The following is a 57,671-nucleotide window of genomic DNA, read 5'->3' on the forward strand; positions in this document are numbered from 1 at the left end:
CCCTTCGCTTGCGCGTCGCGGCGTCTATGACCGGGGGGGTGGTGGGGGTGGGGGGGGGGGGGGGGGGGGGTGGGGGGGGGGTGGTGGGGGGGGGGGGGGGGGGGGGGGGGGGGGGCGGGGGGGGGGGGGGCCCCGCCGGGGGGGGGGGCGGCCCCGACTGGGGTAGGGCTACGGCTAGTTGGCGGCGTTTCCGCCCAGTTCCGGGTAGGCGGCCGTCGAGACGCCGACCGAGGACGCCGCGAGGGAGCGGGCGCCCGTCGTGGTGATGTGGGTGCCGTCGGACGGGAGGTACGTCAGGGCGCCGTTGTAGTTGTTCTCGCCGAACACGCCGACCGTCAGGTCCGCCTTGCCGTCGCCGGTGACGTCCGTGAGCTTGACCTCGTTGCCGAAGTTGTCGTTCGTCTCGTCGGAGCCGGGGACGCCGGCCGTCGACTGGGCGAAGAACTGGCTGCCGGACTGGGTGTTGATGCCGTTCGGGGAGCCGTACAGGACGGTCACGGAGCCGGTGTCCGTGACGCCGCCCAGGTTCTCGCCACTGACGCCGACGGCCAGGTCCTGGTAACCGTCGCCGTTGATGTCGCCGAGGGACAGTTCGCCGCCGAAGCCGTCGCCGCGCTCGGAGGCGCCGGGCACGTTGCCGGTGTCCTGGGTGATGTCGGTGCCGCCGGCGGGGCCGCTCGCGGAGCCGTACGTGATGTTGACCTTGCCGCCGTCGACCGAGCCGGGCGCGGACGGGCCGTCCTTGTTGGTGTCCCACTCCTCGCCGGTGACGATGTCGCCGAAGCCGTCCCCGTTGACGTCGCCGATGTCGGTGATGGTTCCGGGCCGCAGCTTCACTGCGGACGAGGCGTCGAGGCCGGACGCGCCGCCGGGAACGTAGTAGTTGGCGTTCCAGCCGTACTGGGTACCGGTCTCGTAGCCGTCGACCACGAGGTCGGTCGCGCCGTCGCCGTTCACGTCGCCCGCGGTCATCATGCGCGGGCCGGTGCCGCCGCCGGACATGATCGGGGGCTTGATGGTGTAACGGCCGCCCGAGGTACCCGACTTGGTGATGCCGCCCTTGTAGACGTAGATCGTGCTCGCCGAGGAGCCGATCGCGAGGTCGTCCGTGCCGTCGCCGTCGAAGTCGCCCGCGGCGAGCGCCGTGCCCCACCGGTCGTGGGAGGAGACGGCCGGGTCCTTGATCGTCGTGCCGCCGGTGAGGCCCGAGGGCGAGCCCCACAGGACGAGGACGGTGCCGCCGTCGGTGTCGCCGGCCACGTCCTCCAATTCGGCGGAGACGGCCAGGTCGTCGAAACCGTCGTGGTTGAAGTCGCCGTACGCGCTGACCCAGCCGAAGGCGTCGTTGGTCTCGGCCGAGCCGGGGACGCCCGTCGTGTTCTGGCTGATGGTCTTGCGGGCGGCGGAGTTCAGGCCGTTCGCCGAGCCGTACAGGGCGACGATCTGGCCGGCGCCCCTCTTGCCGCCGACGGTCGACCAGCCGGCGGAGAACGCGACGTCGCCGATGTGGTCGCCGTTGAAGTCGGCCTGGTGATGGTGGACGGAGTCGGCAGCCGGTGCCGGGCCCGCGGACAGTGAGAGCAGCCCGCCCGTCAGCGCGACCGTGGCGGCCGTCGCGAGGGCGGTGCGTATGTTCTTGTGCATACGGTTCTCCTGCGGACAGGGAGGTCCTGGGGCCTCCCCGGTCAATGGGGGTGCGTTCCGCGGGCGTTTGCCGGGAGTTGTCCCGGGCGTAGCCCTGCGGTGAGCGAACAGGAGACTCTTTGTGGGGCGGGAGGGTTGTATGTGAACCCCGTTTATTTCCGTGCCCTCATTGGGGGTTGACGGTGGGTCGGCGTGGGTTCGCCGTGACGATGTCGCCGGGCCCGCCCTTGACGTAGACGGTGTACGGCTCGCAGTCCACGCGCGGCCCGTACGCGACGTACGTTCGGCCGGCGCCGTGCGTGAGGGTGTTCCGGCCGCTTTCCAGGTGATCGTCGCGGAAAGGGAAGGGTTCACTCCGTTCGCGGAACCGAACGTAATGGTGACCGCGATTGCGTCCCGTTCGCCGATGGCCGGGTCGCGATATCCGTCGCTGCCGAAGTCATCATCGGTACCGGCCGAAGTACCGGCCGGAGTACCGGCCCGCGACGGCACCTGCGGCGAGATCGAGTTCGCGTATGCGCATGGCCGGAATTCCTGGTGATGAGGGAAGGCTTCCGGCGTCCGACTGGTGAGATGTAGGCGAAGGTTGCGCGCGCGTGGACGCCCGGTTAACCGATGCCCTGCGGCGCCCCCGGAGGGCGCCCGCCTTCACCCCGCGTGCCCGCATTACCCCTGGTACCAAGCGCGCCTTTGCGGATAAGTGCACCCAACACCTATGCCCTGACCTGCAGTTGGACGATCTTGGCGTTGTTCACAAACTGTTGAAGTGGGCGAACTTGAACTCTTGACAGACTTACCGCCCTCTTACATTGTTACGCCACAACGGAACACACTTTCCACAATGTGGAAGTGAGGCTGCGTCGAAGAAGCCGGAGCCGGGCCCGTATCGCGAGACCCCCCTGTTCACGATCAAGGGAGACGTCATGGGGAGCACGCACGTCACGTCGAGCGCGAAAGCGCCGCTCGACCTCATTTACCGCAAGATTTTCCTGCGACTTCTGCCGTTCCTGATGATTCTGTGGACGCTCGCCTGGATCGACCGCGTGAACATCGGTTTCGTCAAGCTGACGATGACCGAGGATCTGGGCTGGAGCGAGGCGGTCTACGGCCTCGGCGCCGGCATCTTCTTCATCGGCTATTTCATCTTTGAGGTACCCAGCAACCTGCTGCTGCAGAAGATCGGGGCCAAGAAGACCCTGATGCGCATCACGATCGGCTGGGGTCTGACGAGTATCGCGATGATCTTCGCGACCACCCCGACGATCTTCTACTCCCTCAGGTTCCTGCTGGGTGTCTTCGAGGCCGGTTTCTACCCCGGCATCATCCTGTACCTGACCTACTGGTTCCCGGCCAAGCGCCGTGCCAAGGCGTTCGGCACCTTCATGTCCGCCTCCGCGTTCGCCGGTGTGCTCGGCGGTCCGCTCGCGGGCTGGATCATGAACACCTTCGACGGGGTCAACAACCTCAACGGCTGGCAGTGGGTCTTCATCGTCGAGGGCACCCCGTCGGTGCTCGCCGGCTTCGTCGTGTGGCTCTACCTGACGGACCGCCCGCACCAGGCCAAGTGGCTCACGGTCGAGGAGCAGGAACTCGTCGCCGAGGACCTCGCCGCTGACAACAACGCCGTCGAGGGCCGCGAGCACAGCCTGCTCCAGTCCCTGAAGTCGGGCCGTATCTGGCAGTTCATCGCCATCTTCTTCTGCATCATCTCGGCGAACTCCGCCCTGACCTTCTTCGGCCCGACCCTGGTCCAGGAAGTCGGCTTCAAGGACCCGCTGGCGATCGGCTGGATCATGGCCGCGGTCAACCTGGCCGGTGGCATCGGCATGATCCTCAACGGCCTCCACTGCGACAAGACCGGTGAGTCCCGCTGGCACACCGCCACTGCCGTCACCTTCGGCGCGGCGGGCCTGGCCGGTGCGGGTCTGCTCCTGAACGTGAGCGCGGCGGGCACCCTGCTCTGCCTCGGTCTCGCGATCGTCGGCACGATGAGCGCCATCCCGGTGTTCTGGCAGATGCCGAACTGGTTCCTCGCCGGCGGCGCGGCGGCCGGTGGTGTCGCCCTGATCAACTCGATGGCCAACCTCGCCGGCTTCGGCGCTCCGTTCCTGCTCGGCGCGGTCAAGGACAGCACGGGCAGCCTGAGCCCCGGCCTGTTCATCGTGGCCGGCGTCGAGGTCCTCGCGGCGCTGCTGATCCTGAAGCTCGTACCCTCCTTCCGTACCACCGACGCGGCCGCCGCACCGGCCGTGCAGGACGCATCGAAGGAATCGGAGCAAGCGGTATGAGCACCAGCAGCACCTCGCGTCCCGGCATAGCCGATGTGAACGCGATGACGCGGGAGGACTTCGTCGGGTCCCTCGGCGGGATCTTCGAGCACGCCTCCTGGGTCGCCGACGAGACGTGGGGACGGCTTCCGTTCTCCGACGTCGACGCCCTGCACGCGGCGATGATCGAGACCGTTCGTTCCTCGCCCTCCGAGCGCGTCCTGGAGTTCCTCAACGGACACCCCGAGCTGGCCGGTTCAGAGGCCCGTGCGGGCACGATGACGGACGACTCGAAGGGCGAGCAGTCGAGCGCCGGTCTGGACGCTCTGACGGCCGCCGAGGTCGCCGAGATGACCGAGCTGAACAAGACCTACCGCGAGTCCCACGGCTTCCCGTTCATCCTCGCGGTCCGCGACCGCGACAAGGACGCCGTCCTGAAGGAGCTCCGGCTCCGCACGGAGCGTCCGACCGACGTCGAGTGGGACGAGGCGCTGACGCAGATCGGGTTCATCACCCGGCAGCGGCTTGGCCGCCTGCTCGGATGACGTCCGGCTGAGCCGTAAAGACTTCGGGCCCGCCCCCTGCGAAGGGGGCGGGCCCGAAGTCTTTTACGTGACCGGCTCGGCCACGTGACCAGCCCGGCTACGTCACCGGCTACGTCCTACTTCACCGGCTCCGGCTCCGGAGCGTCCTCCGGCTCCGCGTCGCCCGCCGGGTCGACCGGCGTCTTGACGGAGTCGAGGAGCAGCTGGGCCACGTCGACGACCGTGACGGACTCCTTGGCCTGGCCGTCGTTCTTCTTGCCGTTGACCGAGTCGGTCAGCATGACGAGGCAGAACGGGCAGGCGGTGGAGACGATGTCCGGGTTGAGGGACAGGGCCTCGTCGACACGCTCGTTGTTGATGCGCTTGCCGATGCGCTCTTCCATCCACATGCGCGCGCCGCCGGCGCCGCAGCAGAAGCCGCGCTCCTTGTGGCGGTGCATCTCCTGCTGACGCAGGCCCGGGACGGCGTCCATGATCTGGCGCGGGGGCGTGTAGACCTTGTTGTGACGGCCCAGGTAGCACGGGTCGTGGTACGTGATCAGGCCCTCGACCGGCGTGACGGGGATGAGCTTGCCCTCGTCGATGAGGTGCTGGAGCAGCTGCGTGTGGTGGATGACCTCGTAGTCACCGCCGATCTGCGGGTACTCGTTGCCGATCGTGTTGAGGCAGTGCGGGCAGGTCGCGACGATCTTCTTCGCGGACTTCGGCTTGGCCGACTCCGGCGTGACCTTGCCGTCGTCGTCCAGCTCCTCGCCGAACGCCATGTTCAGCGCCATGACGTTCTCCTGGCCGAGCTGCTGGAACAGCGGCTCGTTGCCCAGGCGGCGGGCGGAGTCACCGGTGCACTTCTCGTCGCCGCCCATGATCGCGAACTTGACGCCCGCCATGTGCAGCAGCTCCGCGAAGGCCTTGGTGGTCTTCTTGGCGCGGTCTTCCAGGGAGCCGGCGCAGCCGACCCAGTACAGGTACTCGACCTCGGTGAGGTCCTCGATGTCCTTGCCGACGACCGGGACCTCGAAGTCGAGCTCCTTGAGCCACTCCAGGCGCTGCTTTTTGGCGAGGCCCCAGGGGTTGCCCTTCTTCTCCAGGTTCTTGAGCATCGTGCCCGCCTCGGACGGGAACGAGGACTCGATCATCACCTGGTAGCGGCGCATGTCGACGATGTGGTCGATGTGCTCGATGTCGACCGGGCACTGCTCGACGCAGGCGCCGCAGGTGGTGCAGGACCACAGGACGTCCGGGTCGATGACGCCGTTCTCTTCGAGGGTGCCGATGAGCGGGCGCTCGGCCTCCGCGAGGGCTGCCGCGGGCACGTCCTTGAGCTGCTCCTCGGTCGCCTTCTCGTCGCCCTCCATGGTCTTGCCGCCACCGGCGAGCAGGTACGGGGCCTTGGCGTGCGCGTTGTCGCGCAGCGACATGATGAGCAGCTTCGGGGACAGCGGCTTGCCGGTGTTCCACGCGGGGCACTGCGACTGGCAGCGGCCGCACTCGGTGCAGGTGGAGAAGTCCAGCAGGCCCTTCCAGGAGAACTGCTCGACCTGGCTGACGCCGTAGACGTCGTCCTCGCCCGGGTCCTCGAAGTCGATCAGCTCGCCGCCCGAGGTCATCGGCTGCAGCGCGCCGAGCGCCGTACCGCCGTCGGCCTCGCGCTTGAACCAGATGTTCGGGAACGCGAGGAAGCGGTGCCAGGCGACACCCATGTCGGTCTTGAGGGCGACCGTGATCATCCAGATGAAGGAGGTCGCGATCTTCAGGCCGGCGAAGAAGTACGTGAGGTTCTGGAGCGTCGAGACGTCCAGGCCTTCGAGCGCGTGCACGACCGGGTACGAGATGAAGAACGACGCCTCGTAGCCGTCGACGTGGTGCTGGGCGCCTTCGAGGGCGTGCAGCATGAAGATGCAGACGCCGACGATGAGGATGACGGCCTCGACGAAGTACGCCTGGCCGAAGTTCGAGCCGGCGAAGCGGGACTTGCGGCCCGGACGCGAGGGCAGGCTCAGCTGCCGGATGACGATCAGTACGAGGATGCCGAGCACCGTCATCGTGCCGATGAACTCGACGAAGACGTTGTACGGCGCCCAGTTGCCGATGACCGGCAGGAGCCAGTCGGCCTTGAACAGCTGGCCGATGGCGTTCACGATCGTCAGGAGCAGCGAGAAGAAGCCCACTGCCACGAACCAGTGCGCCACGCCGACGACGCCCCAGCGGTTCATCCGGGTGTGGCCGAGGAACTCCTTGGCCACGGTGACCGTGCGCTGCACGGGTTCGTCGGTACGCGTCCCGGCGGGGACGTTCTGACCGAGCCGCATGAAGCGGTAGATCTGCGCGATGGCTCGGGCGAAGAGAGCCACGCCGACCACGATCAGGACCAGCGACACGATGATCGCGGCGAGTTGCATTTGAGGGCTCCTCGGGCCTGCGAGGTGGAAATATCCGGGGATGACAAGTGATTACTAAGCGGTAACTTATTTCAGTTCATGCTGACACTACCCACTTGTGCGGCCGCACTGTAGCCAGCCGGGCGGTGATCTGCGTCGCTGAGGGCCCCCTGGGGGGTTCGGGGGTGGCCGGTGGCGACGGAACGTGTTATTCGCCCCATTTTGCGACATAAGCGAATAACTTATGAAGCTCTCCGGCCGGACGCGCCCCTCCGCCGTCACCCCGATTACGCATGAGACCGCATGGGGCCGCAAGAGAAAGGGCCCCTGATGTCCACCACGTACCTGATCGCGGGCGGCGCGGGCGTCATCGGCTCGCATCTCGCCGACGCGCTGCTCGACGCGGGACACGGTGTCGTGATCCTCGACGACCTCTCCACCGGCGACCGCGCCCGCCTCACCGCCGCGTGGCCCTCCCCCTGCCTGCGCTTCGTCCGCGGCTCGGCCCTCGACGAACGGCTCGTGGGCGAACTCCTGAGCCGCTGCGACGGCGCGGTCCACGCCGCGCCTCCGGCCGACGTACGCGTACTCGCCGGGGCCGCGCACCGGCTCGGGCGCCCCCTGCTGCATGTGGGTGCCGGAGATGAGGCCGGTCGGGTGGTCACGGGCGTCAGAATTTCCGGCGAGGTCGTCGGGCCGAGGCGCGTGCCCGCATACGGGGCGGTGCTCGGTGGGTTCGCGGCGCGGGCGGTGGGGGGTGAGGCGATCGCCGGCCGGGGCGAGGCCGTCGCGGCGCCGGACGGCGGACGCACGCGGCGTCGCTTCCTTCACGTCGCGGACGTCGTCAACGCGCTGGTGCGGCTGCTCGGTACGGGCGGTGCGCCCGGCCGGGTCCTCGATCTCGCGGGCGCGGAGGAAGTGACGGACGCGGAACTCGCGGCCCTCGTCGCCCGGCGCGCGGGCGCACCCGTCGCCTCGGGGCACCCGCATACGGACCCCGGCACCGGACCCGCACCCGATACGGAACCCGCCCCCGATACGGACCCCGCCCCCGATACGGACCCCGCCCCCGACACGACCCCCCTGCGCGAGCTCACCGGATGGGCGCCCCGCGTCACGCTCGACGACCTCGTGGACGCGGCCCTCGAAGAAGCGCGCCGCACCTCCCTTTCCCCCGTACCCGGGACGCGGGCCGAGGGGCTCGCTCCGGCCCACCCTCTGAGCTGACGGGACGTCCGCCGTGTTCTACGGGATCGCCGCCGCCGCGACCGCCCTCCTGGCGACCGCCGCCCTCACCGCTCTGCTGCGCGTCGTGGCGCGGAAGACCGGGTTCACCGTCCGCCGGGCGGGCCGCATTCTGCGGACCCCGCGCCTGGGCGGCCTGGCCGTCGCCCTCGTGACGGCCACAGTCATCACCGTCGGCGCGAGCACCGGGCTCGCCCCGGTCGGCTCCGGCACGCTCACGCTGCTGATCGCGGCCGGGGCCGTCGCCGCGATCGGGCTGCTCGACGACGCGCGTCCGACGGGAGCGCGCGCCCGCGTCGCCGTCGTGACGGCCGCCGCCACCGCCGTCGTGCACACCGCTCAACTCGGCTTCCTGGTAAGCATGTTGGCGGTCCTCTGGATCGTCTTCGTGACCAGTGTGTGCCGGCACTTCGACACCTCGGACGGGGTGCTCGGCACCGTCGGCGTCGTGACCGCGCTCGGCCTGAGCGTGTGCGCCTCGGCCGACGGGCTCGGGCAGCTCTCCGGCGTGCTCGGGCTGCTCGCCGCCGCGCTGACCGGGTTCCTCATGCACAACTGGCACCCCGCGCGGATGCGCCTCGGGAGCTGCGGATCGCTGTTCACGGGCTTCGTCCTGGCCTCGGCCGCGGTTCTGGTGAACGTGGAGCACGACGCGCTCACGGGTGCCGGTTCGCTGTTCGCCGTGACGTTCGTGGTGACCGCGGACGCGGCGCTGGTTGCGGTGTCGCGGCGGCTCGCGGGGCGGCCGGTGCTCCGGCCCGGCCCGGACCACATCGCCCACCGGCTGCGCCGCCTGGGCCTGACCCCGCGCGGGTCGGCGGTCGTCCTCGGTGTCGCGTCCCTGTCCGGCGTGGTGACCGCACTCCTGATGCACGAGGGGACGCTGGGCCCGGCGGCCGCGCTCGGGCCGCTGACCGTGGCCGCCGCTGCCGTCGCCGTACTGCTCCGGGTGCCGGTCCACGGGGTGCGGGAGACGATGCACGGGGTACGGGAGCGCGGTGCGCGGACCGTTCAGCAGCCCGCCGCCATCAACGTATCCGGCTCCTGACCGGCTCCTGACCTGCGTAGATGATGCCCGCTTCAATAAGCGCAACATAAAAGTTGAGTCGGTCCGACTCACCTCTGTTGACCGATCGGCCGTCGTCATGCATCCTTGAGCCTGTTCCACTCAAGTCAGCTGGAGGATTCACCATGGCACGTGCGGTCGGCATCGACCTGGGCACGACTAACTCCGTCGTCAGCGTTCTCGAAGGCGGCGAGCCCACCGTCATCACCAACGCCGAGGGCGCCAGGACCACGCCGTCCGTCGTCGCCTTCGCGAAGAACGGCGAGGTGCTCGTCGGCGAGGTCGCCAAGCGCCAGGCGGTCACCAACGTCGACAGGACGATCCGTTCGGTCAAGCGCCACATGGGCACTGACTGGAAGATCGAGATCGACGGCAAGAGCTTCAACCCGCAGCAGATGAGCGCCTTCATCCTGCAGAAGCTGAAGCGCGACGCCGAGGCGTACCTGGGCGAGAAGGTCGCGGACGCGGTCATCACCGTCCCGGCGTACTTCAACGACTCCGAGCGTCAGGCGACGAAGGAGGCCGGCGAGATCGCGGGCCTGAACGTCCTGCGCATCGTGAACGAGCCGACGGCCGCCGCCCTGGCCTACGGCCTCGACAAGGACGACCAGACGATCCTCGTCTTCGACCTCGGTGGCGGTACGTTCGACGTCTCGCTGCTGGAGATCGGCGACGGCGTCGTCGAGGTGAAGGCCACCAACGGTGACAACCACCTCGGTGGTGACGACTGGGACCAGCGCGTCGTCGACTACCTGGTCAAGCAGTTCAACAACGGCCACGGCGTGGACCTGGGCAAGGACAAGATGGCGCTCCAGCGCCTGCGCGAGGCCGCCGAGAAGGCGAAGATCGAGCTCTCGTCCTCGACCGAGACCACGATCAACCTGCCCTACATCACGGCCTCCGCCGAGGGCCCGCTGCACCTGGACGAGAAGCTCACGCGCGCCCAGTTCCAGCAGCTCACGTCCGACCTCCTGGAGCGCTGCAAGACGCCGTTCCACAACGTCATCAAGGACGCGGGCATCCAGCTCTCCGAGATCGACCACGTCGTTCTCGTCGGTGGTTCGACCCGTATGCCCGCTGTCGCCGAGCTCGTCAAGGAGCTGACCGGCGGCCAGGACGCCAACAAGGGCGTGAACCCGGACGAGGTTGTCGCCATCGGCGCCGCCCTGCAGGCCGGTGTCCTCAAGGGTGAGGTCAAGGACGTCCTGCTCCTCGACGTGACCCCGCTGTCCCTCGGCATCGAGACCAAGGGAGGGATCATGACGAAGCTCATCGAGCGCAACACCACGATCCCGACCAAGCGTTCCGAGATCTTCACGACGGCCGAGGACAACCAGCCCTCCGTGCAGATCCAGGTCTACCAGGGCGAGCGCGAGATCGCGGCGTACAACAAGAAGCTCGGGATGTTCGAGCTGACCGGTCTGCCGCCGGCCCCGCGTGGTGTCCCGCAGATCGAGGTCGCCTTCGACATCGACGCCAACGGCATCATGCACGTCACGGCCAAGGACCTTGGCACGGGCAAGGAGCAGAAGATGACCGTCACCGGCGGCTCCTCGCTGCCGAAGGACGAGGTCGACCGGATGCGCCAGGAGGCCGAGCAGTACGCGGACGAGGACCACCGTCGCCGCGAGGCCGCCGAGACGCGCAACCAGGGCGAGCAGCTCGTCTACCAGACGGAGAAGTTCCTCAAGGACAACGAGGACAAGGTTCCCGGCGACGTGAAGACCGAGGTCGAGGAGTCGCTCACCGAGCTGAAGGAGAAGCTCAAGGGCGAGGACACGGCCGAGATCCGCACCGCCACGGAGAAGGTCGCCGCCGTCTCGCAGAAGCTGGGCCAGGCCATGTACGCCGACGCCCAGGCCGCGCAGGCCGGCGGTGCCGAGGGCGCTGCCCCGGGCACCGACGGCCCGAACATGTCCAAGGATGACGACGTCGTCGACGCCGAGATCGTCGACGAGGACCGCAAGGACGGTGCCGCGTGACGGAGGAGACCCCGGGCTTCGACGAGAACGAGAAGCCTGACGTCCCCTCCGGCGCCACCCCCGAAGACGCCGAGTCGAAGGCCGCCGCCTCTTCCGCCAAGGAGGAGGGGGCGGCCCCGGCCGGGGACGCAGCAGCTTCCGACGCCGCTTCGGCGGTGCAGAACGTAGGCCTGACCGCCCAGCTGGACCAGGTGCGCACCGCGCTCAACGAGCGCACCGCGGACCTCCAGCGGCTCCAGGCCGAGTACCAGAACTACCGTCGCCGGGTGGAGCGGGACCGGGTCACGGTCAAGGAGATCGCGGTTGCGGGCCTCCTGACCGAGCTCCTTCCCGTACTCGACGACATCGGCCGTGCCCGCGAGCACGGTGAGCTGGTCGGCGGCTTCAAGTCGGTCGCCGAGTCGGTGGAGACCGTCGCCGCCAAGATGGGGCTCCAGCAGTTCGGCAAGGAGGGCGAGCCCTTCGACCCGACGATCCACGAGGCCCTGATGCACTCGTACGCGCCGGACGTCACCGAGACGACCTGCGTGGCGATCCTGCAGCCGGGCTACCGGATCGGTGAGCGCACCATCCGCCCCGCGCGGGTGGCGGTGGCCGAACCGCAGCCCGGGGCGCAGGCCAAGGGCGAGTCCGCCAAGGACAGCTCGGCCGACGACAAGGAAAACGGTGGCCCGGACAAGGGCTGACGTCAGTGAGCGGAAGGAGGGACGTCGAGGATGAACACGAAGGACTTCATCGAGAAGGACTACTACAAGGTCCTCGGCGTCCCCAAGGACGCCACCGACGCCGAGATCAAGAAGGCGTACCGCAAGCTCGCCCGTGAGAACCACCCCGACGCCAACAAGGGCAACCCCAAGGCGGAGGAACGTTTCAAGGAGATCTCCGAGGCGAACGACATCCTCGGCGACCCCAAGAAGCGCAAGGAGTACGACGAGGCGCGGGCCCTGTTCGGCAACGGCGGATTCCGTCCGGGGCCGGGCGGTCCCGGCGGCGGTTCGTTCAACTTCGACCTGGGCGACCTCTTCGGAGGCGGCGCCCAGGGCGGCCAGGGCCCGGGCGGCGCCGGCGGTTTCGGCGGCGGACTCGGGGACGTCTTCGGCGGCCTGTTCAACCGGGGCGGCGCGGGCACCGGCACGCGCACGCAGCCGCGCCGGGGCCAGGACATCGAGTCCGAGGTCACCCTCAGCTTCACCGAGGCGGTCGACGGGGCCACGGTCCCGCTGCGCATGTCCTCGCAGGCGCCCTGCAAGGCCTGTTCCGGCACCGGCGACAAGAACGGCACACCGCGTGTGTGCCCGACCTGCGTCGGCACCGGCCAGGTGTCGCGCGGCGGCGGTGGCGGCTTCTCGCTGACCGACCCGTGCGTGGACTGCAAGGGGCGCGGCCTGATCGCGGAGAACCCCTGCGAGGTCTGCAAGGGCTCGGGCCGCGCGAAGTCCTCCCGGACGATGCAGGTCCGTATCCCGGCCGGGGTCTCGGACAGCCAGCGCATCCGGCTGCGCGGCAAGGGAGCACCGGGCGAGCGGGGCGGCCCGGCGGGCGACCTGTACGTGGTCGTGCACGTGGACGCCCACCCGGTCTTCGGCCGCAAGGGCGACAACCTCACGGTCACCGTGCCGGTCTCCTACCCGGAGGCCGCGCTCGGCGGCGAGGTCAAGGTCCCCACGCTCGGCGGGCCCCCGGTCACGCTCAAGCTGCCCCCGGGCACGCCGAACGGGCGGACGATGCGGGCGCGCGGCAAGGGCGCGGTCCGTAAGGACGGCACCCGCGGCGATCTCCTGGTCACGGTGGAGGTCTCGGTCCCGACCGAGCTGACCGACGCCGCGAAGGACGCCCTGGAGGCGTACCGGAAGGCGACTGCGGAGACGGATGTAAGGGCAGAACTGTTCCAGGCCGCGAAGGGAGCATGAGCGTATGGACGGCCGTCGACGACAGAGTTCCTTTGTTGGCAGGGCCTACGAGCTGACCGACGAGACCCCGGTCTACGTCATCTCGGTGGCCGCCCAGCTCAGCGGGCTGCATCCGCAGACCCTGCGCCAGTACGACCGCCTCGGTCTGGTCTCCCCGGACCGCACGGCGGGCCGTGGCCGGCGCTACTCGGCCCGCGACATCGAACTGCTGCGCACCGTCCAGCAGTTGTCGCAGGACGAGGGCATCAACCTCGCCGGCATCAAGCGCATCATCGAACTGGAGAACCAGGTCGCCGCGCTGCAGTCGAGGGTGGCCGAGCTGTCCTCGGCGGTCGAGGGCGCCGCGGTGGCGATGCAGCAGCGTGAGGCGGCCGTCCACGCCTCGTACCGCCGGGACCTGGTCCCGTACCAGGAGGTCCAGCAGACGAGCGCGCTCGTCGTGTGGCGGCCCAAGCGGACGCCGGAGCAGTAGCAGTACGCGCAAGTGGCCGAAGGGGCCGGGAGGTTGACGCCTCCCGGCCCCTTCGTCGTGCCTGCGGCGTCGGCTCAGTGATCGCTTGCGTACGTGAGGAAGTCCGCCCAGGCCGTGCCGTTCACCGTGAGGCGGGGGCCCTGGGTGTTCTTGGAGTCGCGGATGTGGACGGTGCCGGGGGTGGTCGCGACCTCGATGCAGTTCGGGTCGTCGCTGCCGCTGCTGTAGCTGCTCTTGAACCAGACCAGTTCGGACGGGGCACCGGCGGGGGTCTCGCGGTTCATACTTCTCCCAGCACATGCTCGATGAAGGCCAGCGACTCCTCTGGTGTGAGCGCCTGAGCCCGGATGATGCCACACCGCAGTTCGATGATGCGGAGCTGCTTCGGGTCGGAGACCGGGCGTCCGGCGTAGAGGCCATGGCAGCGACCGATCGCCGTTCCGTCCCTGAACTTCAGCACCTCCATCTCCCCGCTCATTCCGGCGTGATCTTCGCGCGCCGTCGGCATCACCTGGATCTCCACGTGGCGCAACTGGCCGAGTTCCAGAAGATGTTCGAGCTGGCGCCGCAACACCATCTTCCCTCCGATCGGGCGTCGCAGGGTCACCTCTTCCTGGATGAAGCTGAGGGTGGGCGTCAGGTCGCGCTCGAAGACGGACTTCCGGGCCATGCGTCCGGCCACGCCCCGCTCGATCGTCTCCGGATCCAGCGCCGGGCGCCACATGGAGATGAGCGCCTGCGCGTACTCCGCCGTCTGTAGAAGACCGTGCAGGTTGTGGTTCCAGTAAGCCGTCAGCTCGACGGCCTTCGCCTCCATCTGGGCGATGTCCCGCACCTTCTTCGGGTAGCGGATCTCCGCCACGGCCGGCTTCATGTCACTGAAGAGCCCGCCGGTCTTCAGTACTTCGTCCGCCTTGTCGAGGAACTCCGGCCGGGGAATCCGCGCACCGGCCTCGACCTTGTAGATGATCCCTTCGCCGTAGCCCATGGCCGACCCCAGCTCGGGCGCCTTCAGCCCGGCCGCCTCCCGGCGGGCCCTGAGCAGCCGCCCGACGAGCGCCACCACCGCCGCGCCCTGTTCGTCACCCGGCTCGATCTCCCAGCCGTCACTGCCCGTCGCCTCAGTCATCCGCGCGCACCTCCAGTTCGCCGAGCTCCCCGCCCACACTCCGTCAACCGCCGTACCCGCAAAGCGCCTTGGACAGCCTGTACAGCCCTGGACAAAAGCTGGACAGTCACCGTACGTGACGGGCGTGTCGATGGTGAGCGTACGAGGGCGGCGCCACGCTGAGTGACGTGAACCAAGAAATCGACGAACTTCCCCGCACCGCACGCCACTTCCGCGTGCAGCTGTCGCCCACGCCGCGCGCGGCCCGGCTCGCTCGCCTCCTCGCCGTCGAACAGCTCCGCACCTGGGGCCTCGCCGACGTGCTGGACGACGCGGCGCACCTCGTGGCGGAGCTGGCCGCGAACGCCGTCACGCACGCCCGGCTGCCCGGACGGGACTTCCGGATGAGTCTGTACGTGGCCGGGGGCGCGCTGCGGATCGAGGTGGCCGACGCGCGGGGCGACCGGCTGCCTGAGACTCAACTGCCGCCGCCCACCGCCGAATCAGGGCGCGGCCTCATCCTCGTAGCGTTGCTCGCCGATCGGTGGGGCGTCGCAGACGGGCCGTTTCCACGCAAAACGGTCTGGGCCGAACTCGACCTCGCACGCGGTCGACCGGAGCACGGAAACCCGTAGGCCGGTGACGGGGGCGGTAACACCTAAGAACGGCCGAGGGGGAAAGGACCCAGTCCAAGCCCCACCCCTCCGCCCGCCGAGACACGGACGGGTGAAGGTCACCAACTGGGCTTGCGCATATGCCGGTTGCGCCCTCTACGCTCACGACCAGCAGCACGCACCATCACAACCCCAGACATGCGACAGCCCTCGCCGGGACGGGCATCCCAGTGCGAGGGCCTAGCCGCCAAGGAAGATGTGGTCTTCCCGATGGATACTCAGCACCCTAGCGCCCCCTCGCGCGCCCCGGGCGGAATCGTCCATGACAACGCCCGTCATCACACGCGTTTCACGGTCGTCGGCAATCACCTCGCCCAGCACCGCGAACTCTCCGGCCTGGCGATCGGCCTCGCCGTGCACATCCAGTCGCTTCCGGCAGGGGCCCGCGCCGACGTCCGTACTCTCGCGGCCCGCTTCCCGGAGGGCACCGCCCGTATCGCCGCGGCCCTGCGCGAACTGGAGGCCCACGGCTACCTGCGGCGCGAGCGGCATCGCACACCGGACGGGCGGGTGCGTACGCGCACGGTCTCCTGCAACCAGCCGGGTGCCACGACTTCCGAGGCCCCCGCGAGGCGCCGACCCGCGCCGAAGAAAAAGCCCCGGACTCTCGCCGTGCCCCACCCGGAGCACACTCCCGGGCCCGGCATCCTCCGGGCGGCCATGGACGTCCTGGCCGGCCTCCACCGCGCCGACTCCCGCCTCACCCTCTCCGCGCACGACGCCGAACGCCTCGCGCCCGGCGTGGCCGCATGGCTGGAACGGGATCTGACGCCCGCCGCCGTACGCCACGCCCTCACCCGCGACCTGCCCGAGGACCGCCCGATCCACCGCCCGGCGGCCCTCCTCGCACACCGCCTGACGGTCCAACTACCGCCCCGGCCAAGCGGCTTCACGGCAAGCGCCGCACCGCCACCACCGCCGACCGTCCGCTACCCACTGCGGAACTGCGACGTCTGCGACCACGCCTACCGGGGCCCGGAACCGGACTGCTGCCCCGGCTGCCGCCCCGCGCCGCAGTGATCGTGTCGCTTGTGTCCCCAGTACGCCGAGCCCACACTGAAAGGAGGTGCGCCACGATGACCGCTCTTGCCGCTGAGAGGCCCAGGACCATGCCCGACATCGCGACCCAGGCAGAGAACGCTCCGTTCGACGAGGGGCTGTCCGAGCTGGAAAAGGTTGTGTGGCAGGCATGGAAGGCCATGGAACTCCCCGAGGGCTATCACGCCGAGATCATTGAGGGAGCCATCGAGGTGTCGCCCACCGGCCGCTTTTCCCACGGCCAGATCATCAATCTGCTCCGCGACGAGCTGGTCTTCTTCCTGAAGGAGACGGACTTCGTCGCGCGCAACGACATCAACGTCGTGCACAAGGGCAGTGCGTGGGTACCCGATCTGTTCATCGTCCCCAGGGATGTCGATCGATTCGTCACGGCTGACGGTCTCGGTATCACGGCCGCGGCAGTGCGTCTCGTCGTCGAAGTCGTCTCACCCGGCAAGCGCAACCAGGATCGCGACCGCGTCAGGAAGCGCCGCGAGTACGCCCGAGCGGGCATCCCCGTATACGTGATCATCGACGACCACGACGCTCAGGGCACCGTCACGGTCCTCACCGAGCCCCGCTCCGACAAGGGGGACTGGGTGGGCGTGCACCAGGTGCCGTACGGCACGGAGGTGATCATCCCCGAGGGTCCCGCCAAGGGGTTCACCCTCGATGAGGCGATCACCGGAGCGCGCCGCCCCTGACCAGCAGTGCCTCAGCGCTTCGCCCCGCCGGGCAGTCCGGCGGTGCGAAGCGGCGTCGCTCGTCACGCGGTGTCAGACCAGGTCCGGCCGGATCGTCCACGAGTGGGCCGGGGCCGTCGTCGAGCCGTCTGAACGCACGCCGACGATCCGGTAGAACGACGTCTCGCCGAGCGGCTGGGTCGTGTCGCGGTAGGACTGCGGTGCGGTGCTGCCGGTGGACGGGACCGTGGCCAGGGGCTCGTACGTGCTCGTCGCCCGGTTCCAGCGGGTGATGCGGTACTCCTTGATGTCCGCGCAGGCCGTCGCGTCGCCGCAGCGCCAGGAGGGGCCGGAGACGTCCTCGGTGGCGCGCCAGCCGCCTGCGCCGTACACCGGGCCCGGGTCGCTGCCGGTCGCGTCGGCCGGGACCAGGTCGAGTTCCGTGCTCGTCACCTTGGGCACCGACGGGTCGTCGAAGGACAGTTCGTTGCCCCACTTGTCGCGGGCGGTCACGGCGTACACGTACGTCTTGCCGTCGGGGACGCCGACGCACAGGATCGCCAGCGGGTTCTCCGCGTCGTCCACGCAGGCGAACGGGTCCAGCCACTCGATGGTGCCGTCGGCCTGGAGGACGCCGCGCTGGGCGGTGTACTCGACGATGTCGTCGTCGAGCGGCTTGTCCCAGCTCAGGACCGTGCCGTCGGCGCGGGGCGTGGCCTTGAGGCCGGTGAGCGGGCGCGGCGGCACGCGGTCGGCCGTCGTCACGGTGACGGTGTTCGACACCTGGGACTCGTTCTTCCAGCCGTCGACCACGGTGACCCCGTACGTGTACCGGGTCTCGGGCTTCGCGCTGCGGTCGTAGCACCGGAAGTCGTAGGCGGCCCGGTCCGAGCGGAGCGTCGTCGTCTCGTTCTCGCAGGTGATCGGTGTCCGGTCGGCGCCGAGCGAGCTGCCCTGCGAGCGGTACACGACGAAGCGCGCGGAGTTGTCGAGCTCGTCGCTCATGGGGTGCTCGGGCGTCTCCCAGGTCAGCTTCACCTCGGTGGCCGCGACGTCCGCGCCGAAGTTCGCGGGTGCGTCGGGTGCCGTGCGGTCGATGCCGTCCGACGTGACGGCCGTCGAGTACGCGCTCGGGTTCCCGGCCGCGTCGAACGCCCGCACCGCGTACGTGTGCAGCGTGCTGTCGGCGCCCACGTAATCGATGAACGACGTGCCGGTGAGGCGCTTGAGGAGGGTGTAGGCGCCGGTGGACGACTTCGCGTACACCTCGTACGCGGTGGCGTCCGCGACCGGCTTCCAGCCGATCATCATCCCGTACAGGTCACCGTGCGCGGTGAGCCCGGCCGGGGCCGCGGGGCCGGTGCGGTCGGCGGTGGTGACGTACTGGTCGGCGGTGCCGGCCGACGTGTTGCCCGCCTTGTCGTAGGCGCGGACCTCGTACGCATAGACGTCGCCCGTCGCCGGGACGGTCGTGTCCGTGAACGACGTCGAGGTCGTGGTGGCGAGCGGCTGCGCGGGGTACGTGCCGCTCTTGAGCCGCCGGTAGACGCGGTACCCCGCGAGGTCCATCTCCTTGTTCGCCGCCCAGCTCAGCTTGGCCTGGTAGGTGGAGGTGTACGTGAGCACGGGAGCCGTCGGGACGAGAGGCTTGACCGTGTCGACCGTCGCCGAAGTGCGGGGCGTGTAGGCGAACTTGACGTTCGCCGCGCCCGTCCAGTTCACGAAGTCGACCCGAAGGGTGTGCTTCCCGGCGGGGATCGTGACGTTGACGGTCTTGGACTGCGTCGTCGACACGTTCTTCCAGATGTCGACCTTGCGTACGTCGTCCACGTAGACGCGGATGCCGTCCCGGGTCTCGACGGGCAGGGCGAAGGGGCCGCCGGAGCCGAAGTCGCGCGTGACGGTCCAGCGGACGCCGAAGTTGTTGACGGGCAGGCCGGTCGCGGGCGCGCCCGTGCCCCAGTTCTGGTCGATCTTCGAGTCGCAGTCGGTCTTCTTCGGCGTACCGGAGAAGGTGGTGTTCGCGTAGAACTGCCGCTTGAAGACGGGGGAGGCGCAGCTGACCGCGGCGTCGGCGGGCGGGGCCGCGACCGTGAGGAGGCTGCCGGCCGTGGCGGCCACCACGGACGCGGAGAGCGCCCGCGCGGAGCGGCGGCCGCGCGGTGCGCCGGGGAGTGCGCGTGAGGGCGCACCTGAGGGTGTGGCGGGTGTCATGACGATCAAGACACACGAGGGTGGGGGTTGGTTGTACGGGCGCGGGCCGCTCTACGGGGTCGGTTCCGCTTCCGGTTCCGGTCGGCCTTCCGCTTCCGGCTCCGGATCTGGTTCCAGCATCCCCGACTGCCCTATGAGATAGCCGAGTTGGGCGCGGCTGTCGCTGCCGAGGGTGGTGGCCAGCTTGGCTATGTGGACGCGGACCGTGCGGATGTTCATGCCGAGGCGCTCCGCGATGACGGCGTCGGTGTGGCCCTCGATGAGGAGGGCGGCGATGGTGCGCTGGCGCGAGGTGACGCCGCCCTTCGCCGGGGGCTGGTGCGCGGCGACGGGGAACATCGGCGTGGCCAGCCGCCACAGGCGCTCGAAGGTCGTCACGAGGTAGGAGATGAGCGCCGGGTGGCGGATCTCCAGGGCCACGGTGCGGTCCGAGTTGGCGGGGATGAACGCGACGGTCCGGTCGAGCAGCACGAGCCGCTCGGTGACCTCGTCGAGCGTACGGACCTCGACGTCGCCCCGCAGCTGCTCGCAGTGGGCGACGGCGGCGGGGGAGTGCCGGGCCGTGTGCTGGTACAGCGTGCGCATCCGGCAGCCGCGGGAGAGGAGCTGCTGCTCCTGGGAGAGGACCGAGGTCTGGAGCGTGGGCGGACGCTGGCCCGGCTGGACGGTCAGCAGCTCCTGCGAGGAGGCGGCCATGGCCTCGGCGATCGCGCTGTTGATCCGCTGGGACCCCATGAGGACGGAGAGCATGGGGGTGCTGCGTACGGCCGCGCGCTGCGCGTCGAGCTCCATGAGCGGGGCGAACGTGTCCGCGAGCTTCGACTCGCGGCGGCGCTGGTGCGCGATCTCGGCCTCGATGCCGCGCAGCAGTCCGGGCAGGACCAGGGCGGGCGGGACGGGGCACAGCCACTGCCCGTCGTCCGGGTCCGTGTGCAGCAGCCCGAAGTCGAGGAGGCACGGCGCGCAGCCGGCGTCCTCGACCTTGACGCGGCCCTCGCGCAGGGCCCGGGAGTACACCGCCGTGCCGGCGGCGCACAACTCCTCGGCGCCGTGCGTGTGGGCCTCAGTGGTCACGGTGTGGCTCTCTTCGGTCGACTCTCAGTGATCCTGGTCGAGGATCCCCGACTGTGCTATCAGAAACCCGAGTTGAGCGCGGCTTCCGCTGCCGAGGGCGGCGGCGAGCTTGGCTATGTGCGCGCGGCAGGTGCGGACGTTCATACCCAGGCGGCGGGCGATCGCCTCGTCGACGTGGCCTTCGACCAGAAGTCTGGCGATCGAACGCTGTACGCCGGTGATGCCGTCGGTCGGGGGAGCGTAAGGCGTCTCCTCCAGGAGGGGAACCCCGCGCTGCCAGAGCTGCTCGAAGACCTTGGCCAGGTACTCGACGAGGCCGGGGTGGCGCAGTTCGAGGGCGACCGGGTGTTCGCCGGCGACCGGGATGAACGCCACGGTCCGGTCGAAGATCATCAGCCGCTCGATGAGTTCTTCGAGCGTGCGTATCTCCACGTTGCCCTTGGCCATGTGCTCGGCGTACAGGAGCGTGCCCTGGCTGTGGCGGGCCGTGTGCTGGTAGAGGGTGCGCATGGTGATGCCGCGCGCGATGACGGCACGGCCGCGCTCCAGGCCTTCGGTGAGGGAGTGTTCGCTGCGTCCGCCGCCGGGCTGGACGGTGAGGATCTCCGACTGGCACTCGGCGATGGCGACTTCGATCGCCGAGTTGATGCGGTTGATGCCTTCGAGGACGGTGACCGCGTGAGTGGTGGGCTGGTCCTGTGCGCTGATGGCCATGAATGGCTCGAAGTAATCGGCCAGTTCGACTGCCAGGCTTCTCTTCTCCTGGATTTCGCGCTCAATGGGCTGGAGGCGCTGGGCCAGGGCCGCGGTGGGGGGAACCGGGCGGAGCCAGCCCGCGTCGTCCGGGTCCGGGTGCAGGAGCGCGGATTCCACCAGGCAGGGAGCGGACACCACGTCACTTCGGGCGATGCGTCCGGAGCGCAGAGCGCTTGCGTACAACCGCCTGCCCTCGTCGCACAGTTCAGCCGCGACGTGAGGATGTGTCCGATCCGCGCTGTTTGTCACTGTTGATCCACCCCCCAGGGTCCTGAACGTGCAGGAACATGATGCATCGCTTCTGTGGTGTTTGGTTGGCCGAATGAGTCATCGTTTGGGAGTCGGGGGAGAGAAGCCACGGAAGTGAGGACGAAGCCCACTATGTGCAAGAGAATGCTTCGCTCGGTGATGGCTGTTGCCTTCTGCACCGGAATGGCTCTCGGAGTGCTCGGCACTTTGGACCTGTCCTGGAGCGGTACGCCCACCACGCATGTGTCGGCCGCGGTGCCGCCGGACCTGTCCTGGAGCTCCGCCCCTGTGGACTCCGGCGCATGACCCCCCCGCCTGACGACCGATCCCTGCGCAGGGAGATGGCGATCGCCTACCGCTCCGGCTGGCACACCGTCGACCTCGTGACGGCGATCCCGAACCCGGGTGACTCCCTGATGGTCACCCTGTTCGGAGAACCGATCGTCGTGGTCCGGGACGAGGGTGACGACATCCGGGCCTACCGGTGCCTGCGCCGGCCCCGGGGCGCGCCACAGCCGGTCCGGTCGGTCGTCCGGTACGGGATGATCTTCGTGAATCTCGACCAGCGTGACCATCAGCTGGTGCAGGAGTCGGGGCCCGAGGTCTCGCACACCGCCTCAGCCACCCCCCGCAGTGCCTGACGCGATTCCCCCGTCGTTGTAGATCGCGCAGGCGCTTCCCCCAGCAGTGGCGCCACCGTGGACCTGAACACGGTGGCGCCGCTGCATTTTTTGTCTACGGGTCCCAGCGGCCGGCCCTCGCTACCCGGCCTCCGCTACCCGTTCCCCGTGGCGCGCGTCAGCGCGATCTCGATGACCACGCGGTCGGGGTTGGGTGCCGGTACGCGCTCGTACCGCTCGGTGTACCGCCGTACCGCCTCCGCCACCCGTTCCGGTTCCGCGCTGATCTCCGCGCGGCCCTCCAGCGTGGCCCAGCGCCGCCCGTCGACCTGGCAGACCGCCACCCGGGCCCCGCCGTCCGTCGCCGCCGCCGCGCGGACGTGCCCCACCTTCGCGCTGTGCCGGTTCGTGATCACCCGGGCCAGGCCCGCCTCCGGGTCGTACGTGACGCCGACCGGCACCACGTGCGGGGTCCCGTCGGGGCGCAGCGTCGTCAGCGTGCACAGGTGCCGCTCGCGCCAGAAGCTGAGGAAACCCGGGTCCGGGTTCAGGGGATCGTTCCGCTTGGCCATGCTCCGGAAGATATCGGCAGGGCCGTCCGTTACCCGCGAAAGCAGCCGCAGCGGACCCGTCGCGCTTTTCTTGAGTCAGGTCGACTCAAGTTTGTGTATTCTTGCAGGGTCAGTGTGCTGGAGATGCAGACGCAAGGAGGAGAGTGCGCACGTGGACGCCGAGCTGACGAACCGGAGCCGGGACGCGATCAACGCGGCCACCAGTCGGGCCGTGTCCGGAGGGCACGCGGATCTGACCCCCGCGCATCTGCTCCTGGCACTGCTTGAAGGCCAGGACAACGAGAACATCACGGACCTGCTGGCCGCGGTCGACGCCGACCAGGCCGCCGTGAGGTCCGGGGCCGAGCGGGTACTCGGCGCACTGCCGAGCGTGACCGGTTCGACGGTCGCGCCGCCCGCTCCCAACAGGGAACTGCTCGCCGTCATCGCGGACGCGGACAAGCGGGCCGGGGAGCTCGGGGACGAGTACCTCTCCACCGAGCATCTGCTCATCGCGGTCGCCGCCAGGGGCGGCGCGGTGGGCGAAATACTGAAGAACCAGGGGGCGAGCGCAGAGAAGCTGCTCGCCGCCTTCGAGAAGAGCAGGGGAGGGCGCCGGGTGACCACACCCGACCCCGAGGGCCAGTACAAGGCCCTGGAGAAGTTCGGCACCGACTTCACGGCCGCCGCGCGCGAGGGCAAGCTCGACCCCGTCATCGGACGGGACCACGAGATCCGGCGCGTGGTGCAGGTGCTGTCCCGCCGCACCAAGAACAACCCCGTCCTGATCGGTGAGCCCGGCGTCGGCAAGACCGCCGTCGTCGAGGGGCTCGCCCAGCGGATCGTGAAGGGGGACGTCCCGGAGTCGCTGCGCGGCAAGCGGCTCGTCTCGCTCGACCTCGGCGCCATGGTCGCCGGCGCGAAGTACCGCGGTGAGTTCGAGGAGCGCCTGAAGACCGTCCTCTCCGAGATCAAGGAGAGCGACGGGCAGATCATCACGTTCATCGACGAGCTGCACACGGTCGTGGGCGCGGGCGCCGGCGGCGACTCCTCGATGGACGCGGGGAACATGCTGAAGCCGATGCTCGCGCGCGGTGAACTCCGTATGGTCGGCGCGACCACGCTCGACGAGTACCGCGAGCGCATCGAGAAGGACCCCGCCCTGGAGCGCCGCTTCCAGCAGGTCCTCGTCGCCGAGCCGACGGTCGAGGACTCGATCGCGATCCTGCGCGGGCTGAAGGGCCGGTACGAGGCCCACCACAAGGTCCAGATCGCCGACAGCGCGCTCGTCGCCGCCGCGACGCTCTCCGACCGGTACATCACCTCCCGTTTCCTGCCCGACAAGGCCATCGACCTCGTGGACGAGGCCGCGTCCCGGCTCCGTATGGAGATCGACTCGTCGCCCGTGGAGATCGACGAACTCCAGCGCTCCGTCGACCGGTTGAAGATGGAGGAGCTGGCGCTCGACAAGGAGACGGACCCGGCGAGTATGCAGCGCCTGGAGAAGCTGCGGCGCGACCTCGCCGACAAGGAGGAGGAGCTGCGCGGCCTCACCGCCCGTTGGGAGAAGGAGAAGCAGTCCCTCAACCGCGTCGGTGAGCTGAAGGAGAAGCTCGACGACCTGCGCGGCCAGGCCGAACGCGCCCAGCGCGACGGCGACTTCGACACCGCCTCCAAGCTGCTCTACGGCGAGATCCCCACCCTGGAGCGCGACCTGGAGGCCGCCTCCGAGGAAGAGGCGGAGGTCGAGGCGGCCAAGTCCACCATGGTCAAGGAGGAGGTCGGCTCCGACGACATCGCGGACGTCGTCGCCGCCTGGACCGGCATCCCCGCCGGACGCCTCATGGAGGGCGAGACCCAGAAGCTGCTGCGGATGGAGGACGAGCTCGGCAGGCGCCTGATCGGACAGGCCGAGGCCGTCCAGGCGGTCTCCGACGCGGTCCGCCGCACCCGCGCCGGCATCGCCGACCCGGACCGCCCCACGGGCTCCTTCCTCTTCCTCGGCCCGACGGGCGTGGGCAAGACGGAGCTGGCCAAGGCCCTCGCCGACTTCCTCTTCGACGACGAGCGGGCCATGATCCGCATCGACATGAGCGAGTACGGCGAGAAGCACAGCGTCGCCCGCCTCGTCGGTGCGCCTCCCGGGTACGTCGGGTACGAGGAGGGTGGCCAGCTCACCGAGGCGGTGCGCCGGCGCCCGTACAGCGTCGTCCTGCTCGACGAGGTCGAGAAGGCGCACCCGGAGGTCTTCGACGTCCTGCTCCAGGTGCTCGACGACGGGCGTCTCACGGACGGCCAGGGCCGCACGGTCGACTTCCGGAACACGATCCTGGTGCTCACCTCGAACCTCGGCAGCCAGTTCCTGGTCGAGCCGACGCTGTCGGACGAGGAGAAGAAGCAGGAGGTCCTGGAAGTGGTACGGGCCTCCTTCAAGCCGGAGTTCCTGAACCGGCTCGACGACCTCGTCGTCTTCTCGGCGCTCGACAAGGCCGAGCTGGAGCGGATCGCGAAGCTCCAGATCGACCGCCTCGCCAAGCGTCTCGCCGAGCGGCGTCTTACGCTGGAAGTCACCGACGAGGCCTTGGCCTGGCTGGCAGACGAGGGCAACGACCCGGCATACGGCGCCCGCCCCCTGCGCCGCCTCGTCCAGACAGCCATCGGCGACCGCCTCGCGAAGGAGATCCTCGCCGGCGAGGTCACGGACGGCGACACGGTCCGGGTGGACGCCTTTGGAGACGGCCTGATCGTGGGCCGCGCCACGGGCAAGACGCTGTAGCGGGTGTGTTCGGGCGGGGGCGGTGACACAGCCCCCGCCCGCTCCCTTCCGTACGCCGCCCGCGCTGAGCCGGTGAGGCGGATCGTGTCAGCCCGCAGCGGATAGTGCCGCCGGGGCTTGCTATTCCCCGCCCCTCCTGGGGGAGGATGGCGGGAATCCGTACGAAGGGACCAAGCACGTGAGCATCGACCCGTCCTCGATTCCGAACTTCGGGGGCCAGCCCCAGCAGCCGCAGGGCTCAGGACCGGCGGGCCCCGTCGTCCCCGACCAGGACCTCGTGAAGCAGCTCCTGGAGCAGATGGAGCTCAAGTACGTCACCGACGAAGAGGGTGACCTCGCCGCTCCGTGGGAGGAGTTCCGCACGTACTTCATGTTCCGCGGCGAGGACGACCAGCAGGTCTTCTCGGTGCGGACGTTCTACGACCGCCCGCACGACCTCGAGGCCAAGCCGGCGCTCCTCGAGACCATCGACGACTGGAACCGCCGCACCCTGTGGCCCAAGGTCTACAGCCACACCCACGACGACGGCACGGTCCGCCTCATCGGCGAGGCCCAGATGCTCATCGGTACGGGCGTCAGCCTGGAGCACTTCGTGTCGTCGACCGTCAGCTGGGTCCGCGCCGCGATCGAGTTCGACCGCTGGCTCGTCGAGCAGCTCGGCCTGGAGCAGTCCGTGGACTCCCCGGACGACGAGAAGCCGGGCGACGACGCGTAGCCGTCGGGTACATCTGCAAGTTGAGAGCCCGGCCGGGGTAACCCCGGCCGGGCTCTCGGCGTTTGCGGCAACGCCCGCCCCACGCGCCGCCCCACATGCCAAGTACCCCACAGGGCACGTCAGTTGATGACCAGGTCAACGGCATATTGCGGCACCGGATGCCTTCTCTCCCGGCCAGTAATCGAACAATTCAAGCCTTGATGGCCGCCAGGACCCCTTTCGGCGTGGCGGGGCGCGGGCCACTATGGGAAGAGGTGGGTCTGCGCCGCGGGGCCGCGAGCGGGAGCCGACAGGGGGATGTTTGACGTGAGGACTTCTACGACTGACATCGAGACCGGACTTGTCGATCTCAGCCGTTGGGGCCTTCAGGAGGCCATGGCACTGAGGGACCCGCTGGTGGCGGAGGCGCAGCAGGCGCTGCTCGAACATCTCACGGAGGACGCGGTCGGGCAGGTCGTGGGCAGCGGGGAGACGAGCCCGCACTTCGGCGTTCGGCAGCGCGGTGGCACGGCCTCCCACGAGCCGCGTCACGAACACGGGCCGCCCGCGCCTCTCTCCCCGAGTGACCTGTCCGGGGAACCCGACCGGCCCGCCGTTCCGTGCTGACCCGGCACCATGTGCCGGTCGCCGATCTGGAAGACATCGCGACCGGGCGCATCACCGCGCCCACCGGTACCCGTGTCGCGGCGGCCGAGCGCAGCCGCCGGACGCTCATGCTGCGCGCCCTCGCCGAAGCCGAGCGCACGGCGGCCGAACACGCGGCCGCCGCGTCGGAGCTCCACGGCCCGCTGCCCCCCATGACGTACGCCTTCGACCTGCTGGCCCGCGCGGAACGGCGCGACCCTCAGGCGGTGGCGCGCGTCCTCGGGCATCCGCCCGTCGGGGTGTGGGCGGTCCGGCTGCTCGGGCGGCTGCGCAAGGGCGCCGTGGCCCGGCCCGGCGAGCCCCCGCTGTGGCGGGAGGCGGGCTACGCGCACGCGCTCGCCGCGGCGGCCGCGCTGCGGGCGGGACTTCCCGCGAGGGTCCGCGTCCCCGCCCGTGCGGGCAGGGTGACCCTGCCCACTCTGGGCCACGCCGTACTGGACGACGCCCCCGGTGATCACGACGTCGCCACGCCGGATACCGGCGACCACGACGTCGCCACACTGGAGACCGGCGGGCCCGGCGCCGCCCGCCTGACCCTCGGCCCGTACGCCCTCGAACTCCCCGCCGACCCGCACACGCCCGCCCCCGGCTGGCACCCCGCGCGCGTCCTGAGCTGGACCCCCGGCGACCCGGGACCCGGCGTCTTCCTCGACGACGCCGACCCCTACCGCGACTTCCGCTCCCCCTGGCCGCCCCCGGCCCCGGTCACCGACGGGGAGTCCGGCATCTGGCAGCGGCGCCTGCACGACGCGGCGGACCTGCTCAGGGCCCGGCACCCGGACGCGGCCCGCATGGCGCGGCTCGTCCTGAACTCGCTCGTGCCCCTGCCCGGGATGCCGCGCTTCCGAACCTCCAGTGCCTCGTACGCCGAGGCGTTCGGCGGCGCGCTCGCCTCCCTGCCGCGCGACCCCGTCGACTTCGCGGTCACGCTCGTCCACGAGTCACGCCACTCCGTGCTCAACGCCCTCGGCCACCAGATCCAGCTCGTCGACCGGGCCACGGGCGGCCCCCACGCGGACACCCTGCTGTATGCGCCGTGGCGCACCGATCCGCGTCCGCCATGGGGACTCCTCCACGGCACCTACGCGTTCGCGGGCGTCGCCGACTTCTGGCGCGCGGAACGGCACGCCCTCACCGGCCCCCGCGCGGACCTCGCGCACTTCGAGTTCGCGGTGTGGCGGGACGCCGTGGCCATCGCGCTCCGTACGCTCGCCGACCAGCCGGGGCTGACTCCGTGGGGCCGCCGCTTCGTCGACGCGATGGCGTGCCGGTCCGCTCCGTGGGCCGACGAGCAGGTGCCGGCCGGCGCCCTCGCCCCGGCCCTGGACGAACTGGCCGACCTGCGGGCCACCTGGTGCAGCCACAACCTCGTACCCGACCCGGCCGCGACGCGGCGGCTCACCGGGTTCCGGCTCGACGGCGGACCGGCTGACGAGGCGACCGCGCCGCCGTCCCGGATGCGTGCCGAGCGCCCGCCACGCCTGCCGGAACTCCGCTGCGAACTACGGCGGACGCTCCTCGCCGACGGCGGCACCTTCGCCCCGGACACCCGCGCGCGCCTGTCCGGCGTGGAACGCGCGCCGGACCTCCTCGAAGCGGACATGTGCCTGCTGCTCGGCGGCCCGGCGAACGCGGCACGGGCGGCGGAGCGCTATCGGGCGGTCCTGATCGCCGCCCCCGGGACCCGCGAGGCCTGGGTCGGCCTCGGCCTGGCCCTCGCGGCGGCGGGCGAGCACACCCCCGCCACCGCGCTGCTGCACCGCCCGGAACTGGTGCGGGCGCTGGCGCTCGACGCCCGCACCCGGGACGGGCGGCTGCCCGACCCCGTGGACCTGGCCGACTGGACCGCCCGCCTGCCCGGCCTCACCGGACCGCTGGTGACGGGCCTCCCGGGCACCTGACCCACCAGGATCCGGACGACCTCAGAGGAGCAGGGGGTCGATGTCGCAGTTCGCCGTCCTGCCGTCCGCGGCGGCCACGGCCTGCGGGTGGTCCTCGCCGAGCGTGATCCGGTACCGCCGGACCGTGTCCGCGTACAGCGCGTCCGCCTCGTCGGCACGCCGGAGCTGCCGCAGTCCGAGCGAGAGGTTGAGGGCGGTGGCGAGGGTGAAGGGGTGGTCCTCGCCGAGGAGCGTGCGGCACTGGTCGAGCGAACTCGTGCCGAGCTCCACCGACGCCTGCATCTCGCCCAGCTCGTACAGGTCGGCGACCAGGTTCGCGGTGCAGGCCAGGGTGTTGGGGTGCCCGTCGCCGAGCAGGTCCGTCAGCTGCTCCCGCGCGGCCACATCGACGGCGCGGGCCTCCTCCGCCCGTCCGGCCAGGCGCAGGCAGATCGCGTGGTTGATGCGTGCCGCGACGGTGTGCGGATGCCGCGTGCCGAGCAGCGCCTCGAATCCCTCGTACCCTTCCTGCCCGAGTGCGAGCGCCTGGTCGAGGTCGCCTGTGTGCGCCACGTCGAGCGCGTGCGAGACCAGCGCGTTCACCGTCTGCGGGTACAGGTCGCCGTACCGGGTGCGGAACATGGTGAGGGCCCGGCCGGAGAGTTCGAGGGCCAGCTCGTGCTCACCGGCGTGCCGCTCGGTCACCGACAGGATGCGGGCCGCGGACATCGTGTTCGGGTGGGTGTCGCCGACGGTGCTGCGGAAGCGCTCCTCGACGTCCCGTGCCTGGTCGCGGGCCGCCAGATACTCGCCGCCCTCCTGAAGGTCGAACGTGATGGACGCCATGGTCCCCAGCGTCGACGCCGCGTTCTCGCCGAGTTCCTCGACCTTGCGGCTGTGCGTCATGCGGTCGAGCGCGAGAGCCGCCCGGAAGTGCCCGATGCAGCGCAGGTTCAGCGCGTGCCGGTGGGCGGTGATCAGGGTGGCCGGGTCGTTGGGCCCGAAGAGGCGCTCGCAGGTCTCGTAGGCCTGCTTGTCGAGTTCGAGCGCGGCCTGGAAGTCCCCGCGCAGCCGCAGGTCCCAGGCGAGCATGGAGCTGATGTCGACCGTCGACTCGTGCTCGGGGCCGAGCACCTCGGTCATGCCGGCCAGGGTGCGCTGGTCGAGTTCGTACGCCTCCGAGTAGCGGCCCAGGATGCGCAGCGCGTTCGTGTAGAGCTTGGCCGCGTTGAGTACGTGCTCCGCCTTGTCGCCGTCGGCCTCGCGCCAGGTGGAGTACGTCTCCCTGGCCAGGTCGGCGGAGCCCTGGTGGTCGCCCCAGGAGAACATGTACTGGACCTCGTTCAGGACGAGTTGCCGTACCCAGGGGTCCTTCGACTCGACGGCCCTGCTGTTGAGGACGTGCGGCAGCAGGTCGCCGTACTGCTTCCACTGGTGCGAGGCCGTGGGGTCGTCGGGGTCGTACTTGGCGAGCAGCCGGTGGGCGCCGCCCCGCATCTGCGACTTCAGCGGCTCCGACATCTGGTTGATGAGAACGCGCTGGACCAGTCGGTGCAGCTGGATGGTGTTGGTGTTGTGGTTGATGCGCGCGAGGGCGTACCGGTTGATCTCGCGGATGGCGCGGCCGAGCCGGATCGGGTCGCCGAGCGCCGCGTTCAGCTCCGGGGGCACGGGGGCGTCGCGGACGCCGGTGAGCAGGCGCCGGGAGATCGGCTCGGGCGCGAAGAAGGCGCAGACCTGGAGGAGTTGGAGGGCCGCCGGGTGGTTCTTGCGCAGCCGGTCGAGGGACACGTTCCAGGCCGCGGCGACGGACAGCGGGTAGTCCACCGGCGGGTCGCTGAGCATCAGCTCGTTGGCCTGCTCCTCGAACATGCGCAGGTACTCGTCCGCGGGCATCCCCGTCTCGGCCAGCCACACGGCCGCCTGCTCGATGCCCAGCGGCAGGTCACCCAGGGTCTCGGCGAGCCGGTCCGCCGTCGTGTCGTCGAGGCTCGGGGCCCGCATCTGGAGCAGCTCACGGCTCTCCTCGCGGGTGAACACGTCGACCTCCAGCGGGCGCGCCGACGCCGACCACTGCGAGTTCCGCGAGGTGACGAGGATGCGGCCCGGACCGTTGGTCGGGAAGAACTCCCTTACGGATTCCGGGTCTTCGGCGTTGTCGAAGACGAGGAGCCAGTTTTTGAACGGCTCGCCGACGCGCAGGGCCTCGATGACGGCGGGTACGGCGGTGTTCGCCTCGCCGCTGCCGACGTTGAGGCCGAGCCGACTCGCCAGCTGGACGAGGAACTGCCGGATCTGCTGCGGCTGTTCGGCGGGGATCCACCAGACGATCTGGTACTCGTTCAGATGCCGGTACACGTATTCGACGGCGAGCTGGGACTTGCCGACGCCGCCCATGCCCTGGAGCGCCTCGGGGAGTACCGCCGTGGTCCCCTCCTGGAGCCTGCGGTGCAGGTCGTCCAGGAGCTGGACGCGGCCGGTGAAGGCGCGGTTCCGGGGAGGGACGTTGCCCCAGACGGGGGGCGGCTTCTGCAGCACGTCACCTCTTGATCCGCCCTGGGTGGGCTGCAAGCCGCTCACTTCTTCGACCCTTTCCTCGATGCCGGCGCCGGTGCCGGTGTCCGGTGAGGCGATGATCTCGGCCCCACCGCTTAACTGACGGGGTTCTTCGGAGGGTGTGGGCGCCCGAGGCGGAGGTTCGGCGAGGCGCGCCTCAAGCTGTCGGGCGGCTGTGGCGTGCGGTCCGGCCATAGCCGCGAAAGCGGGCAGAATGGACGAAATCCACGGCCGTAACTCTTCCATCGGGACACTCGGCGCGCGATCAGGCTCGCGGAGAAGGGTGATGCCCCCCTCGTACGCCGGTGCGGTGGCCGCCAGATGGTCCAGGGCGAGCATCAGCGCACGGGCCGTCTCACCGCGCGTCCCGTCTGAGAGCAGCTCCCGCCGCACCCCGTCGTCGAAGTCGAGTTCGACGCCCGGCCCGACGGTGTCCTCCGGCCCGTCCGTACGCCGCAGCAGTCCGCTCAACAGCAGCTCCGCCACATGCCAGTTCCGCGCCCCGGGGATCAGGCCCTCCTGGAGCAGCCGCAGCACGTCGAGGTTGAGCGGCACGGCCGCGGAGAGCCGGGCCAGGTGGTAGGCGGTGGGGGAGAGCTGGGCGCGAAGGGTCTTGACCTGGATGTCGGCGGGCAGTGGGGCCTCGGGTCTGGGCACGACGGCGGTCTCGTCGCCGGGCGTCCGGTCGAGGACCCGCACCGTGTAGCCGTGGGGCGCGTCATGGGCCAGGAACTTCGCGAGGCCGCCGATCCCCTCGGGCGTCAGCGTCACCACCGGAAGCTCCACCCCACCGGGATCGGCGGCACCGCCCATGGACAGCACGAGACCTACGGGCTTCGCGGCCCACGCGCAGTTGGGCGCCGCGGGGCGCGGGCTGGTCAGCAGCAGCGTGCTGGTCCGCGTCCCGGCCCTCGCCCACACGTGCTCCGGCAGTACGTGGACGATGGCGACCGGTGTCGTGCGGGCCCACCGGGCGAGCCTGCGCCGGGCGCTGCCGTCGCCCCAGTGGTCGGCGTGCAGATCGGTGAGGACGAGGACCAGGTGCCGGCCCTGGGGGTCGACGGGCGGGGCGTCGCCGCCGTCCTCCTGCCAGCGGACGGTCCGCACGTCACGGAAGGCGCCGGAGCAGTGCAGGGTCTCCGCGAGGCGTTCCGCGGTGTGCGACCACAGGCGCATCGAGTCGCCCGAGTCCACGAGGAGCGTCACGGTCAGCCAGCGTTCCCGGTCGGGCTCCAGCTGAGGGAGCCACATGCCGGTGTCGGCGTGCAGCTCGGCGGTGGCCTCCTCGTTCAGGACGTCGTGGCCCGGGGCGGCGACGCGCCGCTTCAGGGGCCGCAGCGCCTTCTCGATCTCCCGGGAGCGGTCGAGGGCGAAGCCGTTGCCCAGGCTCAGGAGGAGCGAGTCCACATGGTCGCCGGGGTCAGGGGCCGGTGCCGTGGGCCTGTCCGGGGGCGCGAGCTCCTCCACGGGTGCGTCGGCGGGCTCCGGCGCGGGGCCGTCGAGGTCCTCGGGGCGCGGGCGCTCCGCGTCGGGGGCTTCGGGCGGCTCGGGCGCCGGGCTCGTCGGTGGCCCGCCGCGCGCCGCGTCCTTCAGCCGCAGCCAGCGTTGCGCGGCCAGCCACAGGACTTCGCCGGCCTCGTACCAGTGCGGCTGCGCGGACGCCTCGGCCGGCGGTGCGGCACCCGGCCCGATGCCGTCACCCGCCAGGCCGCCGGGGGAGGGCGCCCGGCTCATCCAGTGCCGACCTCGTCGAGCCGTCGCCACAGCGCGTGCAACAGCGTGCTCATGGACCCCTGGCCGGGGCCCGCGGGAGTGGTGCGCAGGTACTCGGAGTTGAGGAGCTGGTCCGCGGCGAGCGACCCGCCGGTCCTCGCGTGGCTGAGGAAGTCCCGGATCATCGCGGTCCGGCCCTCGTCGTCGTTGTCCGACAGCTGGGCCGACAGCATCGCGGCGAGCTGGCCCGCGTCCGGCGCGGGGAGGTCGAGGTAGAGGCAGCGGCGCAGCAGGGCGGGCGGCAGGGTGCGCTCGCCGTTGCTGGTGATCACGACGACGGGGAACGCGGCGCAGCGCACCGCTCCGTGATGGATGACCGCCGTGCCGTCCGGGTCGTCCGTGTGCACCTCGGCGTCGGGGAGCCGGGAGCGTACGCGGGCCAGCTCCGGGATGCGGAACTCGCCCTCTTCGAAGACGCTCAGCAGGTCGCCCGCGAGGTCGGTGTCGGACTTGTCGAACTCGTCGATGAGAAGGACGCGCGGTGTCTCGCGCGGCAGCAACGCCGTTCCCAGCGGCCCGAGTTGGACGTAGTCGCCGAGATTCTCCAAGCCGTCCGGGTCGGCGGGGCCGGGCTCCGGGGTGTCGGTCTCCGTCAGTGCGGGGCCGCGCAGGGCGCCGCGGGTGGCCGCCTCCTGGACCCTGCCGATCGCGTCGTAGGCGTACAGGCCCTCTTTGAGGGTGCTGCGGCTGGTGATCGACCAGCGCAGGACGCGGCCGAGGGAGAGTTCGCGGCTGACGCAGTGGGCGAGGCTCGACTTCCCGATGCCGGGAGGGCCCGCGACGATCAGCGGCCTGCGCAGGAACAGCGCGGCGTTCACGAGATCGAGTTCCTGCTCCGACGCGGTCCGCGCGACGCGGCCGTCCGGCGGGCCGAGGCGGCGGGTGAACTCGTCCTCGTCGCCCGGTGGCGGGTCGGTGATCAGGGGTGCGCCGGTGAAGCGGCGCCAGGGCGGAGGCGGGGGTAATTCGCGGAACGCCTGCCCGCTGCCGCGGGGCCTCGCGGTGCCCCGGTAGACGCGCCATGCGCCGGGATCGGCCACGCCGTCGGCCTGTGCTGGACCGTGCGGATCCCTGTCGGCCATCGACCGTTCCCCCTCACCTGGTTCGCGCCCGGTCGGTGCACGTCCGTTCTACCCTCCGACCGCTTACGCCTGAACACCTGTGTCCGGTTCAGAAAGTCTGCTTCCGGCTCATGGATCCGGGCATTTCGGGCAGTCGGTTCGGATCATCCCACAGAACAGCGATGCGGGAATCCGGCCCATCGTCCCGTGTTCCGGGAGGGAAGCGCAAGCGCCGCACGGTCTCGAGCAGCTGGTCCCAGGCGCCCGTTTCGGCGACCGCGAGCAGGGCCGCGTGCTCCGCGTCGTCGAGGGGTCCCTCGTGAGCCCAGAGCAGCACCGGAAGGCCCACCTCGAGGCCGAGCATGAGCTCGCTGAGCCCGTGTTCCTCGTCCGGCGACGACCCCAGAGTCATCAGCACAATGGCTTGATTGTGCGCCAACTTGGCGTAGAGATCCCCCTGTTGGGAGCCCGCGCCGATCTCGCACCGGTGCAGGCGCCCCGCGGCGCCGCCCTTGAGCACCTTCCAGCGCGCGTTCCACACCCGGTGGACCTGCTGCGCCTCCATCCGTTCGAGGCTGCGTATGACGACCTTGTAGTCCATGCCCAGCGGAGGCCGGTACTCGCTGACCTTGCCGAGGCCGTACCGAGGCGTCCCGAACGGGCTCGGGCGCCTCCAGTCCTCCACCGGCGTGTTCGCCATGGCGAGGGTGAGGATGAACTCCACGACGATGCCGCCCTCGTGGTTGCTCAGGCGTTTCTCCTCGCGGTCGATGATGGTGGCGACGCAGCCCGGTACGTCCGTCAGACGCAGTTGCAGGTCATCGCGCTGCCACGGCTCCCAGGTGTCGCCCGCACTCGTCCAGCACGTCAGCGCCACCTGGTCGGGTGACTCCGTCAACGGTTTGAGCCGGATCACCAGGAAGGCGTCGCCGCTGTACGCCCGGCTCCAGTCGCCGGTGGACCTGCGAAGGGCGTCGATCATTTCCTGCGCGTCGGTGCTCCAGACGGCGCGGATGTGCTTGATGAGCCAGACCCGGATCGGGTCGCCGCGCTCCGGGTCGATCAGGGCGGCCAGCTCGTGCAGAAAGCGCAGGCTCCTCGGAATGCCGTCCGAAGGAACGTTGCACTGCTCCAGGAGTTCGTACGCCTCCAGGGCCGTCCGGGTCGTCTCCGGCAGCGGTCCGAAACTGTCGCCCGCCACATGGCGGAACAGCTCGGGGAGTTCCGGCACGGTGTCCCGGTCCAGGCCGCTGAGCAGGGGTTCGAGCGCGGCCCGGTGCCCGGGGTCGCCGTCCGGCGGCAGCGGCGCCTCGACGAGGGCGGCGGCCCGGCGCGACGGAAGGTCGTCGTTCGCGTAGTGACGCACGGCCTCGACAAGGTGCAGCCAGCCCTGGGGCAGGGTTCCGAACGCCCGGACCATCTCGACGATGTGCCGCTTCTTGTCGGCGAACTCGGCCACGTGCAGGCGATGTCCGAGCCGTTGCTGCGCCCGTTCCACGCACATACGGCGGGTGCGCCGGTCCTCCAGGACCGGCACCCGCATCAGCGCCTCCACGAGCTCCCCGCTCGCGGGAAAGGCCAGATACCGGGACGCGTACTCAGGCATCGGCGTGGGAACGGTCGGTCCGCCGGGTGTCACCCGCCGGACAGGTCAAGGCAGTTGCTTCTACGGGCCGAACGGTCGGTCGAACCACTTCCACGTGTCCCCCTCACACGTCGTCCTGCGGCAGCCGGTCGTGCTGTCGCCGTCCGAGCCAGCAAGGGTAAGCGGAAGAGGCTCGCGTGGGTACGGTCGCGACCGACCCGTCTCGATCACGCCGGTTCGGCAGAAGTGAACAGCCGGCCCCCTCAGGCCGTCAGCCTCTTCAGGCGGGTGACCGCTTCCTCCAGGACCGGGATCTGCTTGCAGAAGGCGAAGCGGACGAAGGGGGCGCCGGCGTCCCGGTGGTCGTAGAAGACGGCGTTCGGGATGGCGACGACGCCCGCGCGTTCGGGGAGGGCCCGGCAGAACGCGAAGCCGTCGCTCTCGCCGAGGGGGCGGATGTCGGTGGTGACGAAGTACGTGCCCGCCGGCCGGTACACGTCGAAGCCGGCCGCAGCGAGGCCGTCCGCGAGGAGGTCGCGCTTGAGGCTCATGTCGGCGCGGAACGCGTCGAAGTACGAGTCGGGCAGCGCGAGCGCCTCGGCGACCGCGTACTGGAACGGGCCGGCGGAGACGTACGTGAGGAACTGCTTCGCCGAGCGCACCGCCGTGACCAGCTCGGGGGACGCGGTCACCCAGCCGACCTTCCAGCCCGTGAACGAGAACGTCTTGCCGGACGAGCCGATCGTCACCGTGCGCTCGCGCATCCCGGGCAGTGTGGCGAGCGGGATGTGCGTCGCCTCGCCGAACGTCAGGTGCTCGTACACCTCGTCGGTGATGACGAGGAGGTCGCGCTCCACGGCGAGGTCGGCGATCGCGGTGAGTTCCTCGCGGGTGAGGACCGTGCCGGTGGGGTTGTGCGGGGTGTTGATGAGGAGGAGACGGGTGCGGTCGGTCACGGCTGCACGCAGCTCGTCCAGGTCGAGGCGGAAGGCTCCGGCGTCGGGTCGCAGCGTCACGGGCACGCGCGTGCCGCCCGCCATCGCGATGCAGGCCGCGTACGAGTCGTAGTACGGCTCCAGGGCGACGACCTCGTCGCCGGGTTCCACCAGGGCGAGCAGCGAGGCGGCGATGGCCTCGGTGGCGCCGGCCGTGACGAGGACCTCGCGGTCCGGGTCGAACGCGAGGCCGTAGCGGCGCTCCTGGTGGGCGGCGACGGCGGTGCGCAGCTCGGGGACGCCGGGGCCCGGCGGGTACTGGTTGCCGCGTCCGTCGCGCAGCGCCCGTACGGCCGCCTCGCGGATCTCCTCGGGGCCGTCCTGGTCGGGGAAGCCCTGGCCCAGGTTGATGGAGCCGGTCGACGTGGCCAGCGCGGACATCTCCGCGAAGATCGTCGTACCGAACTCGGCGAGGCGGCGGTTGAGGAGCGGGCGCGCGCTGGAGGTCATGGCCGCCATCCTGCGCCGAACCTCTGGACTTCCTCAACTCCTGCTTGGGCTGTCGCCGGTCCGGGCATCCCCGAGTCACGCCCGACGGGGGGCGTTCTCGGAGGAGAGCGAGAGGGGTGGGGTCCGTGATCGGAGCCATCATCTTCGTACTGGTGATCGTGGGAATTGTGGTGGGTGTGTCGTCCGCGGGTGGCTCGGGGTCGGCGCGCAGGAACCGGAAGGCCCGGAAGACGTCGCTCAGCAAGGGGCGGCCGGGCGTGAGCGGCAGGTCGGGCGTGAGCCGCCGGTCGGGGAGCACTGGGGACAGCTGGTGGGCCGGGGGCGGCTCCGGGGGTGGGTACTCGTGCTCGTCTTCGGGCAGCTCGGGCGGGCATCACGGTGGGCACTCGAGCGGCGGCGGGCATCACGGCGGGCACTCGTGCGGCGGTGGGCATTCGTGCGGCGGCGGGCACTCGTGCGGCGGTGGCGGCGGGTGCGGCGGCGGCGGGAACTGAGGGCGCCCAAGTCGCGGGGGCAGTTGAACAGTTGAGCTGTGGGGTCCCCGGAGGGGATGGAAACCCGGCGAAGTTGGGTAAAAACGCTGTGGCGGCCCCGCCGTTCATGATTCCCTCTTAACCGTCAAAGCGGCCCTCGTACGTTCTCGTGGGCGCTCGCCGGCCTCCTCTTTCGGCGCCGGCCTCACCTCCTTTGCGTGTTAGCGGAGCCGACCCATGCTCACGACCCTGAACACCGCCTACACCGACACGCGCGCGGACGACCTGGCCTGGACCCTGGGCCGCGAACCGCTGCCCGCGCTCGCCACGCTCGATCTCCAACTCGGGGGAGCACAACTGCAGTTGAGACTGCTCGGCGCCTCGCACCAGGTACTCATGGAGGAGGAGCGGGGCAGCTGCTCCGAGACCGTCGCGTGCATCCCGGGCAGCAGCGCCCCGCTGCCGCTCGGGGTCGCGAAGCGCGTCGGCGACTGGGAGTACGAGTTCGCGGCGCACGTCGAGAACCTCTCCGAGGGCTCGTTCGCGGGGCGCGCGCAAGAACTCATCGCGCTGGTGTCCGACCATCCGAACGGACTCGTCGGGGTGTTCCCCGGCAGCCCGCACGCCTTCACCGCCCTGCTGGCCCAGCGCCAGGGCAGCCAGGTGCACTGGCGCACCTGGCATGCCTATCCCCAGGAGGGTCAACTCGTCGTCACCAGGACGAGGGTGGGGGTGCGGACGCCGGCGGCGGTGCGGTGACGTCGGCCGGGATGCGGGCACGTGCCCGTGCCCACCGGCCACGCCCACGCCTCCGCCCGCCCACTTCCACACGTGTGGGTGACGGGACGGAGTTGCGTGGTGACGTAGCGTTCCCAAGGTGATCGAGCCGCGTACCCCCGTCCCCTCCGGCGCCCCGCGCGTCCGGAGCGAGGAGGGCAGGGCCCCCCTTCCCGTGGCCCCTCTTCCCGTGAAACCGGCGACGGGACGCCTTCTCGTGCTCGCGGGCGTCTTCGTCTGCGCCGCCTGCGGACTCGTGTACGAACTCGAACTGGTCGCCCTCGCCTCGTACTTGATCGGCGACTCGGTCACCCAGGCGTCCGTCGTCCTTTCCGTGATGGTCTTCGCCATGGGCATCGGCTCGCTCGCCGCCAAGCGGCTGCGGCTGCGGGCCGCCGCCGGGTTCGGCGCGGTCGAGGCCGCGCTCGCGCTGGTCGGCGGGTGCAGCGCGATGGCGCTCTACGCGGCGTTCGCGTGGACCGGCGACTGGGGCGGCTCCTGGGCCGGCGGCTCGCGCTACCTCGTCGTCGTCTTCTCCCTCGCCATCGGCGTGCTCATCGGCGCCGAGGTGCCCCTCCTGATGGTCCTCATCCAGCGCATCAGACGGCAGGACCCGGGCGGCGCCGTCGCCGACCTGTTCGCCGCCGACTACGTTGGCGCGCTCGTGGGCGGACTCGCCTTCCCCTTCCTCCTGCTGCCCTTGCTCGGCCAGCTCACCGGCGCCCTGCTGACCGGCGCGGTCAACGCGCTCGCGGGCGGCGCCCTCGTCCTCGGCCTGTTCCGCCGCGACCTCACGCGCCGGGGCCGCCTGACCCTCCTCGTGGCGAACGTCCTCGTGCTCGGCGTGCTCGCCGGCGCCGCCGCCCTCGTCGACGACTTCGAGCACGCCGCCCGCCGGGCCATGTACGGCGACGACGTACGGGTCGCCGTCCAGACCGGCGTACAGGAAGTCGTCCTCACCGGCGGGCGGCACCATCCGCTCGACCTCTTCCTCGACGGGCGGCTGCGCGTCGACGGCCGGGACGAGCGCCGGTACCACGAGGCGCTGGTGCGGCCCGCGATGGACGGACCGCACGCGCGCGTGCTGATCCTCGGCGGCGGTGACGGCCTCGCCGCGCGCGAGGTGCTACGCTTCGCCGGGGTACGGAGCGTGGACATCGTCGAGCTGGACCCGGCCGTCCTGCGCCTCGCCAGAAACGATCCGGCGCTCAGTGCGCTCAACGGCCATGTGTTCCGCGATCCGCGCGTACGGGCCGTCGCCGAGGACGCCTTCCGCTGGCTGCGCGACCGGCACAGCCCGTACGACGTGGTGATCTCCGATCTGCCCGACCCCGGGATCACGGCCAGCGCGAAGCTCTACTCGCAGGAGTTCTACGGTCTCGCCGCCCGCGTCCTCGCCCCGGACGGGCGGCTCGCGGTGCACGCGGGACCGGTGTCGGCGCGGCCCCTGACGTTCTGGACGGTCGACGCGACGCTGCACGCGGCGGGGCTGCGGAGCGTGCCGTACTGGGTGGGGACGGGTGCGCTGCCGTCCTCCGGCGGGGGGATCGGTCACGGTCCCGATCGCACACTCGACGGGACGCGGGCGCCGGGTGACTGGGGATTCGTGCTCGCCGGGCTCCGGCCGCCGCCCACGGACGCGGTGCCGTGGGAGGAGCTGCGCGCGGCGGAGCGGTCCCGGATGACGGGGGTCGCGCCGTCGACCCTGGTGCATCCGAGGTACGCCGACTGACTACGGGCGGATCGCGGGACGCGTGGGGCCGGGCGTGGGTAGGCTCGGGCGACATGGAGCATGAGGTGTTCGTCCCGGTCCCGGCGGAGTCGTTGCGGGGCGCGCTGGCGGCGCCCGAGCTGGTGGCCCGCGCGGTTCCAGGGCTGCAGCGGGAGGCCACCGGCGACGGCGGCCGCCTGAAGCTCCGTATCGGCGGCACCACCATCACGTACCGCGGCTCCCTGCGCGTCAGCGAGACGGGGACCGGCGCGTTCGCGATCGAGGGCGAGGGCACCGAGGCGCGGGGCGACGGGACCGTGAAGTTCGCGGTGACCGTGCGTGTGGCCGCCGCGTCCGGCGGTTGCCGGCTCACGTTCGTGGCGTCGGGCAGCGGGGACGGCCGCGTGGCCGAACTCTCGGACGACGCGGTGCGGACCGCCGTACGGCGTCTGCTCGGCCGGTTCGCGGAGGCGCTCGGCACGGTGGCGGACCCGGGGGCGGAGGACGCCTCACCGGAAGCGGCCGCCGAGGGCCAGGAGGACGAGGCCGACCAGGCCGACGCCGACCTCACCAAAGACACCGACGACTCCGGCGACACAGACGGCTCCGGCGACACTGACGGCTCCGAGGACCACACCCCCCTCTTCGAGACCGAGGTCCCGCCGCCCCCCTCCCTCTCCCCCTTCGCCGAGCTGGAGCCCGAGCCGGGGCAGGGGCTCGACGGGGACGACGCCGGTTTCGACGCCGTGCCGCCCGCCGAGGCCGCCCACGCGCGCCGCACGATGATCGGCCGCAGCGCCGAGGAGGTCGACCACGCGCCGCCGCGCGGCCGGTACGCCCCCGTGCCCGCCGCCGAGACCACGTCGACGTCCGACACGCTCCGCTGGGCCGCCCCCGCCGCGGCCGTGGTCGTCGCGGGGGCGATCGTGGTGGGCCGGGCGCTGCGCCGCAGGCGCTGACGCTGAACACCGACGTCGACGCCGACCGGAACGTGCCGCCGGACCCGGGCAAAAGTAGGGTCGGCCCCGTGACTACCCAGGAAACGACCCTGACCGCGGGCGACACCGAAGTGACCGTGCAGCCCGGCAACGGCTGCCGCGTGAGCAGCCTGCGGATCGGCGGCACCGAGCTGCTGCGGCAGGGCGCGAAGTACGGCTGCTTCCCGATGGTGCCGTGGTGCGGCCGGATCGGGGAGGGCCGGTTCCGGGACGGCGGGAGCGTGCACCAGATGCCGCTGAACTCGCCGCCGCACGCCATCCACGGCTTCGGCCGCGACGCCGAGTGGACGACGGCCCGCGCGGGCACCGACGAGGCCGTCTTCACGTACGACCTCACCGAACCCTGGCCCTGGACCGGGCGCGTCACGCAGCTCGTGCAGCTGACCGAGGACTCGCTCACGCTGACGCTCGGCATCGAGACGTACGGCGACTCGTTCCCCGCGCAGGCCGGCTGGCACCCGTGGTTCAACCGGCAGCTGGGCGACGCCTCGGCCCAGCTCGACTTCGCCCCCACCTGGCAGGAGGAGCGCGGCGACGACCACCTCCCCACCGGCAAGCGCATCGACGTACAGCCCGGCCCCTGGGACGACTGCTTCGGGATGCCCGACGGCGTCGATGTGACCCTGACCTGGCCCGGCGAGCTGGAACTCAAGGTCGCGAGCCGCGAGCAGTGGGTCGTGGTCTACGACGAGCAGGAGGCCGCCGTGTGCGTCGAGCCGCAGACCGGCCCGCCCAACGGCCTGAACACCCTGCCGCGCCTCGTCACCCCCGTCGACCCCCTGGAAGCGTCGGCCACCTGGACGTGGCGAAGGCTCTGAGCCCCGGCCACCCGGACGTGGCGGAGGCCCTGAAGGAGACCCTTAAGCTCGTAACCATGACGAACGACGTGCGCGACGCGCTTCTCCAGCAGATCAAGGACAAGGCCGTGGTGCACGGCAAGGTCACGCTCTCCTCCGGGCTTGAGGCGGACTACTACATCGACCTGCGCCGCATCACCCTCGACGGAGAGGCCGCGCCGCTCGTCGGCCAGGTGCTCCTCGACCTGACCGCCGACCTCGACTTCGACGCCGTGGGCGGTCTGACCATGGGCGCCGACCCGGTCGCCGGCGCCATGCTGCACGCGGCCTCCGCGCGAGGTCAGCGCCTCGACGCCTTCGTCGTCCGCAAGGCCGCCAAGGCGCACGGTATGCAGCGCCGCGTCGAGGGCCCGGACATCAAGGGCCGCCGCGTCCTGGTCGTCGAGGACACCTCGACCACGGGCGGCTCCCCGCTCACCGCCGTCGAGGCCGTGCGCGAGGCGGGCGCCGAGGTCGTCGGCGTCGCGACCATCGTGGACCGCGCCACGGGTGCCGCCGAGAAGATCACCGAGGGCGCCGGAGTGCCCTACCTGTTCGCTTACGGCAAGGACGAGCTCGGCCTCGACTGACGTCTGGAAAGATGGTGGCGACGATGACGTCGCCACCAAGGGCCGCAGGCCTTCAGGTCAGGGTCTGACACCACACCCCGCACATACCGAGGAGCGGACACATGCCCATCGCAACCCCCGAGGTCTACGCCGAGATGCTCGACCGGGCGAAGGCAGGCAAGTTCGCCTACCCGGCCATCAACGTGACCTCCTCGCAGACCCTGAACGCCGCGCTGCGCGGCTTCGCGGAGGCCGAGAGCGACGGCATCATCCAGATCTCCACCGGTGGTGCGGAGTTCCTGGGCGGCCAGTACAAGAAGGACATGGTGACGGGCGCGGTGGCCCTCGCCGAGTACGCGCACATCGTCGCGGAGAAGTACGACACCACGGTCGCGCTGCACACCGACCACTGCCCCAAGGGCAAGCTGGACGGCTACGTGCGCCCGCTGCTCGACATCTCCGCCGAGCGCGTGAAGGCCGGCCGCAACCCGCTGTTCCAGTCGCACATGTGGGACGGCTCCGCCGAGACCCTCGCGGACAACCTGGCCATCGGCGAGGAACTGCTCGCCAAGGCCGCCGCCGCGAAGATCATTCTCGAGGTCGAGATCACCCCGACCGGCGGCGAGGAGGACGGCGTCAGCCACGAGATCAACGACGAGCTGTACACGACCGTCGAGGACGCGCTGCGCACCGCCGAGGCCCTGGGCCTGGGCGAGAAGGGCCGCTACCTGCTCGCCGCGTCCTTCGGCAACGTGCACGGCGTCTACAAGCCGGGCAATGTCGTCCTGCGTCCGGAGCTCCTCAAGGACCTCCAGGAGGGCGTCGGCGCCAAGTACGGCAAGGCGTCCCCGTTCGACTTCGTCTTCCACGGCGGCTCCGGCTCCACCGAGCAGGAGATCGCGACGGCCCTGGAGAACGGCGTCGTGAAGATGAACCTCGACACCGACACCCAGTACGCCTTCACGCGTCCGGTCGCGGACCACATGTTCAGTAACTACGCCGGTGTCCTGAAGGTCGACGGCGAGGTCGGCGTCAAGGCGCAGTACGACCCGCGCAGCTGGGGCAAGGCCGCCGAGGCGGGCATGGCCGTCCGCGTCACCGAGGCCTGCGCGAACCTCCGCTCGACGGGCACGCGCCTCAAGTAAGCGCCCTTTCCCGTACGGCTTCCTGTACGGCGTACGAGCCCGGCACCCCTCCGTGGGTGCCGGGCTCTCGTCATGGAGCAGACTGGAACCATGAGCCTTCACGAGAACCTTCTCGGGGGACCGCCCCCGACCCAGCTGCCTGACGACCCGGAGCCGCGCGAGCTGCTCGCGAACGGCACCGCTCCCGCCGACGTCGCGGCGAAGTACCCGAAGTCCTCCCTCGCCTGGGCCCGTCTCGCCGACGAGGCGTTCGAGCGCGGCAGCGTCGTCGAGTCGTACGCGTACGCCCGCACCGGCTACCACCGCGGCCTCGACGCGCTGCGCCGCGCCGGCTGGAAGGGCCACGGCCCGGTGCCGTGGGAGCACGAGCCGAACCGCGGCTTCCTGCGCGCCCTGCACGCCCTCGCGCGCGCCGCGCAGGCGATCGACGAGCAGGACGAGTACGAGCGCTGCGCCCAGTTCCTCAAGGACTCCTCGCCGGCGGCCGCGCAGACCCTCGGCTAGTCGTCCCCGCGGATCCGTTGTGGGGTTCGCACAGGCCCGCCCGCGTCGATGTGACCGGGCGGGCCTTGCCGTTTCGGGGGACGATTGCGGAGGATGCCGGTGGGGACCGGGGCCCCCGTGCCGGAATTCGGCAGGGGCGGACCGCTACCCGGAGTACGTTCAAGGAGACAGCGATGTCCCAGCAGGCTCACGAGACGAACGAGCCCGAGACGCCGTATCTCGACTTCCAGGGGACCACCCCGTACGAGGACTACGTCCAGGCCGACGTCCTCACCCACCTCCAGCACCTGCGCTCCGACGACCCCGGAGAGATGGTCTTCCTGGTCACGACCCAGGTGATGGAGCTGTGGTTCACCGTGATCGTGCACGAGTGGGAGACCGCCGCGCGTGCCCTCGGCGCCGACGACGTGCCCACCGCGATCGCCGCCCTGAAGCGCTCCGTGCGCGAGCTCGACGCGTTGAACGCGTCGTGGCGCCCGCTCGCCCAGCTGACCCCGGGGCAGTTCAACTCCTACCGGTCCGCCCTCGGCGAGGGCTCCGGCTTCCAGTCGGCGATGTACCGGCGCATGGAGTTCCTGCTCGGAGAGAAGTCCGCCTCCATGCTGGTCCCGCACCGGGGCGCGCCGCGCGTGCACGCGGAGCTGGAGAAGGCCCTGGAGGAGCCGAGCCTGTACGACGAGGTGCTGCGGCTCCTCGCCCGGCGCGGGCACGCCGTCCCGCAGGCCGTCCTGAACCGGGACGTGTCGCGCAGGTACGAGCCGACCCCCGAGGTCGAGGCCGTGTGGACGGCGCTGTACGCCGGTGACGAGAGCGACGAGCTGGCCCGCCTCGGCGAGGCCCTCACCGACGTCGCCGAGCTGGTGTGGCGCTGGCGCAACGACCACCTGGTGGCGACCCGCCGGGCCATGGGCGCCAAGGCGGGTACGGGCGGCTCCGCGGGTGTCGCCTGGCTGGAGAAGCGTGCCCAGAAGAACGTGTTCCCCGAGCTGTGGACAGCGAGGTCCCATGTCTGAGAGTTCCCTTACGCCCGAGCGCCTGACGGCCGACAGCCCCGCGTCCGAGCGTCTGGTGGCGCGCGCCGCCGAGCTGGACACCGCAGACGCGCTCGGCAAGCTGCGCGAGTTGTTCGTCCTCGACGACGTCGTCTACCTGGACGGCAACTCGCTCGGCGCGCTCCCCGCGCACGTGCCGGGGCGCGTCGAGGACGTCGTACGCCGCCAGTGGGGCGAGATGCGCATCCGCTCCTGGAGCGAGTCCGGCTGGTGGACGGCGCCCGAGCGGATCGGTGACCGGATAGCCCCGCTGGTCGGTGCCGCGCCGGGGCAGATCGTCGTGGGCGACTCGACCAGCGTGAACGTGTTCAAGGCGCTGGTGGGCGCGGTGCGCCTGGCCGGCGAGGGCCGCGACGAGATCATCGTGGACGCGACGACGTTCCCCACGGACGGGTACATCGCCGAGTCCGCCGCCCGGATGACGGGGTGCACGCTGCGGCCCCTGACCCCGGCGGAGGTCCCGGGCGCGCTGAGCGAGCGTACGGCCGCCGTGCTGCTCAACCACGTCGACTACCGCACGGGCCGGCTGCACGACCTGCCCGCGCTGACCGCCGCCGTGCGCGCGGCGGGCGCCGTGTCGGTGTGGGACCTGTGCCACAGCGCGGGCGCGCTGCCGGTCGGGCTCGACGAGCACGGGGTCGACATCGCCGTCGGCTGCACCTACAAGTACCTGAACGGCGGGCCGGGTTCGCCCGCGTACCTGTACGTGCGCGCCGGCCTGCAGAGCCGTTTCGACTCGCCGCTGCCCGGCTGGAACTCGCACGCCGAGCCCTTCGGGATGCGGCCCTCGTACGAGGCCGGGGAGGGCGCGGTACGCGGCAGGGTCGGCACCCCCGACATCCTGTCGATGCTCGCCCTGGAGGCGGCGCTCGACGTCTGGGACGGGGTGTCGGTCGAGGCGGTGCGCGCGAAGTCGCTCGCGCTGACGGACTTCTTCCTGGAGTGCGTCGCGGAGTACGTGCCGGCGGGCCGCGTCGAGTCGGTGACCCCGGCGGCGCACGCGGAGCGCGGCAGCCAGGTCGCGCTGCGGTGTGACGACGCGGGCGCGGTGATGGAGCGCCTGATCGGCGCGGGCGTCGTCGGCGACTTCCGCTCCCCGGACGTCCTGCGCTTCGGCTTCACGCCGCTGTACGTCGGGTTCACGGACGTGGAACGGGCGGCACGGGTGCTGGCCGAGCAGTTGGCGGTCTAAAGAGCCTGGGGTGTGTGCGCGGGCGGTTCAGCCCGCGTACACACCCGCCTCCGCCGCCACGGCCGCCGCATCGGCGGCCCGGTCGGCGTCGGCTTCCGTCGGGGCCGAACCGGCCGTCAGGAGCTGGTAGTAGAGCGGCGCGGACACGGCACGCACGACGGCGGCCGGGTCGGTGCCGGGCCTCAACTCACCGCGCTGGACGGCCTGTTCGACGCAGGGTGTCCACTCGTCGACCCGTACGTCGTAGAAACGGCGCAGGGCCGCGGACGTCTTGTCGTCGCACGTCGCCGCCGCGATGACCGCGCGGAACAGGGCGCCCTGGCGGGGGTCGGCCAGTGTGCGGCGGACGAGGTGGGCGTTGGCGCGCAGGTCACCGCGCAGGGTGCCGGTCTCCGTGCGGGGGAGTGACTGCTCGGCCATGTCGGCGAGCAGGTCGGCGACGAGGCCCGTGACGGAGCCCCAGCGCCGGTACACCGTCGTCTTGCCGACCTCCGCGCGCCGGGCGACGTCCGCCAGATCGAGGTGGGCGAAGCCCTGTTCGGCGAGCACGTCGCCGGCGGCGTCGAGGACGGCGGCGCGGACGCGGGCCGTGCGCCCGCCGGGACGGACGGTGCCGGGATCGGCTTGTTCGGGCATACGCCCCAGGGTAACGGCACAGGGGAACCGTTTATCCGGTTACGGTGTGTGTCCACGCACGTCACCGGACTGGTAGCGTCCGCCTTCTCTTCAATCCCGCCGTGACGCTGAGAGGTCGGAGAATGCCGGAAGACGACGCCGCCGCCCGGGACGAGGCCGAGGAAGCATCGGCCTTCTCGCACCCCGTGGTCCCGCCGGACGTCACCGCCGCGTACGGGGATCACCCGGACCAGGTCGTCGACTTCTACGCCCCCCGCGACGGCGCGAAAGCCGCACCGCTGGTGGTATTCCTGCACGGCGGCGTGTGGCGCGCGACCTATGACCGGCAGCACGTCACGCCCTTCGCCGACTTCCTCGCCCGGCGCGGCTTCGCGGTCGCCAACGTCGAGTACCGGCGCGGCAGTTCGCTGCCCCATCAGGGCGGTACGGTCGCCCCGGCCGGGCGCTGGCCGGAGACGTTCGACGACGTCGCGGCCGCTCTCGACGCCATGCCGCGCCTCGTACGCGAAGCGCTGCCGCAGGCCGACCCCCGGCGCACCGTCGTCTCGGGCCACTCGGCGGGCGGCCAGCTCGCGCTGTGGGCCGCCGCGCGACACCTGCTCCCGGAGGACGCGCCCTGGCGCACGGCCGCCCCCGCACCCCTGCGCGGCGTCGTCGCGCTCGCCCCGATCGCCGACTTCACGGTGTCCCGCGACCTCGACGTGTGCTCCGGCGGCCCGGTCCAGTTCCTGGGCGGCGAGGCCGTGTTCGCCGAACGCCTCCCGTACGCGGACCCGGCGCTCCTCCTGCCCACCGGCATCGCGACCACCCTCGTCCAGGGCCGCGCGGACACGACGGTCCCGCCCGAGGTGGCGGAGGCGTACGCGGACGCGGCCGCCAAGGCCGGCGAGGTAGTGGGCCTCACCCTCCTCGAAGGCGTGGGCCACTTCCCCCTGATCGACCCGGCGGCGGACGCGTGCGCGGTGGTGGCGGAGGAGATCGCCCAACTGGCCTGGTGACGGGGTTCGCCGGTGATCACTCACACGGCTGAAGAAGCGCCGAAGGGACACCTGGCGCGCACGGCCCCACCACACTGGCCTCAGCCCGGAAAGGGGGGCACCATGACGGTCATGGCCGAGCGCACGTCCCAGATGTCGGTGGAGGAGTTCGAGGAGATCGCCCTCGGCGCTCCCGAGACCGTCACGTTGGAGTTCATCAACGGACGGATCGAGGTAAAACAGGTGGCCGATGGGGACCACAACACGATCGTGCAGTGGCTGGTGCGCCGCTGTATGCAGTTCAGGCCCGACCTGGACCTGTACACAGGGCAAGGTCTGAAAGTAGGGGCCTACCGTCAAGGCCGTGCCAGGCCGGACGGCGTGCTCGCGCCCGAGGCGCACTTCGCGGGACACGGTGAATGGGCTGATCCGCAGGGCGTGCTGCTCGCCGTCGAAGTCACGTCGTACGACTCCGACACCGACAACCGGGACCGGCGTGAGAAGCCGTCGGCGTACGGCGAGGCAGGAATCCCCGTCTACCTCCTCGTCGACAGGGATTCCTGCACCGTCACCGTGCACAGCAACCCGGACCGGGAGGCCGGCGGCTACCGCGACACCCACACCGCGAAGTTCGGTGAGACGGTGCTGCTGCCTGACCCCGTCGGCATCGAACTCGACACCGAGTCGCTGAAGAACTACGTCCGTTGACCTCGGGGGGCGTGTGACTCGCCCCGCCCCGCCCTCAGCTCGACAGATCCCGTCGCCGTAGTCCCGCAAGGCCCGCCGCCACCAGTGCCGCCGCCACTGCCGTCAGGAGCAGGACCGGGGTCCAGGTCATGTCGCCGCCGGGGAGCTTGGGGAGGTGGGTGTAGGGGGAGAGGTTCATGACGGGCTGGGGGAGTTCGAGGGCCGGGCCGATCCAGCCGATGAGGAGGGTCAGGCCCGCCACGGCCCAGGCCGCCGCCGCTCCCCGGGGGAACAGGCCGAACAGCAGGACCGCGAGACCGCCGATCACCCAGATCGCCGGGAGCTGCGCGAGGCAGGCGCCCAGGACCGGGCCGAAGTGGCCGCCGTAGCCGATCCCCAGGCCGAGGCCGCCGAGGAGCATGATCAGGGCCGCGCCGCCGAACGCGATGACGAGATGCCCTGCGGCCCAGCGCAGGCGGCCGACCGCTGCCGCGAGGACCGGTTCGGCGCGCTGCGAGGTCTCCTCGCCGCTCAGGCGCAGCACCGACGACACGATGAACAGCGCGGCCACCATCCCGAGCATCCCGGTCATCGCCGCGAGGAACGCGTCCGTGAGCCCGGACTGGCCGCCCATCCGCTCGATGATGTCGCGCGTCCTGGCGTTGTTGCCGACGAGGTCGGCCGCGCCCTGCGTCATCCCGCCGAAGGCGATCCCGGCGCACAGGAACCCGGCGCTCCAGCCGAACACCGTGCCCCGCTGGAGCCGCCACGCGAGCGCGCCCGCCGTGCCGAGCGTGCCCTCGGCGGGTCCGGGCCGGCTCGGCAGGAAGCTCATCCCGAGGTCCCGCCGCCCGGCGAGCGCGTACGCCGCGACCGCCTGCGCGCCGACGCCCGCCACGAACAGCAGGAGCACCCACCAGCGTTCGTCCGCGAACGCCCGCGCGTTCTCCAGCCAGCCCAGCGGTGAGATCCAGGTCAGGGCCGACGAACCGTCCGCCGTTCCTGAATCCCCGGCCGCCCGCAGCGCGAACGCGAGCCCGAGCACCGCCGACGTGAGCCCCTTGGCGAGCCGCGCGCTCTCCGTGAACTGGGCGACGATCGCCGCCATCGTCGCGAACACCATGCCGGTCCCGGCCGTCGAGAGCCCCAACACCAGCGCGCCGCCGCCCCCTTGGGCCGCGAGCCCGCCCGCGATCAGCACCGCGACGGCCGCGTTCGCGACGAGCGCGGCGAGCAGCGCGGCGGTCAGCGGCGCCCGCCGCCCCACCATCGCCGACGACAAAAGCTCCTGCCGCCCGCTCTCCTCCTCGTCCCGGGTGTGCCGCACGACGACGAGCAGGCTCATGACGCCGGCGAGCACGCCCGCGTAGACGCCCATGCGCCAGGCGACGAGTCCGCCGAGGGAGTCGGAGAACACCGGGCCGTACATGGCCCGCATCGAGGTGTTCGCGACCATCGACCTGGCCAGGTCCGCGCGCTCGGCGGCCGTGCCGTAGACGCTGTCCAGGGCGCCCGGCATCGACAGGACCAGCATCGCGACGACGGCGACCCAGACCGGGATCATGACCCGGTCGCGGCGCAGCGCGAGCCTCAACAGGGCGCCGGTGCCCGCGAGATGACGTGAGGGGGCTTTGGCGGTGGCGGGCGCGAGGGCGGTGGCGGTCATCGGGCCACCGCGCCTTCGACGGCCGGGGCCGCGTCCACGTCTTCTTCGTAGTGCCGCAGGAACAGTTCCTCCAGCGTCGGCGGTGTGCTGGTGAGCGACCGGACGCCGGACTCCGTGAGGGACCTGAGGACCGCGTCCAGCTTGTCGCTGTCGACCTGGAGCTTGACCCGCAGGCCCTGTACGTCGAGGTCGTGCACGCCGGGCAGGGTGGCCAACCCGTTGGGGGAGGTGGCCAGTTCGGCGGTGACGCTGGTGCGGGTCAGGTGCCGCAGCTCGCTGAGCGTGCCCGTCTCGACGGTCCGGCCCTTGCGGATGATGCTCACCCGGTCGCAGAGCGACTCGACCTCGCTGAGGATGTGCGACGACAGCAGCACGGTCTGCCCGCGCTCCCCCGCCGCCTCCTTCACGTAGCTCTGGAAGACCTCCTCCATCAGCGGGTCGAGGCCGGAGGTCGGCTCGTCGAGGATGAGCAGGTCGACGTCGGACGCGAACGCGGCGACCAGGGCGACCTTCTGCCGGTTGCCCTTGGAGTACGTGCGGCCCTTCTTGGTCGGGTCCAGCTCGAAGCGCTCGATCAGCTCCGCGCGCCGCGTCTTGTCGAGGCCGCCGCGCAGCCTCCCGTACAGGTCGATGACCTCGCCGCCGCTGAGGTTGCGCCACAGGGTGACGTCGCCGGGGACGTACGCGACGCGGCGGTGCAGGGCGACGGCGTCGGCCCACGGGTCGCCGCCGAGCAGCCGCACCGCGCCGGAGTCGGCGCGCAGCAGCCCGAGCAGGACGCGGATGGTCGTGGACTTGCCTGCGCCGTTCGGGCCGAGGAAGCCGTGCACCTCGCCGGTCCCGACCTCCAGGTCGAGCCCGTCCAGGGCGTGCGTCCGGCCGAACGACTTGTGGAGTGCGGATACCTCGATGGCAGCGCTCTGGGCGTTCGTCATGGTTCAGAACGTACGCTCACTTCACAAATTTGTGAAGTTAAGGAACCGTATAAAGTGAGGAGTCCGGGCGGGTGAGAGGACACGATGACGTCATGAGTGGCGAGACGGCGGTTGAGGGCTACGACGACGCGGTGTCGCGCTTCGTGGAGCGGTTCGCGGCGGAGCTGACCGAGGCCGGGATGCAGCGCATGGCGTCGCGCGTGTTCGCCGCGCTCCTCGCCTCCGAGGACGGCGCCCTCACCTCGGCGGAGCTGTCCGAGCGGCTGCGGATCAGCCCGGCCGCCGTGTCCGGCGCGGTCCGCTATCTATCCCAGGTCTCCCTGGTCAGCCGCGAACGGGAGCCGGGCTCGCGCCGCGACCGGTACCGCGTGCACAGCGACGTCTGGTACGAGACGTTCACCAAGCGCGACGCGATTCTCGCGCGCTGGGTGAAGGTCCTGCGGGACGGTGTCGCGGCGCTCGGCGAGGACACCCCGGCGGGGCTGCGCGTGGCGGAGACGGCGGAGTTCATGTTTTTCCTGGAGAACGAGATGTCGTCCCTGCTGGAGCGCTGGCGCGCGCACCGGGCGACGCTGGACCTGGGGTGACCAGCCCATCCACCTGGGCAACGTAACCAGCCCTCACCCCGGCAACGTAAGCCCCCAAGCCCCCGCCCGCACCGTCCACGTCCGCGTCCTGACCGGGCCGCCCACCACCGCGTCCGCGCGGTAGCGGAAGTCCGGGCCCGACACCGTCACCGTGTGCGCGAGCGCCCGCAGCGGCCCGCCGTCCGCCGCGTCCACCGGCGCCGGCCTGACCTCGACCCGGGCCCGGCCCGCCGCGTCCGGGACCACGCTCACGCCCTCGACCGGCCGGTCCAGGTCGACCAGCGTCACCCCGTCCGCCTCGACCCGCAGCCGCTGCGGGCACGGAACGGTCGCCGTCGCGGCCCGCGGCGCCCGCGCCACGAGCGTCCGTACGACGGACTGGCACGTCCGCAGCCAGTGCGGCGAGGGCTCGGGTTCCGCCGCCGGATGCGCCACCGGCGGAATCCGCAGATCCCCGAGCACCACCCCGTCCGAGTCGTCGACGAGCAGATCGAGCCGCCGCTCGACCCCTTCGAGCGCCGCCCGCGCCGCCGCCACCGCCCCCAGCGGCACACCGAGCGACCGGGACAGCGACAGACACGCCCCGACCGGCACGAGCGACAGAACGGAACCCGCCAGCTCCCGCTCCCGGTGCAGCAGCGCCACCGCACGCAGCAGCGCCCGGTCGTCCCCGATCACCACCGGCCGCCGGGACCCCCGCTTGACCAGCGCCTTCGCGAACTCCTCGGGCCCGTCCGGCAGGCACACCTTCACCGTCGCACCGGCGCCGAGCACGTCCTTCGCGATGCGCACCGACTCGCCGTCCGCACGCCGGGCGACGGGATCGACGACCACCAGAAGCTGGTCATAAGCCGCCACCTCGGTCCTGCCTCGCTTCCTCGGGTAGCATCTTGGTGCAAGAGCCCCTTGCGCTATTGCGCCAGGGGCTTCGTCTATTCCGGGGCACACCAAGGCACACCCATACAGGCGGCTACGGCCCCTGACCTTGGACATGCCCCGCCCGGAAGGGGTGTACGCCTGTGCCCGCACTTGTGCTGCTCGGTGCTCAGTGGGGTGACGAAGGCAAGGGAAAGGCCACCGACCTGCTCGGTGGATCCGTGGACTACGTGGTGCGCTACCAGGGCGGCAACAACGCCGGCCACACGGTAGTGGTCGGCGACCAGAAGTACGCCCTCCACCTCCTCCCTTCCGGAATCCTCTCGCCGGAGTGCGTGCCGGTCATCGGCAACGGCGTCGTCGTCGACCCGTCGGTCCTGCTCTCCGAGCTGAGCGGGCTGAACGAGCGCGGCGTCGACACGTCGAAGCTGCTGCTCAGCGGCAACGCGCACATCATCACGCCGTACAACGTGACCGTCGACAAGGTGACGGAACGCTTCCTCGGCAAGCGCAAGATCGGCACCACCGGGCGCGGCATCGGCCCGACCTACGCGGACAAGATCAACCGCGTGGGCATCCGGGTCCAGGACCTCTACGACGAGTCGATCCTCACCCAGAAGGTCGAGGCGGCGCTCGAGGGCAAGAACCAGCTGCTCACCAAGGTCTTCAACCGGCGCGCCATCGAGTCGGAGCAAGTCGTCGAGGAGCTGCTCGGCTACGCCGACAAGATCAAGGGCTACGTCGCCGACACCACCCTGATCCTGAACAAGGCGCTCGACGACGACAAGGTGGTCCTCTTCGAGGGCGGCCAGGGCACGCTGCTCGACATCGACCACGGCACGTATCCCTTCGTGACCTCGTCGAACCCGACCGCGGGCGGCGCCTGCACGGGTGCGGGCGTCGGCCCGACGAAGATCAGCCGTGTCATCGGCATCCTCAAGGCGTACACGACCCGTGTCGGCGCCGGCCCGTTCCCGACGGAGCTGTTCGACGAGGACGGCGAGGCGCTGCGCCGCATCGGTGGCGAGCGCGGTGTCACCACCGGCCGTGACCGCCGCTGCGGCTGGTTCGACGCGGTCATCGCCCGCTACGCGACCCGCGTGAACGGCCTGACGGACTTCTTCCTCACCAAGCTCGACGTGCTCACCGGCTGGGAGCAGATCCCGGTCTGCGTCGCGTACGAGATCGACGGCAAGCGCGTCGAGGAACTGCCCTACTCGCAGTCGGACTTCCACCACGCGAAGCCCATCTACGAGATGCTGCCGGGCTGGTCCGAGGACATCACCAAGGCCAAGACCTTCTCCGACCTGCCGAAGAACGCGCAGGCCTACGTGAAGGCGCTGGAGGAGATGTCGGGCGCCCCGATCTCCGCGATCGGCGTCGGCCCCGGCCGCACCGAGACCATCGAGATCAACTCGTTCCTCTAGGCGTCACACGCCCCGGAATGTGACAGGCGCCCCCGCCCGGCTCCACGGAGCCGGACGGGGGCGCCTTTCTTATGTGCCGGTCAGCCCTTGGTGTACGTCAGTGAGTCGCCGTTGGTCATCGTGCGGCGGAGTTCGCCGTCGGGCAGGATCTCCACCGTGCTCGGCTTGCCGGGGGAGCAGGTGACGGGCGGGCCGGAGACGACGTCGGTCGCGGCGATGCTCAGGGTGCCGCCGCTCGCCGACACGAGCGTGCCCTCGAACACGCAGTGGTACGTGCCGCCGGTCTTCAGCGGCCCGTCCGCCGTCATCGACAGGACGGTGTCGCCGGTGCTGCCCTGCTGGATCTCCAGGTGGCGCGTGCTGTGGCCCACGCTCGTGTCGATCCCCGATTCCCAGCTGCCGAGGAACTCCGTAGGGATGTCCCCGCCGGAGGGCGGTTCGGTGGTGTCGGGCGGCGTCGTAGGCGGGGTCTGCGAGTTCTGGCCGCCGGTCGTCGAGCCGGTGGTCGAGCCGGTCGTCGAGGTTCCGGAGGACGACGGGTCCGTCGGGTCCTGGCCCTGCGCGGCGGGCGTGGTGTCGTTCTTCATCAGCGCGTACACCGATCCGCCCGCGCCGAGCGCGACGACGAGGGCGACGACGATCAGCGCGGCGGTGGAGCGGCCGGTGTTGCGGGGAGGCTCGGGCCTGCCGGGCGGGACGGCCCCCGGGCCGTACGGGGGTGTGGGACCCACACCGGGACCGGCACCGCGGCCCGCACCGGCTCCGGGCCCGTACGGAGGGGTCCCGCCCCCGCCGCCCGGCTGCGGGTACCCGTACGCGGGGGACCCGGCGGACGCCGGCGGGGCGGGCGGCTCCGAGGAGGCGATCACCGTCGGCAGATGGTTCACGGCGGCCGCGCCGGGCTTGCCGGGCGGGGGAGGGGCGGGCGCGCCGGCCTTGGTGGGCGTGGGCGTGGGCGTGGGTGCGGCGGCCGGGGGCTCCTTCGTGAGGCTGAGCCCGGCGGGGGAGACGACGGTCGGATCCTCCACGTCCAGCAACTGCACGGCGTGCCGCCCCAGTTGGGCCACCAGCGCGCTCGGCAGCCACGGGTCGCGGGTGCGCCCGCCGACGCCGAGCGTGTCCTCCGCGCCGGTCCGCTCAAGGAGTTCGTCCAGGGTCGGCCGGGCCGCCGGGTCCTTGCGCAGGCAGTCCCCGATCAGCTCCCGGAGACTCTCCGGCACCGCGCTGAGGTCGGGCTCCTCCTGGGCGATACGGAACATCAGGGCGTGCACCCCGCTGTTGGCCGTACCGAACGGGAGCGTGCCCGTCGCCGCGTAAGCGAGGACCGAGCCGAGGCAGAAGACGTCGCAGGCCGGGGTGATCCGGTCGCCGCGGACCTGCTCGGGGGCCATGAAGCCGGGCGAGCCGACGAGGGCGCCGGTGCGGGTGAAGCCGCCGTCCGTCACCGTCTCCAGGGCGCGGGCGATGCCGAAGTCGATCACGCGGGGCCCGTCGATGGTGACCAGGACGTTCGACGGTTTCAGGTCGCGGTGGATGAGGCCCGCGCTGTGGATGTCCTTGAGCGCGTGGGAGAGGCCGGCCGCGAGGATGCGTACGGAACGCTCGGGCAGCGCGCCGTGGTCGTGCGAGACGACGGTCTGGAGCGTGGGCCCTGCGACGTACCCCGTGGCCAGCCAGGGAATGTCCGCCTCGGTGTCGGCGTCGAGGACCGGCGCGGTCCACGCCCCGCCGACCTGCCGGGCGGCCTGCACCTCAAGACGGAAGCGGTTCCGGAACTCCTCCTGCTCGGCGAGCTCCTGCCGCACCAGCTTGACCGCGACGGTGCGCCCACGGTCCGAGCGAGCCAGGTACACCTGCCCCATCCCGCCGGCCCCGAGCCGCGCCAGCAGCCGGTACGCCCCGATGTGCTGCGGATCTCCCGGCCCCAGCTTCTCCATGTCGCGCCACCCTCCCCCATATGTGACCAACATGCCCAACAAGCCGAGAATAGTGCGGTGTTGTGACAGCGGGGACGGGCCTGACTCGACGGTTCGGTAACAGCGCGCGGGGCGAGCGCACCGGATTGCGGCCCCCGGAGGGCGACAGTGTGTCGTGTCACAGGCCGTCCCGCAGACAGGACGCCGATGGCACTTCCGTCATGCGGACATTTACCCTCAGGCTCATGACCCCTCAGCCGAACCCCCAGGTCGGCGCCGCCGTCAAGGCCGCCGACCGTGCACACGTGTTCCACTCCTGGTCGGCACAGGAGCTGATCGACCCGCTCGCCGTCGCCGGTGCCGAAGGCTCGTACTTCTGGGACTACGACGGCAACCGCTACCTCGACTTCACCTCCGGCCTCGTCTTCACGAACATCGGGTACCAGCACCCGAAGGTCGTCGCCGCGATCCAGGAGCAGGCCGCCTCCCTCACGACCTTCGCTCCCGCGTTCGCCATCGAGGCCCGCTCCGAGGCCGCACGCCTCATCGCCGAGCGGACCCCCGGCGACCTGGACAAGATCTTCTTCACCAACGGCGGCGCCGAGGCCGTCGAGAACGCCGTACGCATGGCCCGTCTGCACACGGGCCGGCCCAAGGTGCTCTCCGCCTACCGCTCGTACCACGGCGCCACCACCACCGCGATCAACCTGACCGGTGACCCGCGCCGCTTCGCCAGCGACCAGGGCGCGGCGGGCGTCGTCCGCTTCTGGGCGCCGTTCCTCTACCGCAGCGCCTTCTACGCGCAGACCGAGCAGGAGGAGTGCGAGCGCGCCCTCCAGCACCTCGAGGACACCATCACCTACGAGGGCCCGGCGACCATCGCCGCGATCATCCTGGAGACCGTGCCCGGCACCGCCGGCATCATGACGCCGCCTCCCGGCTACCTCCAGGGCGTTCGCGAGCTGTGCGACCGGTACGGCATCGTTTTCATCCTCGACGAGGTCATGGCCGGCTTCGGCCGCACCGGCACGTGGTTCGCCGCGGACCTGTACGACGTGACGCCCGACCTGATGACCTTCGCCAAGGGCGTGAACTCGGGCTACGTCCCGCTCGGCGGCGTCGCCATCTCCGGCGCCATCGCCGAGACGTTCGCCAAGCGCCCCTACCCGGGCGGCCTGACCTACTCGGGGCACCCGCTGGCCTGCGCCGCGGCCGTCGCGACCATCAACGTCATGGCGGAGGAGCGCGTCGTCGAGAACGCCGCCCACCTCGGCGAGACGCTGATCGGCCCGGGCCTGCGCGACCTCGCCGAGCGCCACCCGTCGGTGGGCGAGGTCCGCGGCGTCGGCATGTTCTGGGCGCTCGACCTGGTCAAGAACAAGGAGACCCGCGAGCCGCTCACCCCGTACAACGCGACGGGTGAGGCGAACGCGCCGATGGCCGCTTTCGGTGCCGCCGCCAAGAAGAACGGCCTGTGGCCCTTCATCAACATGAACCGCACGCACGTCGTCCCGCCGTGCAACATCACGGAGGCCGAGGCCAAGGAGGGTCTCGCCGCCCTGGACGACGCCCTGACCGTGGCGGACAGCTACACCGTGTAGCCAAACGGGCACTCCGTGTCGCTCCCCGTAGTGCGTAGGCTGACCTGTCGACCAGGAGCCGCGTCCGAGCCGACGACGCACTACGGGGGAGGGACACGCACGTGCCCGTAAACGACGGTGGAGCCGCCGTCCGGCGCAACACCCTGCGCCAGCAGATCGCCGACGCCTTGCGCGACGAGATCCTGTCGGGGCGG

General features: G+C 71.0%; 48 protein-coding genes (1 of these 48 running past the window's edge). 31 read left to right on the forward strand and 17 right to left on the reverse strand.

All coding sequences use genetic code 11. The features are described 5' to 3' along the window. Positions 1-174 precede the first annotated feature (174 nt). On the reverse strand, positions 175-1,644 hold the full coding sequence (locus ABZ893_RS25900; protein ID WP_361407814.1) for an FG-GAP repeat protein: 1,470 nt from the start codon (positions 1,642-1,644) through the stop codon (positions 175-177). Positions 1,645-2,567: 923 nt separating this feature from the next. Here ABZ893_RS25900 and ABZ893_RS25905 point away from each other — a divergent pair. Together ABZ893_RS25905 and uraD are read left to right on the forward strand one after the other, a co-directional pair. Then, complete coding sequence (locus ABZ893_RS25905) at positions 2,568-3,932, forward strand: MFS transporter (protein ID WP_361407816.1); 1,365 nt, start codon at positions 2,568-2,570, stop codon at positions 3,930-3,932. After that, a complete protein-coding gene (gene uraD, locus ABZ893_RS25910) occupies positions 3,929-4,456 on the forward strand; it encodes a 2-oxo-4-hydroxy-4-carboxy-5-ureidoimidazoline decarboxylase (protein ID WP_361407818.1) in 528 nt (175 codons plus the stop codon). Before ABZ893_RS25905 ends, uraD begins: the two co-directional genes overlap by 4 nt. 116 nt (positions 4,457-4,572) lie before the next feature. Here the strand turns inward: uraD and ABZ893_RS25915 are convergent, their stop codons facing one another. After that, positions 4,573-6,855 (reverse strand): (Fe-S)-binding protein, encoded by a 2,283-nt coding sequence (locus ABZ893_RS25915; protein WP_361407820.1) that lies wholly within the window; start codon positions 6,853-6,855, stop codon positions 4,573-4,575. Positions 6,856-7,164: 309 nt separating this feature from the next. Here ABZ893_RS25915 and ABZ893_RS25920 point away from each other — a divergent pair, with 309 nt between their 5' ends. The 6 genes from ABZ893_RS25920 (at position 7,165) to ABZ893_RS25945 (ending at position 13,509) form a co-directional block, all read left to right on the forward strand. Then, positions 7,165-8,061 (forward strand): NAD-dependent epimerase/dehydratase family protein, encoded by an 897-nt coding sequence (locus ABZ893_RS25920; RefSeq protein ID WP_361407822.1) that lies wholly within the window; start codon positions 7,165-7,167, stop codon positions 8,059-8,061. Between the two features lie 13 nt (positions 8,062-8,074). Then, positions 8,075-9,127 (forward strand): MraY family glycosyltransferase, encoded by a 1,053-nt coding sequence (locus tag ABZ893_RS25925; protein ID WP_361407824.1) that lies wholly within the window; start codon positions 8,075-8,077, stop codon positions 9,125-9,127. A gap of 143 nt (positions 9,128-9,270) precedes the next feature. Next, a complete protein-coding gene (dnaK, locus tag ABZ893_RS25930) occupies positions 9,271-11,127 on the forward strand; it encodes a molecular chaperone DnaK (RefSeq protein WP_361407826.1) in 1,857 nt (618 codons plus the stop codon). Then, complete coding sequence (gene grpE / locus ABZ893_RS25935) at positions 11,124-11,813, forward strand: nucleotide exchange factor GrpE (protein WP_361407828.1); 690 nt, start codon at positions 11,124-11,126, stop codon at positions 11,811-11,813. The genes dnaK and grpE overlap by 4 nt, the downstream gene beginning before the upstream one ends. 30 nt (positions 11,814-11,843) lie before the next feature. Continuing rightward, positions 11,844-13,037, forward strand: a complete 1,194-nt coding sequence (dnaJ, locus tag ABZ893_RS25940; RefSeq protein WP_361407830.1) for a molecular chaperone DnaJ — start codon at positions 11,844-11,846, stop codon at positions 13,035-13,037. Positions 13,038-13,041: 4 nt separating this feature from the next. Beyond that, on the forward strand, positions 13,042-13,509 hold the full coding sequence (locus ABZ893_RS25945; protein WP_361407832.1) for a helix-turn-helix domain-containing protein: 468 nt from the start codon (positions 13,042-13,044) through the stop codon (positions 13,507-13,509). A 74-nt stretch (positions 13,510-13,583) separates the two neighbouring features. On the opposite strand, the gene ABZ893_RS25950 is transcribed toward ABZ893_RS25945, so the two are convergent. After that, complete coding sequence (locus ABZ893_RS25950; protein WP_361407833.1) at positions 13,584-13,793, reverse strand: DUF397 domain-containing protein; 210 nt, start codon at positions 13,791-13,793, stop codon at positions 13,584-13,586. After that, a complete protein-coding gene (locus ABZ893_RS25955; RefSeq protein ID WP_361407835.1) occupies positions 13,790-14,638 on the reverse strand; it encodes a helix-turn-helix transcriptional regulator in 849 nt (282 codons plus the stop codon). The genes ABZ893_RS25950 and ABZ893_RS25955 overlap by 4 nt, the downstream gene beginning before the upstream one ends. A gap of 167 nt (positions 14,639-14,805) precedes the next feature. Between ABZ893_RS25955 and ABZ893_RS25960 the strand changes: the two genes are divergently transcribed. The 3 genes from ABZ893_RS25960 (at position 14,806) to ABZ893_RS25970 (ending at position 17,033) form a co-directional block, all read left to right on the forward strand. After that, on the forward strand, positions 14,806-15,252 hold the full coding sequence (locus tag ABZ893_RS25960; protein ID WP_361407837.1) for an ATP-binding protein: 447 nt from the start codon (positions 14,806-14,808) through the stop codon (positions 15,250-15,252). Positions 15,253-15,501: 249 nt separating this feature from the next. Then, a complete protein-coding gene (locus ABZ893_RS25965; RefSeq protein WP_361407839.1) occupies positions 15,502-16,311 on the forward strand; it encodes a helix-turn-helix domain-containing protein in 810 nt (269 codons plus the stop codon). 56 nt (positions 16,312-16,367) lie between these two features. Next, positions 16,368-17,033 (forward strand): Uma2 family endonuclease, encoded by a 666-nt coding sequence (locus tag ABZ893_RS25970; RefSeq protein ID WP_361407841.1) that lies wholly within the window; start codon positions 16,368-16,370, stop codon positions 17,031-17,033. Between the two features lie 72 nt (positions 17,034-17,105). Here ABZ893_RS25970 and ABZ893_RS25975 read toward each other — a convergent pair whose 3' ends face one another. Genes ABZ893_RS25975 through ABZ893_RS25985 form a run of 3 tightly spaced genes read right to left on the reverse strand, consistent with a single transcriptional unit; the run spans position 17,106 to position 21,305 of the window. Continuing rightward, on the reverse strand, positions 17,106-19,226 hold the full coding sequence (locus ABZ893_RS25975; RefSeq protein WP_361407843.1) for a PA14 domain-containing protein: 2,121 nt from the start codon (positions 19,224-19,226) through the stop codon (positions 17,106-17,108). A 51-nt stretch (positions 19,227-19,277) separates the two neighbouring features. Continuing rightward, positions 19,278-20,300, reverse strand: a complete 1,023-nt coding sequence (locus ABZ893_RS25980; RefSeq protein ID WP_361407845.1) for a helix-turn-helix transcriptional regulator — start codon at positions 20,298-20,300, stop codon at positions 19,278-19,280. A gap of 24 nt (positions 20,301-20,324) precedes the next feature. Beyond that, the gene (locus ABZ893_RS25985) at positions 20,325-21,305 is read right to left on the reverse strand and encodes a helix-turn-helix transcriptional regulator (protein ID WP_361407847.1); all 981 of its coding nucleotides are present in this window, start codon (positions 21,303-21,305) and stop codon (positions 20,325-20,327) included. A 302-nt stretch (positions 21,306-21,607) separates the two neighbouring features. Here ABZ893_RS25985 and ABZ893_RS25990 point away from each other — a divergent pair, with 302 nt between their 5' ends. Further along, on the forward strand, positions 21,608-21,946 hold the full coding sequence (locus ABZ893_RS25990; RefSeq protein WP_361407849.1) for a hypothetical protein: 339 nt from the start codon (positions 21,608-21,610) through the stop codon (positions 21,944-21,946). Between the two features lie 134 nt (positions 21,947-22,080). On the opposite strand, the gene ABZ893_RS25995 is transcribed toward ABZ893_RS25990, so the two are convergent. Continuing rightward, complete coding sequence (locus ABZ893_RS25995; protein ID WP_361407851.1) at positions 22,081-22,497, reverse strand: TIGR03618 family F420-dependent PPOX class oxidoreductase; 417 nt, start codon at positions 22,495-22,497, stop codon at positions 22,081-22,083. Positions 22,498-22,648: 151 nt separating this feature from the next. On the opposite strand from ABZ893_RS25995, the gene clpB reads away from it, so the two are divergent. From clpB to ABZ893_RS26015, 4 genes are all read left to right on the forward strand, one after another. Beyond that, complete coding sequence (gene clpB / locus ABZ893_RS26000) at positions 22,649-25,252, forward strand: ATP-dependent chaperone ClpB (RefSeq protein WP_361407853.1); 2,604 nt, start codon at positions 22,649-22,651, stop codon at positions 25,250-25,252. A gap of 178 nt (positions 25,253-25,430) precedes the next feature. Beyond that, on the forward strand, positions 25,431-25,967 hold the full coding sequence (locus ABZ893_RS26005) for a YbjN domain-containing protein (protein WP_361407855.1): 537 nt from the start codon (positions 25,431-25,433) through the stop codon (positions 25,965-25,967). A gap of 375 nt (positions 25,968-26,342) precedes the next feature. Then, entirely contained in the window at positions 26,343-26,573 is a 231-nt protein-coding gene (locus tag ABZ893_RS26010) for a hypothetical protein (protein ID WP_361407857.1), read from the forward strand. Next, on the forward strand, positions 26,567-28,513 hold the full coding sequence (locus tag ABZ893_RS26015; RefSeq protein ID WP_361407859.1) for an HEXXH motif domain-containing protein: 1,947 nt from the start codon (positions 26,567-26,569) through the stop codon (positions 28,511-28,513). The genes ABZ893_RS26010 and ABZ893_RS26015 overlap by 7 nt, the downstream gene beginning before the upstream one ends. A gap of 21 nt (positions 28,514-28,534) precedes the next feature. Here ABZ893_RS26015 and fxsT read toward each other — a convergent pair whose 3' ends face one another. The 4 genes from fxsT to ABZ893_RS26035 form a co-directional block, all read right to left on the reverse strand. Then, entirely contained in the window at positions 28,535-32,782 is a 4,248-nt protein-coding gene (gene fxsT / locus ABZ893_RS26020) for an FxSxx-COOH system tetratricopeptide repeat protein (RefSeq protein WP_361407861.1), read from the reverse strand. Further along, on the reverse strand, positions 32,779-33,903 hold the full coding sequence (locus tag ABZ893_RS26025; RefSeq protein WP_361407863.1) for a MoxR family ATPase: 1,125 nt from the start codon (positions 33,901-33,903) through the stop codon (positions 32,779-32,781). Before ABZ893_RS26025 ends, fxsT begins: the two co-directional genes overlap by 4 nt. Before the next feature lie 88 nt (positions 33,904-33,991). Beyond that, positions 33,992-35,488, reverse strand: a complete 1,497-nt coding sequence (locus ABZ893_RS26030) for a hypothetical protein (protein WP_361407865.1) — start codon at positions 35,486-35,488, stop codon at positions 33,992-33,994. 242 nt (positions 35,489-35,730) lie between these two features. Beyond that, the gene (locus ABZ893_RS26035; RefSeq protein WP_361407867.1) at positions 35,731-36,921 is read right to left on the reverse strand and encodes a pyridoxal phosphate-dependent aminotransferase; all 1,191 of its coding nucleotides are present in this window, start codon (positions 36,919-36,921) and stop codon (positions 35,731-35,733) included. Between the two features lie 701 nt (positions 36,922-37,622). Between ABZ893_RS26035 and ABZ893_RS26040 the strand changes: the two genes are divergently transcribed. The 9 genes from ABZ893_RS26040 (at position 37,623) to kynU (ending at position 46,169) form a co-directional block, all read left to right on the forward strand. After that, complete coding sequence (locus tag ABZ893_RS26040; RefSeq protein WP_361407869.1) at positions 37,623-38,144, forward strand: DUF2617 family protein; 522 nt, start codon at positions 37,623-37,625, stop codon at positions 38,142-38,144. A 208-nt stretch (positions 38,145-38,352) separates the two neighbouring features. Then, complete coding sequence (locus ABZ893_RS26045) at positions 38,353-39,894, forward strand: polyamine aminopropyltransferase (RefSeq protein WP_361407871.1); 1,542 nt, start codon at positions 38,353-38,355, stop codon at positions 39,892-39,894. Between the two features lie 53 nt (positions 39,895-39,947). Further along, positions 39,948-40,832, forward strand: coding sequence for an SRPBCC family protein (locus tag ABZ893_RS26050; protein ID WP_361407873.1), 885 nt, complete (start codon positions 39,948-39,950; stop codon positions 40,830-40,832). 68 nt (positions 40,833-40,900) lie between these two features. Continuing rightward, positions 40,901-41,689, forward strand: a complete 789-nt coding sequence (locus tag ABZ893_RS26055; protein ID WP_361407875.1) for an aldose 1-epimerase — start codon at positions 40,901-40,903, stop codon at positions 41,687-41,689. Positions 41,690-41,745: 56 nt separating this feature from the next. After that, positions 41,746-42,297 carry an orotate phosphoribosyltransferase gene (gene pyrE / locus ABZ893_RS26060; protein WP_361407877.1) on the forward strand — a complete coding sequence of 184 codons (552 nt, stop codon included), beginning with the start codon at positions 41,746-41,748 and terminating at the stop codon, positions 42,295-42,297. A gap of 101 nt (positions 42,298-42,398) precedes the next feature. Beyond that, positions 42,399-43,421, forward strand: a complete 1,023-nt coding sequence (fbaA, locus tag ABZ893_RS26065) for a class II fructose-bisphosphate aldolase (RefSeq protein WP_361407879.1) — start codon at positions 42,399-42,401, stop codon at positions 43,419-43,421. Between the two features lie 90 nt (positions 43,422-43,511). Next, on the forward strand, positions 43,512-43,925 hold the full coding sequence (locus tag ABZ893_RS26070) for a DUF3151 domain-containing protein (protein ID WP_361407881.1): 414 nt from the start codon (positions 43,512-43,514) through the stop codon (positions 43,923-43,925). 173 nt (positions 43,926-44,098) lie between these two features. Then, the gene (locus ABZ893_RS26075) at positions 44,099-44,938 is read left to right on the forward strand and encodes a tryptophan 2,3-dioxygenase family protein (protein WP_361407883.1); all 840 of its coding nucleotides are present in this window, start codon (positions 44,099-44,101) and stop codon (positions 44,936-44,938) included. Continuing rightward, on the forward strand, positions 44,931-46,169 hold the full coding sequence (gene kynU / locus ABZ893_RS26080) for a kynureninase (RefSeq protein WP_361407885.1): 1,239 nt from the start codon (positions 44,931-44,933) through the stop codon (positions 46,167-46,169). Before ABZ893_RS26075 ends, kynU begins: the two co-directional genes overlap by 8 nt. A gap of 27 nt (positions 46,170-46,196) precedes the next feature. Here the strand turns inward: kynU and ABZ893_RS26085 are convergent, their stop codons facing one another. Further along, positions 46,197-46,805: a TetR/AcrR family transcriptional regulator gene (locus tag ABZ893_RS26085; RefSeq protein WP_361407887.1), complete on the reverse strand. Its 609-nt coding sequence runs from the start codon at positions 46,803-46,805 to the stop codon at positions 46,197-46,199. A gap of 122 nt (positions 46,806-46,927) precedes the next feature. Here ABZ893_RS26085 and ABZ893_RS26090 point away from each other — a divergent pair, with 122 nt between their 5' ends. Both ABZ893_RS26090 and ABZ893_RS26095 read left to right on the forward strand, forming a co-directional pair. Then, the gene (locus ABZ893_RS26090) at positions 46,928-47,803 is read left to right on the forward strand and encodes an alpha/beta hydrolase (protein WP_361407889.1); all 876 of its coding nucleotides are present in this window, start codon (positions 46,928-46,930) and stop codon (positions 47,801-47,803) included. Positions 47,804-47,905: 102 nt separating this feature from the next. Next, positions 47,906-48,490 (forward strand): Uma2 family endonuclease, encoded by a 585-nt coding sequence (locus ABZ893_RS26095; protein WP_361407891.1) that lies wholly within the window; start codon positions 47,906-47,908, stop codon positions 48,488-48,490. 34 nt (positions 48,491-48,524) lie between these two features. Here ABZ893_RS26095 and ABZ893_RS26100 read toward each other — a convergent pair whose 3' ends face one another. Both ABZ893_RS26100 and ABZ893_RS26105 read right to left on the reverse strand, forming a co-directional pair. Further along, on the reverse strand, positions 48,525-50,135 hold the full coding sequence (locus tag ABZ893_RS26100) for an ABC transporter permease (RefSeq protein WP_361407893.1): 1,611 nt from the start codon (positions 50,133-50,135) through the stop codon (positions 48,525-48,527). Then, a complete protein-coding gene (locus tag ABZ893_RS26105) occupies positions 50,132-51,070 on the reverse strand; it encodes an ABC transporter ATP-binding protein (RefSeq protein ID WP_361407895.1) in 939 nt (312 codons plus the stop codon). The genes ABZ893_RS26100 and ABZ893_RS26105 overlap by 4 nt, the downstream gene beginning before the upstream one ends. A 92-nt stretch (positions 51,071-51,162) precedes the next feature. Here ABZ893_RS26105 and ABZ893_RS26110 point away from each other — a divergent pair, with 92 nt between their 5' ends. Beyond that, positions 51,163-51,657 (forward strand): MarR family transcriptional regulator, encoded by a 495-nt coding sequence (locus ABZ893_RS26110; protein WP_361407897.1) that lies wholly within the window; start codon positions 51,163-51,165, stop codon positions 51,655-51,657. A gap of 33 nt (positions 51,658-51,690) precedes the next feature. Here ABZ893_RS26110 and ABZ893_RS26115 read toward each other — a convergent pair whose 3' ends face one another. Beyond that, positions 51,691-52,515 carry a diacylglycerol kinase gene (locus ABZ893_RS26115; protein ID WP_361407899.1) on the reverse strand — a complete coding sequence of 275 codons (825 nt, stop codon included), beginning with the start codon at positions 52,513-52,515 and terminating at the stop codon, positions 51,691-51,693. Between the two features lie 161 nt (positions 52,516-52,676). On the opposite strand from ABZ893_RS26115, the gene ABZ893_RS26120 reads away from it, so the two are divergent. Continuing rightward, complete coding sequence (locus tag ABZ893_RS26120) at positions 52,677-53,960, forward strand: adenylosuccinate synthase (protein WP_361407901.1); 1,284 nt, start codon at positions 52,677-52,679, stop codon at positions 53,958-53,960. 80 nt (positions 53,961-54,040) lie between these two features. Here ABZ893_RS26120 and ABZ893_RS26125 read toward each other — a convergent pair whose 3' ends face one another. Next, entirely contained in the window at positions 54,041-55,897 is a 1,857-nt protein-coding gene (locus tag ABZ893_RS26125; RefSeq protein WP_361407903.1) for a serine/threonine-protein kinase, read from the reverse strand. A 224-nt stretch (positions 55,898-56,121) separates the two neighbouring features. Between ABZ893_RS26125 and ABZ893_RS26130 the strand changes: the two genes are divergently transcribed. After that, positions 56,122-57,477, forward strand: a complete 1,356-nt coding sequence (locus tag ABZ893_RS26130) for an aspartate aminotransferase family protein (protein ID WP_361407905.1) — start codon at positions 56,122-56,124, stop codon at positions 57,475-57,477. A 101-nt stretch (positions 57,478-57,578) separates the two neighbouring features. Continuing rightward, positions 57,579-57,671 carry the 5' end (the start) of a GntR family transcriptional regulator gene (locus tag ABZ893_RS26135; protein ID WP_361407907.1) on the forward strand. Its footprint extends 594 nt past the window's final position, so 93 of the gene's 687 nt are visible here — the first part of the coding sequence; its start codon is at positions 57,579-57,581; the stop codon falls past the right edge of the window.

This window comes from Streptomyces sp. NPDC046821, assembly GCF_040645335.1.
GTDB lineage: Bacteria > Actinomycetota > Actinomycetes > Streptomycetales > Streptomycetaceae > Streptomyces.

Bases quoted from the DNA above. Each gene is read 5' to 3' on its own strand.
- ABZ893_RS25900 (WP_361407814.1), bottom strand. From the start codon at position 1,644: ATGCACAAGAACATACGCACCGCCCTCGCGACGGCCGCCACGGTCGCG.
- ABZ893_RS25905 (WP_361407816.1), top strand. From the start codon at position 2,568: ATGGGGAGCACGCACGTCACGTCGAGCGCGAAAGCGCCGCTCGACCTC.
- uraD (WP_361407818.1), top strand. From the start codon at position 3,929: ATGAGCACCAGCAGCACCTCGCGTCCCGGCATAGCCGATGTGAACGCG.
- ABZ893_RS25915 (WP_361407820.1), bottom strand. From the start codon at position 6,855: ATGCAACTCGCCGCGATCATCGTGTCGCTGGTCCTGATCGTGGTCGGC.
- ABZ893_RS25920 (WP_361407822.1), top strand. From the start codon at position 7,165: ATGTCCACCACGTACCTGATCGCGGGCGGCGCGGGCGTCATCGGCTCG.
- dnaK (WP_361407826.1), top strand. From the start codon at position 9,271: ATGGCACGTGCGGTCGGCATCGACCTGGGCACGACTAACTCCGTCGTC.
- dnaJ (WP_361407830.1), top strand. From the start codon at position 11,844: ATGAACACGAAGGACTTCATCGAGAAGGACTACTACAAGGTCCTCGGC.
- ABZ893_RS25945 (WP_361407832.1), top strand. From the start codon at position 13,042: ATGGACGGCCGTCGACGACAGAGTTCCTTTGTTGGCAGGGCCTACGAG.
- ABZ893_RS25950 (WP_361407833.1), bottom strand. From the start codon at position 13,793: ATGAACCGCGAGACCCCCGCCGGTGCCCCGTCCGAACTGGTCTGGTTC.
- ABZ893_RS25955 (WP_361407835.1), bottom strand. From the start codon at position 14,638: ATGACTGAGGCGACGGGCAGTGACGGCTGGGAGATCGAGCCGGGTGAC.
- ABZ893_RS25965 (WP_361407839.1), top strand. From the start codon at position 15,502: ATGGATACTCAGCACCCTAGCGCCCCCTCGCGCGCCCCGGGCGGAATC.
- ABZ893_RS25970 (WP_361407841.1), top strand. From the start codon at position 16,368: ATGACCGCTCTTGCCGCTGAGAGGCCCAGGACCATGCCCGACATCGCG.
- ABZ893_RS25975 (WP_361407843.1), bottom strand. From the start codon at position 19,226: ATGACACCCGCCACACCCTCAGGTGCGCCCTCACGCGCACTCCCCGGC.
- ABZ893_RS25990 (WP_361407849.1), top strand. From the start codon at position 21,608: ATGACCCCCCCGCCTGACGACCGATCCCTGCGCAGGGAGATGGCGATC.
- ABZ893_RS25995 (WP_361407851.1), bottom strand. From the start codon at position 22,497: ATGGCCAAGCGGAACGATCCCCTGAACCCGGACCCGGGTTTCCTCAGC.
- ABZ893_RS26010 (WP_361407857.1), top strand. From the start codon at position 26,343: ATGGCACTGAGGGACCCGCTGGTGGCGGAGGCGCAGCAGGCGCTGCTC.
- fxsT (WP_361407861.1), bottom strand. From the start codon at position 32,782: ATGAGCCGGGCGCCCTCCCCCGGCGGCCTGGCGGGTGACGGCATCGGG.
- ABZ893_RS26025 (WP_361407863.1), bottom strand. From the start codon at position 33,903: ATGGCCGACAGGGATCCGCACGGTCCAGCACAGGCCGACGGCGTGGCC.
- ABZ893_RS26030 (WP_361407865.1), bottom strand. From the start codon at position 35,488: ATGCCTGAGTACGCGTCCCGGTATCTGGCCTTTCCCGCGAGCGGGGAG.
- ABZ893_RS26035 (WP_361407867.1), bottom strand. From the start codon at position 36,921: ATGGCGGCCATGACCTCCAGCGCGCGCCCGCTCCTCAACCGCCGCCTC.
- ABZ893_RS26040 (WP_361407869.1), top strand. From the start codon at position 37,623: ATGCTCACGACCCTGAACACCGCCTACACCGACACGCGCGCGGACGAC.
- ABZ893_RS26050 (WP_361407873.1), top strand. From the start codon at position 39,948: ATGGAGCATGAGGTGTTCGTCCCGGTCCCGGCGGAGTCGTTGCGGGGC.
- pyrE (WP_361407877.1), top strand. From the start codon at position 41,746: ATGACGAACGACGTGCGCGACGCGCTTCTCCAGCAGATCAAGGACAAG.
- fbaA (WP_361407879.1), top strand. From the start codon at position 42,399: ATGCCCATCGCAACCCCCGAGGTCTACGCCGAGATGCTCGACCGGGCG.
- ABZ893_RS26070 (WP_361407881.1), top strand. From the start codon at position 43,512: ATGAGCCTTCACGAGAACCTTCTCGGGGGACCGCCCCCGACCCAGCTG.
- ABZ893_RS26075 (WP_361407883.1), top strand. From the start codon at position 44,099: ATGTCCCAGCAGGCTCACGAGACGAACGAGCCCGAGACGCCGTATCTC.
- kynU (WP_361407885.1), top strand. From the start codon at position 44,931: ATGTCTGAGAGTTCCCTTACGCCCGAGCGCCTGACGGCCGACAGCCCC.
- ABZ893_RS26085 (WP_361407887.1), bottom strand. From the start codon at position 46,805: ATGCCCGAACAAGCCGATCCCGGCACCGTCCGTCCCGGCGGGCGCACG.
- ABZ893_RS26090 (WP_361407889.1), top strand. From the start codon at position 46,928: ATGCCGGAAGACGACGCCGCCGCCCGGGACGAGGCCGAGGAAGCATCG.
- ABZ893_RS26095 (WP_361407891.1), top strand. From the start codon at position 47,906: ATGACGGTCATGGCCGAGCGCACGTCCCAGATGTCGGTGGAGGAGTTC.
- ABZ893_RS26100 (WP_361407893.1), bottom strand. From the start codon at position 50,135: ATGACCGCCACCGCCCTCGCGCCCGCCACCGCCAAAGCCCCCTCACGT.
- ABZ893_RS26105 (WP_361407895.1), bottom strand. From the start codon at position 51,070: ATGACGAACGCCCAGAGCGCTGCCATCGAGGTATCCGCACTCCACAAG.
- ABZ893_RS26110 (WP_361407897.1), top strand. From the start codon at position 51,163: ATGAGTGGCGAGACGGCGGTTGAGGGCTACGACGACGCGGTGTCGCGC.
- ABZ893_RS26125 (WP_361407903.1), bottom strand. From the start codon at position 55,897: ATGGAGAAGCTGGGGCCGGGAGATCCGCAGCACATCGGGGCGTACCGG.
- ABZ893_RS26130 (WP_361407905.1), top strand. From the start codon at position 56,122: ATGACCCCTCAGCCGAACCCCCAGGTCGGCGCCGCCGTCAAGGCCGCC.